Annotated in this window: 54 protein-coding genes and 2 other annotated features (2 of these 56 running past the window's edge); of the genes, 49 read left to right on the top strand and 5 right to left on the bottom strand. The window is 42.2% G+C overall.

The annotated features are described in order from the left end of the window. From dnaE to ACXAF2_RS05815, 8 genes are all read left to right on the top strand, one after another. Positions 1-519, top strand: the final stretch of a protein-coding gene (gene dnaE / locus ACXAF2_RS05850) for a DNA polymerase III subunit alpha (RefSeq protein WP_475137743.1). The gene continues 2832 nt to the left of window position 1, outside the view; the window shows 519 of its 3351 coding nt (coding positions 2833-3351); the start codon falls outside the window, past its left edge; its stop codon occupies positions 517-519. 164 nt (positions 520-683) lie between these two features. Then, complete coding sequence (gene ystJ, locus ACXAF2_RS05845) at positions 684-1922, top strand: NADP-dependent malic enzyme (RefSeq protein ID WP_324744809.1); 1239 nt, start codon at positions 684-686, stop codon at positions 1920-1922. Next, entirely contained in the window at positions 1922-2578 is a 657-nt protein-coding gene (locus tag ACXAF2_RS05840; RefSeq protein WP_475137742.1) for a FadR/GntR family transcriptional regulator, read from the top strand. Before ystJ ends, ACXAF2_RS05840 begins: the two co-directional genes overlap by 1 nt. 164 nt (positions 2579-2742) lie before the next feature. Further along, positions 2743-3612, top strand: coding sequence for an acetyl-CoA carboxylase, carboxyltransferase subunit beta (gene accD / locus ACXAF2_RS05835; RefSeq protein WP_475137741.1), 870 nt, complete (start codon positions 2743-2745; stop codon positions 3610-3612). Next, positions 3606-4586 (top strand): acetyl-CoA carboxylase carboxyl transferase subunit alpha, encoded by a 981-nt coding sequence (gene accA, locus ACXAF2_RS05830; protein ID WP_475137740.1) that lies wholly within the window; start codon positions 3606-3608, stop codon positions 4584-4586. The genes accD and accA overlap by 7 nt, the downstream gene beginning before the upstream one ends. Positions 4587-4928: 342 nt before the next feature. After that, positions 4929-5888: a 6-phosphofructokinase gene (pfkA, locus tag ACXAF2_RS05825; RefSeq protein ID WP_475137739.1), complete on the top strand. Its 960-nt coding sequence runs from the start codon at positions 4929-4931 to the stop codon at positions 5886-5888. Positions 5889-5918: 30 nt separating this feature from the next. Then, positions 5919-7679, top strand: a complete 1761-nt coding sequence (pyk, locus tag ACXAF2_RS05820) for a pyruvate kinase (protein ID WP_475137738.1) — start codon at positions 5919-5921, stop codon at positions 7677-7679. Between the two features lie 141 nt (positions 7680-7820). Then, on the top strand, positions 7821-8207 hold the full coding sequence (locus tag ACXAF2_RS05815; RefSeq protein ID WP_475137737.1) for an FxsA family protein: 387 nt from the start codon (positions 7821-7823) through the stop codon (positions 8205-8207). Positions 8208-8244: 37 nt separating this feature from the next. On the opposite strand, the gene ytvI is transcribed toward ACXAF2_RS05815, so the two are convergent. Next, on the bottom strand, positions 8245-9351 hold the full coding sequence (ytvI, locus tag ACXAF2_RS05810; RefSeq protein ID WP_475137736.1) for a sporulation integral membrane protein YtvI: 1107 nt from the start codon (positions 9349-9351) through the stop codon (positions 8245-8247). A gap of 147 nt (positions 9352-9498) precedes the next feature. Here ytvI and ACXAF2_RS05805 point away from each other — a divergent pair, with 147 nt between their 5' ends. The 26 genes from ACXAF2_RS05805 (at position 9499) to ACXAF2_RS05680 (ending at position 37959) form a co-directional block, all read left to right on the top strand. Beyond that, a complete protein-coding gene (locus ACXAF2_RS05805; protein WP_475137735.1) occupies positions 9499-9957 on the top strand; it encodes a DUF441 domain-containing protein in 459 nt (152 codons plus the stop codon). A gap of 435 nt (positions 9958-10392) precedes the next feature. Next, on the top strand, positions 10393-11511 hold the full coding sequence (gene citZ / locus ACXAF2_RS05800; protein ID WP_148969905.1) for a citrate synthase: 1119 nt from the start codon (positions 10393-10395) through the stop codon (positions 11509-11511). Between the two features lie 116 nt (positions 11512-11627). Next, a complete protein-coding gene (gene icd / locus ACXAF2_RS05795; RefSeq protein WP_475137734.1) occupies positions 11628-12899 on the top strand; it encodes an NADP-dependent isocitrate dehydrogenase in 1272 nt (423 codons plus the stop codon). Between the two features lie 81 nt (positions 12900-12980). Continuing rightward, positions 12981-13919: a malate dehydrogenase gene (gene mdh / locus ACXAF2_RS05790; protein WP_475137733.1), complete on the top strand. Its 939-nt coding sequence runs from the start codon at positions 12981-12983 to the stop codon at positions 13917-13919. Positions 13920-14143: 224 nt separating this feature from the next. Then, complete coding sequence (locus ACXAF2_RS05785) at positions 14144-14620, top strand: MaoC family dehydratase (protein ID WP_427600316.1); 477 nt, start codon at positions 14144-14146, stop codon at positions 14618-14620. Positions 14621-14873: 253 nt separating this feature from the next. After that, positions 14874-15593: a response regulator transcription factor gene (locus ACXAF2_RS05780; protein ID WP_475137732.1), complete on the top strand. Its 720-nt coding sequence runs from the start codon at positions 14874-14876 to the stop codon at positions 15591-15593. Next, positions 15590-17389 (top strand): two-component system histidine kinase PnpS, encoded by a 1800-nt coding sequence (gene pnpS, locus ACXAF2_RS05775; protein WP_475137731.1) that lies wholly within the window; start codon positions 15590-15592, stop codon positions 17387-17389. The genes ACXAF2_RS05780 and pnpS overlap by 4 nt, the downstream gene beginning before the upstream one ends. Positions 17390-18273: 884 nt before the next feature. Continuing rightward, positions 18274-19236 carry an FtsH protease activity modulator HflK gene (hflK, locus tag ACXAF2_RS05770; RefSeq protein ID WP_475137730.1) on the top strand — a complete coding sequence of 321 codons (963 nt, stop codon included), beginning with the start codon at positions 18274-18276 and terminating at the stop codon, positions 19234-19236. Beyond that, a complete protein-coding gene (gene hflC, locus ACXAF2_RS05765; RefSeq protein ID WP_475137729.1) occupies positions 19229-20164 on the top strand; it encodes a protease modulator HflC in 936 nt (311 codons plus the stop codon). The genes hflK and hflC overlap by 8 nt, the downstream gene beginning before the upstream one ends. 184 nt (positions 20165-20348) lie before the next feature. Then, positions 20349-22979, top strand: coding sequence for a DNA polymerase I (gene polA, locus ACXAF2_RS05760; RefSeq protein WP_475137728.1), 2631 nt, complete (start codon positions 20349-20351; stop codon positions 22977-22979). 22 nt (positions 22980-23001) lie between these two features. Further along, on the top strand, positions 23002-23826 hold the full coding sequence (gene mutM / locus ACXAF2_RS05755; protein WP_475137727.1) for a DNA-formamidopyrimidine glycosylase: 825 nt from the start codon (positions 23002-23004) through the stop codon (positions 23824-23826). Between the two features lie 68 nt (positions 23827-23894). Next, positions 23895-24527: a sporulation membrane protein YtaF gene (ytaF, locus tag ACXAF2_RS05750; RefSeq protein ID WP_475137726.1), complete on the top strand. Its 633-nt coding sequence runs from the start codon at positions 23895-23897 to the stop codon at positions 24525-24527. A 26-nt stretch (positions 24528-24553) separates the two neighbouring features. Beyond that, the gene (coaE, locus tag ACXAF2_RS05745; protein ID WP_475137725.1) at positions 24554-25159 is read left to right on the top strand and encodes a dephospho-CoA kinase; all 606 of its coding nucleotides are present in this window, start codon (positions 24554-24556) and stop codon (positions 25157-25159) included. 476 nt (positions 25160-25635) lie between these two features. After that, a complete protein-coding gene (locus ACXAF2_RS05740) occupies positions 25636-26664 on the top strand; it encodes a glyceraldehyde-3-phosphate dehydrogenase (protein WP_475137724.1) in 1029 nt (342 codons plus the stop codon). A gap of 638 nt (positions 26665-27302) precedes the next feature. Then, positions 27303-27683: an adenosylmethionine decarboxylase gene (gene speD, locus ACXAF2_RS05735; protein ID WP_034756998.1), complete on the top strand. Its 381-nt coding sequence runs from the start codon at positions 27303-27305 to the stop codon at positions 27681-27683. Between the two features lie 131 nt (positions 27684-27814). Next, positions 27815-28195, top strand: a complete 381-nt coding sequence (locus ACXAF2_RS05730; protein WP_475137723.1) for a cytosolic protein — start codon at positions 27815-27817, stop codon at positions 28193-28195. 82 nt (positions 28196-28277) lie between these two features. Continuing rightward, positions 28278-28733 carry a transcriptional regulator NrdR gene (gene nrdR, locus ACXAF2_RS05725; RefSeq protein WP_475137722.1) on the top strand — a complete coding sequence of 152 codons (456 nt, stop codon included), beginning with the start codon at positions 28278-28280 and terminating at the stop codon, positions 28731-28733. A gap of 71 nt (positions 28734-28804) precedes the next feature. Further along, positions 28805-30190, top strand: coding sequence for a replication initiation and membrane attachment family protein (locus ACXAF2_RS05720; RefSeq protein ID WP_475139119.1), 1386 nt, complete (start codon positions 28805-28807; stop codon positions 30188-30190). Between the two features lie 12 nt (positions 30191-30202). Then, positions 30203-31135 carry a primosomal protein DnaI gene (gene dnaI / locus ACXAF2_RS05715; protein WP_475137721.1) on the top strand — a complete coding sequence of 311 codons (933 nt, stop codon included), beginning with the start codon at positions 30203-30205 and terminating at the stop codon, positions 31133-31135. A 593-nt stretch (positions 31136-31728) separates the two neighbouring features. Continuing rightward, positions 31729-32595, top strand: a complete 867-nt coding sequence (locus tag ACXAF2_RS05710) for a putative sporulation protein YtxC (RefSeq protein ID WP_475137720.1) — start codon at positions 31729-31731, stop codon at positions 32593-32595. Between the two features lie 73 nt (positions 32596-32668). Then, positions 32669-32924: a binding site (T-box leader), on the top strand. 59 nt (positions 32925-32983) lie between these two features. Continuing rightward, positions 32984-34915: a threonine--tRNA ligase gene (gene thrS, locus ACXAF2_RS05705; RefSeq protein ID WP_475137719.1), complete on the top strand. Its 1932-nt coding sequence runs from the start codon at positions 32984-32986 to the stop codon at positions 34913-34915. Between the two features lie 174 nt (positions 34916-35089). Further along, positions 35090-35229: a sequence feature (ribosomal protein L20 leader region), on the top strand. An 88-nt stretch (positions 35230-35317) separates the two neighbouring features. Further along, a complete protein-coding gene (gene infC / locus ACXAF2_RS05700) occupies positions 35318-35821 on the top strand; it encodes a translation initiation factor IF-3 (protein WP_034757009.1) in 504 nt (167 codons plus the stop codon). 22 nt (positions 35822-35843) lie between these two features. Then, positions 35844-36044, top strand: a complete 201-nt coding sequence (rpmI, locus tag ACXAF2_RS05695) for a 50S ribosomal protein L35 (RefSeq protein WP_032087387.1) — start codon at positions 35844-35846, stop codon at positions 36042-36044. A gap of 28 nt (positions 36045-36072) precedes the next feature. Then, the gene (rplT, locus tag ACXAF2_RS05690; RefSeq protein ID WP_113969573.1) at positions 36073-36432 is read left to right on the top strand and encodes a 50S ribosomal protein L20; all 360 of its coding nucleotides are present in this window, start codon (positions 36073-36075) and stop codon (positions 36430-36432) included. A 583-nt stretch (positions 36433-37015) separates the two neighbouring features. After that, on the top strand, positions 37016-37294 hold the full coding sequence (locus ACXAF2_RS05685) for a DUF1294 domain-containing protein (RefSeq protein WP_475137718.1): 279 nt from the start codon (positions 37016-37018) through the stop codon (positions 37292-37294). A gap of 95 nt (positions 37295-37389) precedes the next feature. Beyond that, complete coding sequence (locus ACXAF2_RS05680) at positions 37390-37959, top strand: TVP38/TMEM64 family protein (RefSeq protein WP_427596349.1); 570 nt, start codon at positions 37390-37392, stop codon at positions 37957-37959. A 28-nt stretch (positions 37960-37987) separates the two neighbouring features. Here the strand turns inward: ACXAF2_RS05680 and ACXAF2_RS05675 are convergent, their stop codons facing one another. Continuing rightward, the gene (locus ACXAF2_RS05675; RefSeq protein ID WP_148969883.1) at positions 37988-38374 is read right to left on the bottom strand and encodes a sigma-w pathway protein ysdB; all 387 of its coding nucleotides are present in this window, start codon (positions 38372-38374) and stop codon (positions 37988-37990) included. A 146-nt stretch (positions 38375-38520) separates the two neighbouring features. Between ACXAF2_RS05675 and ACXAF2_RS05670 the strand changes: the two genes are divergently transcribed. Beyond that, entirely contained in the window at positions 38521-39009 is a 489-nt protein-coding gene (locus ACXAF2_RS05670; RefSeq protein ID WP_475137717.1) for a dUTP diphosphatase, read from the top strand. Between the two features lie 101 nt (positions 39010-39110). Then, entirely contained in the window at positions 39111-40196 is a 1086-nt protein-coding gene (locus ACXAF2_RS05665) for a M42 family metallopeptidase (protein WP_475137716.1), read from the top strand. A 61-nt stretch (positions 40197-40257) separates the two neighbouring features. Here ACXAF2_RS05665 and ACXAF2_RS05660 read toward each other — a convergent pair whose 3' ends face one another. Next, the gene (locus tag ACXAF2_RS05660; RefSeq protein WP_475137715.1) at positions 40258-40800 is read right to left on the bottom strand and encodes a cysteine hydrolase family protein; all 543 of its coding nucleotides are present in this window, start codon (positions 40798-40800) and stop codon (positions 40258-40260) included. A gap of 136 nt (positions 40801-40936) precedes the next feature. Next, positions 40937-41158 carry a small acid-soluble spore protein SspI gene (gene sspI / locus ACXAF2_RS05655; protein ID WP_113969566.1) on the bottom strand — a complete coding sequence of 74 codons (222 nt, stop codon included), beginning with the start codon at positions 41156-41158 and terminating at the stop codon, positions 40937-40939. 124 nt (positions 41159-41282) lie between these two features. Between sspI and ACXAF2_RS05650 the strand changes: the two genes are divergently transcribed. The 3 genes from ACXAF2_RS05650 to pheT all read left to right on the top strand — a co-directional run bounded on the left by ACXAF2_RS05650 (position 41283) and on the right by pheT (position 45927). Continuing rightward, the gene (locus ACXAF2_RS05650) at positions 41283-42044 is read left to right on the top strand and encodes a TrmH family RNA methyltransferase (RefSeq protein ID WP_475137714.1); all 762 of its coding nucleotides are present in this window, start codon (positions 41283-41285) and stop codon (positions 42042-42044) included. A gap of 404 nt (positions 42045-42448) precedes the next feature. Continuing rightward, positions 42449-43486 (top strand): phenylalanine--tRNA ligase subunit alpha, encoded by a 1038-nt coding sequence (gene pheS, locus ACXAF2_RS05645; RefSeq protein WP_148969878.1) that lies wholly within the window; start codon positions 42449-42451, stop codon positions 43484-43486. 26 nt (positions 43487-43512) lie between these two features. Continuing rightward, complete coding sequence (gene pheT, locus ACXAF2_RS05640) at positions 43513-45927, top strand: phenylalanine--tRNA ligase subunit beta (protein WP_475137713.1); 2415 nt, start codon at positions 43513-43515, stop codon at positions 45925-45927. Between the two features lie 261 nt (positions 45928-46188). On the opposite strand, the gene rnhC is transcribed toward pheT, so the two are convergent. Beyond that, entirely contained in the window at positions 46189-47112 is a 924-nt protein-coding gene (gene rnhC / locus ACXAF2_RS05635; protein WP_475137712.1) for a ribonuclease HIII, read from the bottom strand. A gap of 132 nt (positions 47113-47244) precedes the next feature. Between rnhC and zapA the strand changes: the two genes are divergently transcribed. The 10 genes from zapA to ACXAF2_RS05585 form a co-directional block, all read left to right on the top strand. After that, positions 47245-47505: a cell division protein ZapA gene (zapA, locus tag ACXAF2_RS05630; RefSeq protein WP_148969875.1), complete on the top strand. Its 261-nt coding sequence runs from the start codon at positions 47245-47247 to the stop codon at positions 47503-47505. Between the two features lie 7 nt (positions 47506-47512). Continuing rightward, positions 47513-48052, top strand: a complete 540-nt coding sequence (locus tag ACXAF2_RS05625; RefSeq protein ID WP_475137711.1) for a CvpA family protein — start codon at positions 47513-47515, stop codon at positions 48050-48052. A gap of 193 nt (positions 48053-48245) precedes the next feature. After that, on the top strand, positions 48246-49955 hold the full coding sequence (polX, locus tag ACXAF2_RS05620) for a DNA polymerase/3'-5' exonuclease PolX (RefSeq protein ID WP_475137710.1): 1710 nt from the start codon (positions 48246-48248) through the stop codon (positions 49953-49955). A gap of 20 nt (positions 49956-49975) precedes the next feature. Further along, a complete protein-coding gene (locus ACXAF2_RS05615) occupies positions 49976-52333 on the top strand; it encodes an endonuclease MutS2 (RefSeq protein ID WP_475137709.1) in 2358 nt (785 codons plus the stop codon). Positions 52334-52417: 84 nt separating this feature from the next. After that, complete coding sequence (locus ACXAF2_RS05610; RefSeq protein ID WP_148969871.1) at positions 52418-52825, top strand: DUF350 domain-containing protein; 408 nt, start codon at positions 52418-52420, stop codon at positions 52823-52825. A 368-nt stretch (positions 52826-53193) separates the two neighbouring features. Then, positions 53194-54888 (top strand): long-chain-fatty-acid--CoA ligase, encoded by a 1695-nt coding sequence (locus ACXAF2_RS05605; protein WP_475137708.1) that lies wholly within the window; start codon positions 53194-53196, stop codon positions 54886-54888. A gap of 136 nt (positions 54889-55024) precedes the next feature. Then, the gene (locus tag ACXAF2_RS05600) at positions 55025-55612 is read left to right on the top strand and encodes a TetR/AcrR family transcriptional regulator (RefSeq protein WP_113969555.1); all 588 of its coding nucleotides are present in this window, start codon (positions 55025-55027) and stop codon (positions 55610-55612) included. Positions 55613-55633: 21 nt separating this feature from the next. Then, positions 55634-56404 (top strand): enoyl-CoA hydratase, encoded by a 771-nt coding sequence (locus ACXAF2_RS05595; RefSeq protein WP_475137707.1) that lies wholly within the window; start codon positions 55634-55636, stop codon positions 56402-56404. A gap of 133 nt (positions 56405-56537) precedes the next feature. Next, the gene (locus ACXAF2_RS05590; RefSeq protein WP_149156248.1) at positions 56538-57311 is read left to right on the top strand and encodes an electron transfer flavoprotein subunit beta/FixA family protein; all 774 of its coding nucleotides are present in this window, start codon (positions 56538-56540) and stop codon (positions 57309-57311) included. A gap of 42 nt (positions 57312-57353) precedes the next feature. Next, positions 57354-57671, top strand: partial view of an electron transfer flavoprotein subunit alpha/FixB family protein gene (locus ACXAF2_RS05585; protein ID WP_475137706.1) — the start only. The gene runs 663 nt beyond the window's last position; the window shows 318 of its 981 coding nt (coding positions 1-318); the start codon lies at positions 57354-57356; the stop codon falls past the right edge of the window.

The raw sequence follows: 57671 nt of genomic DNA, 5'->3' as shown, positions 1-57671 counted from the left end.
ATAGCCGATCTTCAAAAGGGGTCGAAAATCACATTTGGCGGTTATATTACCGGAGTGAAATCCATCCGGACGAAAAAAGGGGAAGTGATGGCCTTCCTTGAAATCGGTGATGAAAGTGGCGAGATCGAAGCGGTCGTGTTTCCGAATGTCTATCGAAATAATATGACACAGCTAAAAGAAGGGAATATTCTCCTGTTTGGTGGAAATGTTGAAGAACGTAACGATAAGCTTCAGTTCATTGTGAATCAGGTGGAATCGATGGAACAAGTGCAGGCGAGAGCGAAAGCCAGGGATCAAAAGCTCTATTTGAAAATTCCCATCGACCAGGATGAAGAGGCGTGTACGCAGCGTATTCATCAAACGATTAACCGATTCAAAGGGAAAAATCCTGTCATCGTTTATTATGAACGTGAAAAAAAGAGTGTCCAGCTTCCGGACCATTTATGTGTGTCCCCGTCTCAGGAGGCTCTTAGGGAAATGCAGCGGGTTCTGGGTGAGGCAAATGTCATATTACAATAACATACTTTACTAAAACCAATATTTATATTATTGTTTAATAGAAAAAGGTGGTCAGACCACCTCTATACCATTATTTTTTTCACTATATATCATGTACATTTAGAAGATTTGTGTGAATCATGAATCGACATATAGCATGTAAAGAAACAGAAGGAGTGAGTGGATTGTCATTGCGTGAAGAAGCTCTGCATATGCATCGGGTTAACAAAGGGAAATTAGAAACAACATCCAAGGTGGAGGTCCGGAATGCGGAAGACCTTAGCCTGGCTTATTCCCCAGGGGTAGCAGAACCGTGTAAAGTCATTTATGACAAGCCTGAAACGGTTTACGATTACACAATGAAAGGGAATATGGTAGCCGTTGTTTCAGATGGTACGGCGGTTTTAGGTCTTGGAAATATCGGGCCGGAAGCTTCCCTGCCTGTTATGGAAGGTAAAGCGGTTCTATTCAAGAGCTTTGCCGGTGTTGATGCGTTTCCAATCTGTTTGAACACAACGGATGTGGACAAGATTGTAGAAACGGTCAAACTTCTTGAACCTACCTTTGGCGGAGTGAATTTAGAGGACATAGCAGCTCCGAATTGCTTTGAAATCGAAGAGCGCTTGAAGAAAGAGACCAATATCCCTGTGTTTCATGATGATCAACATGGTACAGCCATTGTAACCGTGGCAGGTCTGGTGAACGCGCTCAAGATTGTTGGGAAGAAGATGTCAGAAATCAAAGTAGTGGCAAATGGAGCCGGTGCCGCGGGTATGGCGATCATTAAGCTTCTTTACCGTTATGGTGTGAGAGACATCATTATGTGTGATTCCAAGGGAGCGATTTACGAAGGGCGTCCTGAAGGAATGAATGGGATCAAGGACGAAGTAGCCAAGTTTACGAATCGTGATCAGATCAAAGGTGGACTGACAGAAGTACTAAAAGACGCAGACGTTTTCATCGGTGTGTCTGTTGCAGGAGCGTTAACAGAAGAAATGGTTGCCTCTATGAAACAGGACCCGATTATCTTTGCTATGGCCAATCCTGTGCCTGAAATTATGCCACAGTTGGCAAAAGCGGCTGGAGCAAAAGTGGTTGGAACCGGTCGATCCGATTTTCCTAATCAAGTAAATAATGTCCTTGCATTCCCTGGGATTTTCCGAGGGGCACTGGATGTCCGCGCGACTCACATCAATGAGAAGATGAAGCAAGCTGCTGTTGAAGCGATTGCGGCTTTAATCGGAGAAGACGAGTTGAATGAGGATTATGTCATCCCTGCACCATTTGATAAGCGTGTAGCACCTGCTGTAGCAGCTGCAGTCGCGAAGTCTGCCATGGAGACGGGAGTAGCCCGTTTAAAGGTGGATCCGGAAGATATTCGCAAAAAGACAGAAGATTTAGCGGTAATCGGGAAGAGTGAATGATGACAGAAGTGAACTCTCTCCATTCCCACGCTAAAGTATATATTGGAATTGTTCACCAATTACGAGAAATGATATCAAAAGACGGCCTCAAGCCCGGTGATAAGATCCCTTCTGAAAGAGAGCTGTCCGAACGATTGAACGTTGGGCGCTCCTCTGTAAGGGAAGCATTACGGGCATTGGAATTGTTGGGCCTGATTGAAACGAAAAGAGGCGAAGGTACCTTCTTAAGGGATTTTCGGGATCATCACCTCATCGATTTGTTAGGGATGTTCATCCTCGAAGACCATAAAGCCCAGGAGGATATTCTTTATACGAAAATGATGATTGAAAAAGAAGCGTTGAAAGATCTATTTTCAGAAAAAAAGAAGATGGATGCTCTTTTTGATAAAGTCTCAGAAGCGGAAAACCTGGATGATGTGTTCAGGGATATCGTGATGATGAACGCCAATCATTTGGCTCAACGGATTTGGAATATCTTAAATGATTTTGAAACATTGATTTGTGGAGAAATCAAGATAACGGATCAAATGAGAGAAGAGATTACCCAAATGCTTCAAGGAATAGAAAACCAAGATAAAGAGACCGTGCAAGAGACGTATAAAAGGGTCAGGGAAATTGTCGATAATGATGCGACAATTTCCAACATCTTTTTTTAAACCTTTCCATTAAACTGATAGTCAAGCAGTTATATATCGTGCATTTACTACTAGAAACGAAAGCGGAAGCTGTCCCTGGGAAATTGATTTCAATGCTATATCACCTTCATTTTTTTCCTTCAGAAGACGTATAAGCTACTGTAATTAGTTAAGGAGGTTTCACCTTGCTTAAGGAACTTTTTAATAAATCTAAAAAGAAAAAATATGCAACGATCCCTTCTGAAGCGGCTAAACATGACGTTCCAGAAGGCATCATGACGAAATGTCCTGATTGCAAAAAGATCATGTACACGAAAGAACTTCAGAAAAACTTAAAGGTGTGCATTCATTGCGGATTCCATCATGGAATGAGCTCACCAGAAAGAGTCGATAGTTTTATAGATGAAGGTACCTTTAAGGAGCTTGATCATGATCTAGTTTCCGCGAATCCCCTGGGCTTTCCTGATTATGAAGGAAAAGTGGAAAAGGATCGGAAGAAGACAGGTATGAATGAAGCAGTATTAACTGGTTCAGGTCAGGTAAACGGAATCGAAGTGGTCACGGCCATCATGGATTCACGTTTTAGAATGGGAAGTATGGGCTCTGTGGTCGGTGAGAAAATTACGAGAGCCATCGAAGAAGCCGATAAGCGAAAAGTCCCGTTCATTATCTTCACGGCATCAGGAGGCGCGAGAATGCAGGAAGGTGTCCTTTCCTTGATGCAAATGGCCAAGACCAGTGTGGCCCTTAATCGATTGAGCGAAAATGGAGGACTCTTCATCTCGATCATGACGCACCCAACGACCGGCGGGGTATCCGCAAGTTTCGCATCCGTAGGGGATTATAATTTTGCTGAGCCTGGAGCGCTTATTGGCTTCGCAGGCAGAAGGATCATTGAGCAGACGATCAGGGAAGATTTACCGGAAGACTTCCAAACATCAGAATTTTTATTGAAGCATGGTCAACTTGACGGAGTCATCTCGAGGCTCGAGTTAAAAGAGAAAATCGGGACAGTACTTGATATACATCAGTGGGACGGTGATCTGCCATGGTAAATGAGATGGAATTTGAAAAGCCTGTACTTGAGCTCAAGAAGAAAATAGCCGAGCTGAAGGAGTTCACTCAAAATTCAGACGTCGATTTATCAAATGAAATCGAGAAATTGGAGAGCAGGCTCACGAAGCTTGAAAATGATATCTATGAAAACATGAAGCCTTGGGAAAGGGTTCAGGTAGCTCGACATCCCAATCGCCCGACGACGCTTGATTATATCGGCTATCTCTTTACGGACTTCATCGAAATGCATGGAGACCGCCTGTATGGGGATGACGAAGCCATTGTTTCAGGTTTAGGGAAATTTCATGATGTCCCGGTGACCATCATCGGACACCAAAGAGGGAAAGATACGAAAGAAAATATTCGCCGGAACTTTGGGATGCCTCATCCGGAAGGGTACCGAAAAGCCCTGCGTTTAATGAAGCAGGCGGACAAGTTCAATCGTCCGATCATCTGCTTTATTGATACAAAGGGGGCATATCCCGGTAAAGCGGCAGAGGAAAGAGGTCAAAGTGAAGCCATTGCAAGAAATCTTGTAGAGATGGCAGGCTTGACCGTTCCCGTTATCTGCATGGTCATCGGTGAAGGTGGTAGTGGAGGTGCCCTCGCACTGGGAGTCGGAAACCATATCCATATGCTTGAAAACTCCACTTACTCCGTGATATCACCTGAAGGGGCGGCCGCCATCCTGTGGAAGGATTCCACACAAGCGAAGCGAGCGGCTGAATCCATGAAGATCACAGCACCTGATTTGAAGGAGCTTGGAATCATTGATGAAATCGTCACGGAAGTCAAAGGCGGTGCTCATAAAGATGTCGAAGAGCAAGCACAATATATCAATGATGTATTAAAGGCATCCTTGAAAGAATTAATCCCAATGAAGAAAGATGAATTGATACAGCATCGCTATGAAAAATTTAAAGCGATGGGTGAATATTCTGTTTTAAATGATTTAATTGGGGTAAAATCATAATGAACTATGGACTGACAAATAGGAAATACCATTTGTCAGTCTTTTTCATTAATTTTCCATTAAATTTAATTTTTGTGACGGTATTTTGAAAGTTTTAACAATTAAAACGCTTCCATTTAATAGATTATTTCGTCTTTAGCATTTCCTTCGTGTAACTTGTTGAGAACCTTGAACCTTCGTGTTATTTTAGAAATAATCCATAGTCTATTGGTCCATAATAATGTAATGAATACAACAGGATAGAATGTTCCATTTTTCCTTTTCTTAGATATATGTGAAACCATTAACAAGTTGTAGCATTCATTTACATATAAAGGAATATTTCTTAATGAGGTGATCGTAGTGAGAAAGATTGGTGTATTAACAAGTGGTGGAGATTCACCAGGTATGAACGCAGCCGTTCGTGCGGTTGTGCGTAAAGCTATTTTCCTTGATATCGAAGTGTACGGTATTTATCAAGGGTATAACGGATTAATTAACGGAAACATCAAGAAGCTGGAACTTGGTTCTGTTGGAGATATCATTCATCGTGGCGGTACCATGCTGTATACAGCCCGCTGTGAAGAATTCAAAACAAAAGAAGGTCAGAAAAAAGGCATCGAGCAATTAGAGAAGCATGGAATCGAAGGCCTTGTTGTCATTGGTGGAGATGGATCATACCAGGGTGCAAAAGCTTTAACTGAATGGGGATATCCATGTGTGGGTGTACCGGGAACGATCGATAATGATATTCCGGGAACTGAATATACAATCGGCTTCGATACGGCTTTGAACACGGTCATCGACGCGATAGATAAGATTCGCGATACGGCTACTTCACATGAAAGAACATTCATCATCGAAGTAATGGGACGCAATGCAGGAGATCTTGCCCTGTGGTCCGGTCTTGCAGGCGGTGCTGAAACCATCCTGATTCCTGAGGAGAAATTCGATCTTGATGATGTCGTGACACGTCTGAAAAAAGGTCAGGAGCGCGGGAAGAAACATAGTGTCATCATTGTGGCAGAAGGTGTCATGTCGGCAAATGAATTTGCTAATCGTTTCACTGAAGCGACAGGAATGGATACACGTGTTTCTGTCCTCGGCCATATTCAGCGTGGTGGAACGCCAACGGCATCTGATCGTGTGTTAGCAAGCCGTTTAGGTGCACGTGCAGTAGAGTTATTGATTGAAGGAAAAGGCGGAAGAGCAGTAGGGATTGAGAAAAATCAACTAGTTGATTACGATATTATTGAAGCACTTGCCAAGCCTCATCAAATTGACTTGGGCATGTACAAACTTTCCAAAGAGCTTTCAATCTAAATTGTTGTAAGATTTCAGGAGGTAAAGAAAATGAGAAAAACGAAAATAGTATGTACCATCGGTCCTGCAAGTGAGAGTGTAGAAAAGTTATCACAACTGATCGAAGCAGGGATGAATGTTTCCCGCTTAAACTTCTCACATGGTGACCATGAAGAACATGGACAGAGAATCGTCAATATCCGTGAAGCAGCTGAAAAAGCCGGGAAAACAGTCGGGATCCTTCTTGATACGAAAGGTCCTGAAATCCGTACGAATAATATGGAAGATGGTGCAATCGAATTAACGCAAGGTTCAAACGTCATCGTTTCCATGAAGGAAGTACTTGGAACAACCGAGAAATTCTCCGTTACATACGAAGGGTTAATTGATGATGTTCATGTTGGTTCCAAAATTCTTCTTGACGATGGCCTGATCGGATTGGAAGTAACGGAAATCGATAAAGCGAATGGCGAGATTCATACGTATGTTGCCAACAGCGGTGTTTTAAAGAACAAAAAAGGCGTAAACGTACCAGGAGTTTCCGTAAACCTTCCAGGGATTACGGATAAAGATGCTCAGGATATCGTATTCGGTATTGGGCAGGGTGTCGACTTTATTGCGGCATCATTCGTTCGCCGTGCCTCTGATGTACTGGAAATCCGTCAATTATTGGAAGAGCATGACGCTTCTCACATTCAAATCATCCCTAAGATCGAGAATCAAGAGGGTGTAGACAATATCAATGAAATCCTTGAAGTTTCAGACGGATTGATGGTGGCTCGTGGAGATCTTGGTGTTGAAATCCCGGCTGAAGAAGTACCATTGGTTCAGAAGATGTTGATCAAGAAATGTAACTCAATGGGTAAGCCTGTCATCACGGCAACTCAAATGCTTGATTCCATGCAACGCAACCCTAGACCGACAAGGGCAGAAGCAAGTGATGTAGCCAATGCGATCTTCGATGGTACAGACGCAATCATGCTATCGGGTGAAACAGCTGCAGGTACGTATCCTGTTGAAGCGGTCCAAACAATGCACAACATTGCTTCAAGAGCAGAAACAGCCCTTAATTTCAATGATATCCTGGCTGCACGCAGCAAAGACAGTGAGCATAATATGACGGACGCCATCGGTCAATCTGTCGCGCACACGGCTCTTAACCTGGACGTTAATGCAATTGTGGCTCCAACGGAAAGCGGGCACACAGCACGCATGATTTCTAAGTACCGTCCAAAAGCTCCAATCGTAGCAGTAACGGGAACAGATTCTGTATCACGTCGATTGGCACTTGTCTGGGGTGTTTACCCTACTGTTGGACGTAAAGTGACGACTACGGATGAAATGCTTGATATGGCTGTTGAAGAAAGCGTGAATTCAGGAATGACGAAGCATGGAGATCGCATTATCATCACAGCTGGTGTTCCAATTGGTGAATCTGGAACAACCAATCTGATGAAAATCCATGTGGTAGGCGACGTCGTTGCTAAGGGTCAAGGAATTGGCCGGAGATCTGCTTATGGTAAAGCCGTAGTGGCGATGACTGCAGACGAGGCAGTGAAGAATACTACACCAGGATCTGTTCTTGTGACAATTGGGACTGATAAAGACATGATGCCTGCTCTTGAGAAATGTTCTGCCTTGATCGTTGAAGAAGGCGGTCTGACAAGTCATGCAGCAGTTGTAGGTATCAATTTAGGAATTCCTGTAGTCGTTGGAGTGGACAATGCCACTTCTCTATTCACAAATGGTCAGGAAATTACAGTAGACGCTACTCGCGGTGTCATCTATAACGGACACGCAAGCGTATTATAAGTTGAAATGTGAAAAGCCAGAGTCTGGAATGGACTCTGGTATTTTGTGCGTAACTAAGTCAATCCTCACATAATACCTTACCATTCTTAATATGTTATAATAGAGAGAGTAATAAGTATTAAAGTTATGGAGGAATCCCTCATGAGATATATACTGTTATTGTTAATTATCGTGCCCGCATTGGAAATTGGGTTACTTGTTCTTTCCGGACAAGCGTTTGGCTTGATCCCAACCGTTTTACTGATTATTACAACAGGGATTCTGGGAGCTTATTTGGCGAAAAAACAAGGAATGGAAACACTTCGAAAAGCACAGCAGGATATGCAGTACGGTCAGCTGCCTGGAGATGCCATCATTGATGGATTGTGCATTCTGGTCGGAGGGGTCGTTCTATTGACGCCTGGTTTTATTACCGATGCAATCGGATTCCTGCTATTACTTCCACCTACACGTAGAATGTTCAAACCGTTTATTTATAGGCTATTCAAGCGTTGGATCAACAATGGAAACGTGATTATATACAGATAATAAAAAAGGCACTGCTCACGGCGAGCAGTGCTTTTTCTTATTTTACACCCATAATAAACTTCCACGTATCTTCAAAAACACCGGCTCTTTTGAGAGTGGATAGAATGACCAGGACAACAGGTCCGACGATCAAGCCAAGAAACCCGATTAGCTTAAAACCGACAAAGAGAGCGATCAAGGTGGCGAGTGGATCGAGTCCGATGCTTGATGACAGGACTTTCGGCTCCATGATTTGGCGCTGTACAACAACAACCAAATAGAGAACGGATAAACCGATACCTAGACCGACGTTCCCTGTTATGAACTCATAAATGATCCAAGGTACGAAAACCGCTCCTGTTCCAAGGTACGGTAAAATATCAACGAGACCGGTTACGAGTGCAATGGTGATGGCGTAATCCACTCTCAGTATGATCAATCCGATTAACACGATGATAGCCGTAATGGATATGAGCGTGAACTGTGCCCTTATAAATCCGAATAGGGCCCTTTTTAGATCGATGAATACTTTTCTCCCGCTGCTCATTGCCTTTCCAGGAATGATTTTCTCTGCTTTGGCAGATAATGAATACCAGTCTTTACTGATGAAAAATGTAGCTAAAGCGGCAAAAATCAGGACGGATGCCGCGTTGGGAATCCATGAAATCAACTGGGGCAATTTGGTGAAAAAGTTTTGCAGGAAATCCCCTGCTGAAGTGGCGATTTTCGTTCCAGCGGTCTGGACATTTTCTAAAATGGTATCCTGTTGCCCGGCTTCAAGGTTCTTAAATAAACCAGATAACTGGTTGTAAAGTGGAATCACTTGACCTACGACGAAATCCTCAGCAAATTTGACCAAGGTCTGCACATGCTTAGGGAGCTCTTCTGCTAAATAATTCGCACCGGAAACAATCTCGGCAATCAGTAAGGTGATAAGCCCCGCAAAGATCGCAACAATCAATATGAGAGATAACGCTACTGCCCATATCCTGGGGAGCCATTTTTCAAGCCAGTTCACAAGAGGATTGATGAGTAACGCGATGGCAATGGCAATGATAAAGGGATAAGCAAGCTTCCATATGTAATAGAATGAAATTAAAGAGAGCATGACGATGGCTAAAACGATCAGGAACCGGATCGTTCGATAAACATATTCTACATTCAAGGGCTTCCCTCCTACCCGATCTTCTACTTCTATTTTAAAGGAGACAGGAAATGAAAGGAAGTTTAATTTAACGAGGTTTCATATTTTTACAACAAATGATAAAAGTTGATATGGCAGGATAATGATTACGAAAGGAGGAGGTTACTTGTGTCACAGGCATTCCTTTTTTTATTGCTCTTATTGGGAATTGGATTCGCTGCTAAAAACCAGTCCATTATTATAGCCGTAACATTTCTAATCATTCTTAAGCTCTCAGGCATCGATGAAAAAGTGTTTGCGGCCATTCAGTCCAAAGGAATTAACTGGGGTGTTACCATCATCACGATTGCAGTATTGGCACCAATCGCTACAGGTGAGATCGGATTAAAAGACCTGTATGACTCATTAAAGTCACCTTATGCATGGATTGCCCTCGCTTCTGGAATGGCTGTGGCGTTAATTGCGAAGAGCGGGTTAACTCTGTTGGAAGAGGACCCTCATATTACAACTGCTCTTGTCCTTGGAACAGTCTTAGCTGTGGCATTCTTTAAAGCAGTAGCTGTCGGACCGCTTATCGGAGCGGGTATTGCGTACCTCGCGATGAAAATATATGAGTTGTTCTTATAGAATAACACTGGAGTTCCTGCTGGTTGAAGAATCTCTTTGATGAGAGTGTGTACCTGATATCATTTGACTTTGATTATACATCTTCGACATATTTAGTGCTTTTATAACAGGATGAGAAACCCCTGTCATCACTCCGTTTGTACGCCTCAATGCTATGGTTTATTTTTCTAGAAAAATAATTTTTATAGAAATTGATGCGTTTTCATTCACAAAAGTCAGATAATTGTTTATAATAGGAAATGTAAGCGCATCCCAAGCTCTCGTCATATCACAGGAGGAGCCGGGAATCATTTTTTGTATAGGAATTGAGCAATCGCTCAACCTTTATTTATGTTCTTTTTAAACAAGCCTACAGACTTAATTGATAGTCATGTAGGGTTTTATGCTCATATGAAAATGGGTAAAGAGAAATACTTAACAAAAGGAGAGGTTATTATGACAGCAACTCGCGGGTTAGAAGGGGTTGTAGCAACAACATCATCCATTAGTTCGATCATTGATGATACTCTTACATATGTTGGCTACAACATTGATGATTTGGCAAACAATGCCAGTTTTGAAGAGGTTATCTACTTATTATGGCATCTGAAATTACCTACTTCATCAGAGCTTCAGGAATTTACAGAGCTATTAGCAGATAACGCTGAATTGCCTAAAGAGGTCATCGAGCACTTCAAGATGTACAACATCAAGGAAGTCCATCCTATGGCAGCTTTACGTTCTGCCGTTTCTTTACTTGGATTATATGATGATAAAGCAGATGTAATGGACGAAAAGGAAAACTATTTAAAGGCTGTTCGACTTCAAGCAAAAATTCCTACAATCGTTACGAGCTTTTCACGAATCCGTAATGGACAAGAGCCGATTGCTCCGCGTAAAGATTTAGGATTCGCTGCTAATTTCCTATATATGTTAACCGGGAAAGATCCTGAGCCTGTTGAAATCGAAGCGTTCAATAAAGCGCTTGTTCTTCATGCCGATCACGAGTTAAACGCTTCTACATTCACTGCACGTGTATGTGTCGCTACTCTTTCTGATGTATATTCAGGTGTCACTGCTGCGATCGGTGCCTTAAAAGGACCGTTGCACGGTGGAGCAAACGAGCAGGTTATGAAGATGCTTACTGAAATCGGTTCGGTTGATAAAGCAGAATCCTATATCCTGGACAAACTTGAGAAGAAAGAAAAAATCATGGGCTTCGGTCACCGTGTATACCGTCAAGGAGACCCGCGTGCCAAGCACCTTAAAGAAATGTCTAAAAAATTAACTGAATTAACTGGACAAAGTGAATACTACGAAATGTCCGTTAAGGTAGAAGACGTATTTACGTCTAATAAAGGCCTACCGCCTAATGTTGATTTCTACTCAGCATCCGTATACCACAGCTTAGGCATCGATCATGACCTATTCACTCCGATCTTCGCTGTAAGCCGAGTATCCGGCTGGTTAGCTCATATTCTTGAACAGTATTCAAACAACCGCCTGATCCGTCCTCGTGCTGATTACGTAGGGCCTGGCAAGCAGGAATATGTTCCAGTTGAACAAAGAGGTTAATCATCAATATTTACAAATAGTAAAAATATTGGTGTAATAATAAGAGAAGGGGAATGACTCAACATGGGTAACTTATGGGTCATCCCCTTTGATAATGAAAAAATGGAGGTTACATAATGACACAAGGTGAAAAAATTACAAACCAGAACGGCCAACTTAATGTGCCAAACAATCCAATCGTCCCATTCATTGAAGGTGACGGAACGGGTCCAGATATTTGGGCAGCAGCTCAACGCGTCCTAGATGCTTCTGTAGAAAAAGCATACAAAGGTGAACGCAAGATCTCATGGAAAGAAGTATACGCTGGGGAAAAGGCGTTCAACAAAACAGGCGAATGGCTTCCAAACGATACACTTGAAGCAATCCGTGAATATTTCATTGCAATCAAAGGTCCACTTACAACTCCTGTAGGCGGCGGAATCCGTTCATTGAACGTTGCTCTTCGCCAGGAATTAGACCTGTTCACTTGCCTGCGTCCAGTGCGCTACTTCGAAGGTGTCCCTTCACCGGTTAAGCGTCCTGAAGACACTGACATGGTCATCTTCCGTGAAAACACTGAAGACATCTATGCAGGTATCGAATACGCAAAAGGTTCTGATGAAGTGAAAAAATTAATCACTTTCCTTCAAGATGAAATGGGTGCTAACAAAATCCGTTTCCCAGAAACATCCGGTATCGGGATCAAGCCTATTTCTGAAGAGGGGACAAACCGTCTTGTCCGTGCAGCGATCAATTACGCGATCACAGAAGGCCGTAAATCAGTAACGCTTGTTCACAAAGGGAACATCATGAAGTTCACTGAAGGAGCTTTCAAAAACTGGGGTTACGAGCTTGCTGAAAAAGAATTCGGCGATAAAGTATTCACTTGGGCTCAATATGACAAGATCAAAGAAGCTGACGGATTGGAAGCTGCTAACAAAGCACAATCCGAAGCTGAAGCAGCTGGTAAGATCATCGTGAAGGATTCAATCGCTGATATCTTCCTACAGCAAATCCTTACTCGTCCGGCTGAGTTTGATGTAGTGGCAACAATGAACCTAAACGGAGATTATATCTCTGATGCATTAGCCGCTCAGGTTGGTGGAATCGGTATTGCTCCTGGAGCAAACATCAACTACGAATCAGGACATGCAATCTTTGAAGCAACTCACGGAACGGCTCCTAAATATGCAGGTATGGATAAAGTGAATCCATCATCTGTCATCCTTTCCGGTGTGCTTATGCTTGAGCACCTTGGTTGGACAGAAGCTGCAAATTTAATCACAAAATCCATGGAGAAAACAATCGCTTCTAAAGTCGTAACATATGACTTCGCCCGTCTAATGGATGGAGCAACAGAAGTGAAATGTTCTGAGTTCGGTTCTGCTTTAATCGAAAACATGGGATAATATTAATTTGAAATAGGGATGGGGTGCTTCGAACTGGAGCACTCCTTCCTTTACATAATGACACGAATAGGAGGAATTATGATGGCTATTAAACGTAGAAAAGTATCTGTTATCGGTGGAGGTTTTACAGGGGCGACTACAGCACTGATGCTTGCTCAGAAAGAGCTTGGAGATGTCGTACTGGTTGATATTCCTCAAAATGAAGACCCGACGAAAGGGAAAGCGCTGGATATGCTTGAAGCGAGTCCGGTACAAGGATTTGATTCAAACATTATCGGTACTTCCAATTATGAAGATACAAAGGATTCCGATATCGTTGTCATCACTGCAGGAATTGCCCGTAAACCAGGAATGAGCCGTGATGATCTGGTTCAAACCAATCAAAAGGTCATGAAATCAGTCACGCAGCAAATCGTTAAGTATTCGCCAAATTGCTACATCATCGTTCTCACAAACCCAGTGGATGCTATGACCTATACAGTATTCAAAGAGTCCGGCTTCCCTAAAGAGCGCGTAATCGGACAATCCGGCGTTCTGGATACAGCCCGTTTCCGCACATTTGTCGCACAAGAGTTAAACCTTTCTGTGAAAGATATTACAGGATTCGTTCTTGGCGGTCATGGAGATGACATGGTTCCTCTTATTCGTTACTCGTACGCTGGAGGCATCCCTCTGGAAGCATTAATTCCTAAAGACCGTTTAGACGCGATCGTCGAGCGTACCCGTAAAGGCGGAGGGGAAATTGTAGGCCTTCTGGGCAACGGAAGTGCTTATTATGCTCCTGCTGCTTCACTTGTTCAAATGGTAGAAGCCATCCTTAAGGATCAACGCCGTGTCATCCCTGCCATTGCATACTTAGAAGGCGAATATGGATTCGAAGGTATCTATCTCGGTGTTCCGACCATCCTTGGCGGTAATGGACTGGAAAAAATCATCGAACTCGAACTAACCGAAGAAGAGAAAGCTGCACTCGCTAACTCAGCAGACGCCGTAAAAAACGTCATGTCTTCCTTGGCATAATAAATTTTAATGCTATCAAAACTGGCTTCCATATTGGGGGGTCAGTTTTTTTATATTGATATAGATTTAAATTTGCGAAATGATGCTCTATTAAAATAATCACTCAACGCGTAAAAACTCTTTGTATGGAAACCCTATAAATGATAAAATAGTAATAGACAGATAATAAAAACAATTTTTATTATTTAAAATTGTAATCGTTTACATACGCGGAGGTGCTTCTTATGTTATTAGGGAAAAAGAGAAAACTGGGAAGAAAAATTGAAGAAATGACGATTGGTGAAAAGCTGACCCTTACAGAAAAAATAGAAGATAACGAATTGCTTCTTTACCTAGGGCTCACAAATGATGCCAATCCATTATACATCCAGCATGATTATGCTTCTCAAACGCCATTCAAAAAACCGATAGTTCCTTCAATCATGTTAACAGGCATCATTACATCTGCCGTTTCTAAGTATCTACCGGGTCCGGGTTCTCATATAGTAGAACAAAACATTGAATTCCCTAAACCGGTCTATCACTACGCAACAGTACAATTCCTGTTTGAAGTGAAGGAAGTGGATCCCCACACTCATTTGGTAACGATCGATGTAACAGCTACTAATGAAGAAGACGAGAAGGTCATCAACGGTACCATCAAAGTATGCCCCCCTCACCGATTAGAGAAAATGAATAGCCATGCATTAGAAAACTTCTAAACACCTGAAAGAGCTATGATATCCATAGCTCTTTTTATTATGCAAAAAAATGATAAAGAAAGAGGGAGAAGTGCATCATATAAAAAAAGAGAACAAGGATTGGTTCGGTTTAGGAACGTACGGCAAGAAAACTAAAAAGTATTAAATCTCTCTAAATGATGGTAACCTTCAAGATTTATATTATAATGAAAGTACAATTACATAATTACGTTGGATGTTGGGGTTAATTTTCTTTTGTATGGAGGCACAACAAATGAGCAAAAAAATCTTGGTAGTCGATGATGAACAGTCTATTGCAACACTCTTAAAGTACAATCTTGAGCAATCCGGTTATTCCGTTACGACGGCACATGATGGTGAAGAAGGTAGGGATAAAGCGATAGAGCAATCCCCGGATTTAATTATTCTTGACCTGATGCTTCCTTCCATGGATGGAATCGAAGTGTGTAAAGAATTGAGACAAAGGAAGATTAATATCCCCATTCTTATGTTAACGGCTAAGGATGACGAATTTGATAAAGTTCTTGGACTGGAGCTTGGGGCAGACGACTATATGACGAAGCCGTTCAGTCCTCGTGAAGTGGTTGCGAGGGTCAAGGCTATTCTCAGACGAAGTCAGGCCATACAGGAAGCGGCGGAACCATCTTCCATTGAACCGACAGATTACAAGGAAGTGGGGGAATTAAAGGTTTATCCGGAACAGTATGAAGCGTATTTCCAGGGTGATCAAATGGAGTTAACACCTAAGGAATTCGAACTTCTTTTATATCTAACAGAAAATAAAGGCAGGGTCTTAACGAGAGACCAGCTATTAAGTGCGGTTTGGAATTATGATTTTGCCGGTGACACCAGAATAGTGGATGTTCACATCAGTCATTTGCGGGAAAAAATAGAATCCAACACGAAAAAACCAACTTATATAAAAACCATCCGAGGGCTTGGATATAAATTGGAGGAGCCTAAAAATCGATGACCAAGTTTAGAACAAAACTTCTTTTTGCTCTAATCACCCTGATCATCGCTGTGTTGATCGGACTTGGGTTGCTTTTGGGTCAGATTTTCAAGAATTTCTATCTGGATACATTTAATTCCCGGATTCAAAAAGAGTCAAGGTTATTGGCTAATTCCATTGAAGAAAACGGGACACCAAAAGAAATCGATCCGGAGATGATCAAAGAATTGAGTGACATATTGGATGTCAGGATTACGATTCTTGATAATTCAGGAAGTGTAGTCCATGATACGGAAACCTCGGAATCACTGGTTGGTCCTCAGCAAAAGAGGATCATCAATGAAATCCAGGAGAACTGGGATGTAAAACAAAAGCATAGAAAACTGGTGACAGCAGGTGTGGAGTACAGGTATTATTGGTACCCGCTAAAGGGTGGAAATAACCAGTTAAATGGACTGCTTATCATGAGTACCGAGGTAGAAGCCTTTGAGAAAGGAATACAGCAAATTTGGTTTGTGCTATCCATTTCCTTAGGTCTTGCATTAATTCTCATTATCATTCTGGGGTCGAGAATCACGGTGAGATATACAAAGCCCATTGAATCGGCAACGAATGTGGCAATGGAGCTCGCCAAGGGGAATTATCGGGCGCGGACATATGAAGACCGCCTGGATGAAACGACTATGTTAAGTACCTCCATTAATATTCTCGCCCGTAATCTGCAGGAAATGGTGAATTCCCAGGAAATGCAGCAGGACCGCTTAACGACGCTGATCGAAAACATGGGGAGTGCCCTTCTCTTGATTGATCACCGCGGGTTTGTTGTTTTGACGAACCGGACGTTCAGGGACTTCTTTAATCTGAAAGAAAGCCAGCTGAAAAAAGTCAGATACCATGAGGTCATTCACTATCAGGAAGTGAATAAGCTTGTGGAAGAAATCTTCATGACAGAAGAACGGTTAAGAAAACAGATCCTTCTTCCTCACAAAATAGAAAGAAAGCATTATGAAGTATATGGGGCTCCTATCATCGGTCATAACGATGAGTGGAAAGGGATTGTCGTGGTATTCCATGACATCACGGAGCTCAAAAAGCTCGAACAAATGAGAAAAGACTTTGTGGCGAATGTCTCTCACGAATTGAAAACGCCGATCACATCCATTAAAGGGTTCTCGGAGACACTACTGGACGGGGCGATGAATGATCCTGATACGTTAAAGTCTTTCCTGGATATCATTCTAATGGAAAGCGACCGCCTGCAATCCCTTATACAAGACTTATTGGAATTATCCAAGATTGAAAAACAGGGGTTCGAGCTCTCCCTTCAGGAAGTAGAGATTGCCGGTTTAATTGAAGATGTGATTCCGATATTGAAAGAAAAAGCGAAATCAAAAGACATTTCCCTTCAAATGTCATTTGAGTCAAGGGGCCATGCGGAGGTAGACTCCTACCGACTCAAACAGGTATTCATTAATCTGGTCAGTAATGCGATCGTGTACACTCCAAAGGGCGGGGATGTCTTGATTTCAGTGATGGAAGATAAAGAAATGGTTCATGTGAGCGTCAAGGATAACGGGATGGGAATCAGTAAAGAAGAACTTCCCCGTATTTTTGAACGGTTTTATCGGGTGGACAAAGCCAGAAGCCGTAATTCTGGTGGAACGGGCTTAGGTTTAGCCATTGTGAAGCATATCATCGAAGCCCATGAAGGAAAGATTGAAGTAGACAGTGAAGTGAATGAAGGTACGACGTTCACAGTCTCCTTATACAAACAGTCTTCAAGCTATTCGTTGGGTGAAGGGACGAGCAAATCTTAGTGAGTTTACAATTATTTTACATTGAATTTACAATAGGTTTAAATCCTGTTAATAAAAGGGTGGTACGATACTAAGTGAAACCCCTTCATCCAAGGTGTTAAGAAAAGGCGAGAACTAACCCCGTTCTCGTCTTTTCGCTTTTTTATTTGGCTCTTTTCGCAAAGGTTGTTGTATTCTTGCATATAATCTGCCAGGGCTCTGTCAACCAGGTTATGCTGGATGGTGAGGGGAACTGCTCCGCTTTCCGCGGACGTTCGGCCGAGCCTCCTCAGCTTCGCTTCCGGGGTCTCGGCACGCCCGTACTTCCGCAGGAGTCTGCGCAGTTCCCCTCACCATCTTTAATAGTTTTTTTGTGACAGAGCTTCAAGGTGTACCAGATAACAATATAAGTAGAAAAAATAATTCTTCTTCCCTAAAAGGACAATCAATCCCTACTTACCTCAAATGGATCGTTTGCTAAAAAGCTTGTTTTAATTGTTTTCGATTAAGGATACATGCTCAGAAAGTTTATTCTCGCTGCAGGATGATCGACTCCTGCGGGAATAGCTGGACAGGTGAGACCCCGGAGGCTCACCGCCAGCCCCGCGGAAAGCGAGCATCCTGTAGCGGAAATCAACTACTACTTGCTTCCTTAAGATAAACCACAGTCATTGCGAAAAGAGCCTTTTATATTGAAAGCGTTATCTATCCGGTGAATGCTGGGTTTAGATCAAAACTTTGCGTTGTCGCCTGACGGATGCATTCAGTTAGGAAACCACTCACCTCGAGCCTGCTACCCCCTCTTTTGTCATCTTCCCTTAATATTATTGAAACCTTTTTGTAGTAAGTCCGTATATCTTAGTAGGTGATTAATAAGATATAGAGATAGAAAAGGGAGGGCGCATATGAGTTTAAAACGAATTTACATGGTGACAGGGATGGTTGTAGCGGCCATTATTTTAATTGTTGTGTTATTGACTTCCTGGTATACCGTTGATGAATCAGAACAAGCGCTTGTATTGACATTTGGAGAAGCGGGAGAGCCGGTCGTTGAGCCTGGTCTGCACTTCAAGATGCCATGGCCGATGCAATCAGTGGAAGTCCTGTCGAAAGAAACCTTCAGTCTTCAATTTGGATATGAAGAAAAAGACGGGAAGATCAAGGACTTTCCGAAAGAAACGAAAATGATCACGGGAGATGAGTACATCGTTCTCGCTGATCTTGTGGTTCAATGGAAAATCACGGATCCTGAAACGTACTTATTTAACTCAGACAACCCGAAGGAAATCCTTTACGATGCTACTTCATCTTCTTTAAGAAGCATTATAGGGAGCTCTTTGATAGATGATGCGTTAACATCTGGAAAAGCCGAAATCGAGGCGGAAGTAAGAGATTTACTAACGACCCTGATTGATGATTACGATATTGGTATTTCCATTCTTGCAGTGAAATTGCAGGATGTCGAGCTGCCGAATGCAGAGGTTCGATCAGCTTTTACAGCCGTAACGGATGCAAGGGAAACGATGAATACGAAAATCAATGAAGCAAAGAAGTATCGAAACCAGCGATCAAATGAAGCACAAGGGGAAAAAGATGCAATCATGTCCAGGGCAAAAGGGGATAAAATTGCACGTGTGGAACAGGCCCGTGGAGATGTAGCCGTGTTTGATAAGCTATACAACGAATACAAATCGAATCCTGAGATTACGAGAAAACGACTTGTATTAGAAACACTGGAGAATGTTCTTCCGAATGCGGAAATCTACATTATGAAGGATAGTGGGGAAACGTTGAAATACTTCCCGATTCGACAGCTTGAAAATCAAAACGGCCCGGTGAAGCAGGAAGGGAGTGCAGAGAATGAGTGATCAAAACGTCTTTGACATCAATCAAAAGAAGAAAGAGCCTATCGAGTGGAAGCGTTATACAAAACTAGGAATCTTCCTTGTCATTCTCGCTGCCGTCATTCTTCTGCTGTTTACCAGTCTCTTCATTGTCAAAGAAGGAGAGTATAAAGTCGTCCGTCAATTTGGGGAAGTCGTAAGAATAGACAAAGAACCCGGTTTGAAATATAAAATCCCTTTCATTCAGTCTGTTACGACCCTGCCTAAGCATCAAATGACGTATGATGTAACGGAAGCCGAAATCAATACAAAAGATAAAAAGCGGATGCTCATCGACAACTATGCCGTGTGGCGTATCGAAGATCCTCTTAAAATGATCAAGAATGCAAGAACGGTCATTAATGCAGAGACGAAAATGGAAGAATTCATCTACTCAGTCGTCAGGTCTGAGCTCGGGCAATTGGAATATGATGAAATCATCAATGATGAAAAGTCTTCCCGGGGAAGTTTGAACGACCGGGTGACGGACAAAGTGAACGAGCTTCTTGAACGGGATGGATACGGGATTGTCGTTCAGGATGTCCGCATGAAGCGTACGGATTTGCCGGAAGCAAATGAGAACTCTGTCTATACGCGAATGATTTCAGAACGTGAATCAAAGGCTCAGGAATACCTCTCAATGGGGGATGCCGAGAAACAACGCATCACCGCTGAAACAGATCGTGAAGTAAAGGAGCTTCTGGCAAAAGCAGGGGCAGACGCCAATGTCATCAGGGCAGAAGGAGAATCCGAAGCGGCACAAATCTACAACAAATCGTTCTCCAAGGATCCCGATTTCTATGACCTATATAAAACGCTGGAAACATATAAGAAAACAGTGGATGATAAAACGGTTATCATCTTACCATCTGACTCTCCTTATGCAAGGCTGTTGATGGGGTATACGGAATAAAAAGAGAAACTGTTGAAGATTGAGATGATCTCATTCTTCAGCAGTTTTTTTATGAAGACCTTTTATCGAATTCCACAAAGTCAGCTTATTTCAGTGGACTTAATAAGGCACCCATTTTTCCTTTCATTCCCCAACATGATAGAATAAACATATAGATTCAGAAGCCTTTACAGGAGGTACTTACATGTCCAAAAAATTAGTATTGATCGACGGCAATAGTATTGCTTACCGTGCATTTTTCGCACTGCCTTTATTAAATAACGACAAAGGTGTACATACAAACGCAGTATACGGTTTTACCACCATGCTGCAAAAAATACTCGAAGACGAAAAACCATCTCATATACTAGTCGCCTTTGATGCAGGGAAAACGACTTTCAGACATAAGACATTCAAGGAATACAAAGGTGGCAGACAAAAGACTCCACCGGAATTGTCCGAGCAATTTCCCTATATCCGCGAGCTTTTGGATGCATACGGAATTAAACGCTATGAAAAAGAAAACTATGAAGCGGATGATATTATCGGAACTCTTTCTCTGCAAGCAGAATCCGACGGGTACGAGGTGAAAGTGTATTCCGGGGATAAGGATTTAACACAGTTAAGTTCGAAGACTACGACGGTTTGTATTACGAGAAAGGGCATAACGGATATCGAAGTGTACACTCCGGAGCATATAAAAGAAAAGTGGGAAATCACACCTGATCGCATCATCGATATGAAAGGCCTGATGGGGGATAGCTCTGATAATATTCCAGGCGTGCCGGGTGTAGGTGAGAAAACGGCGATCAAGCTGCTAAAAGAATTTGATTCCCTTGAAAAGCTGCTGGACTCCATTGACCAGGTCAGTGGGAAAAAATTAAAAGAAAAGCTTGAAGAAAACAAAGAACAAGCGATCATGAGTAAGGAACTCGCCACGATCCTAAGAGAAGCTCCAATCGAAATTGGTGTGGGAGAGCTGAATTATGATGGAATGGATGAAGGAAGACTAAAGGAAGTATACCGGGATCTCGGATTCAACTCATTGCTTGAGAAAATGGGTGAGTCCACCCAAGAGGAGCCCCAAGAGCTGGATGATATCTCCTTTGAAGTAGTTGAAACCATTAAAGAAGAACATCTTTCAAACGAGAGTTCATTATACATTGAAATGCTGGAGGAGAATTATCACCTCGGAGAAGTAATCGGGATGAGTCTGCACAATGAGAAAGGCACGATTTTCTTTACGCTTGAAACCGCATTGAATTCAGAAGCATTTAAGGAATGGGCTGAAAACGAAAGCGCAGCAAAGTATGTGTACAACTCGAAGGAAACGGTAGTTGCACTAAAGAGGCAGGGAGTTGACATAAAAGGGATCGAATTCGATTTGCTGTTAGCATCCTACATTATTAATCCTTCTGAATCGAGTGAAGACTTCGCTACCATTTCAAAAGGACACGGCCAGCCTTCTATCGAATCGGATGAATCGGTATATGGAAAAGGTGCCAAGCAGAAGGTCCCTTCCACCGAAATTCTATCAGAGCATCTTGCTCGAAAAGCATTCATTCTTCATGAATTGAAGAACACATGTATGGAAGAGTTAAAAGAAAATGATTTGTATGAACTATATGCAGAGTTAGAATTACCCCTTGCCCTTATTTTAGCCGAAATGGAATTCACCGGCGTGAAAGTGGATCAAGAGCGTTTGCTCACCATGAAAGAAGAACTTTCACACCGCCTGGAAGAATTAGAAAAGAATATACATGAACAAGCAGGAGAGAGCTTTAATATTAATTCTCCGAAGCAGCTCGGCGTGATCCTTTTTGAAAAGCTTGGTTTACCGGTCGTGAAGAAAACCAAAACCGGTTATTCCACATCAGCTGATGTACTGGAAAAGCTGCAATCCAAGCATGAAATCATTGACCATATCCTTCATTACCGCCAGCTAGGGAAGCTGCAATCCACGTATTTAGAGGGATTATTGAAGGTCGTCCATCAAGACTCGAGTAAAATTCATACACGATTCAACCAGGCCCTGACTCAAACGGGCCGATTAAGCTCGACGGACCCTAACTTGCAAAATATTCCGATCCGTCTTGAAGAAGGCAGGAAGATCCGTCAGGCGTTCATTCCATCTGAAAAGGGCTGGGTCATGTTCGCTGCAGACTACTCTCAAATTGAGCTGCGTGTACTGGCTCATATCGCCAAGGATGAGAAATTAGTTGAAGCTTTCAGAAATGATATGGACATTCATACGAAAACAGCGATGGACGTCTTTGGGGTGGCGAAGGAAGATGTTACATCCAATATGAGAAGGCATGCGAAAGCCGTTAACTTCGGAATCGTATACGGAATCAGTGACTACGGTCTTTCTCAAAGCCTTGATATTACACGAAAAGAAGCAGGGGAATTCATTAAGAAGTACCTGGAAAGCTTCCCTGGAGTTAAAGAATATATGGATGATATCGTACAGGATGCAAAACAAAAGGGCTATGTGACCACTCTGCTTAATCGCCGACGCTACCTGCCGGAAATCACCAGCCGTAATTTCAACTTAAGAAGTTTCGCTGAACGGACAGCAATGAACACGCCGATTCAAGGAAGTGCAGCCGATATCATCAAGAAGGCCATGATTGATATGGCTGCAAGATTAAAAGAAGAAAATCTTCAATCACGATTATTGCTGCAGGTGCACGATGAATTGATCTTTGAAGCGCCAGAAGAAGAAATCGAAGTGTTAAAGAAAATTGTTCCTGAAGTAATGGAGAATGCGATGGAGTTGGAAGTTCCATTAAAGGTCGATTACTCATACGGTCAAACATGGTACGACGCGAAGTAGAGTTTGATAAGGAGGTGGCAGAGTGCCGGAGCTGCCTGAAGTAGAAACGGTCAGAAGGACGTTGGAGCTTCTTGTTATTGGGAAGAAAATCAAAGACGTCTCGGTTTTTTGGCCTAAGATGATTAAAAGCCCCGACGAACCCCATGAGTTTGTTCATAGCTTGAAGGGGCAGGAAATACTTGAAATGAGAAGACGGGGGAAATTCCTGATCTTTTATTTAAACGACGTGGCCCTGGTTTCTCACTTGAGAATGGAAGGAAAGTACAACCTGTCCGACAGCCGGGACCCCATTGAGAAGCATACTCACGTCATCTTTCATTTTGCGGATAACACAGAACTCAGGTACCGTGATGTCCGCAAGTTCGGGACGATGCATCTATTCAGGAAAGGGGAGGAATTGCTTCATCTTCCCCTCCTGCAGTTAGGACCGGAACCATTCCAATCCGAGTTTACAGCCGGTTACTTGGCTGAAAAACTGAGCAAGACAGAAAGAATCGTGAAAGCCACATTATTAGATCAGACGGTCCTCGTAGGTTTGGGGAATATCTATGTGGATGAAGCGTTATTCCGTGCAGGTATACACCCTGACCGAAAATCGAAATCTCTTTCACAGGAAGAAATTGAACGTTTGCACAAAGAAATCATTCATACCCTGACCGAAGCCGTTGAAATGGGAGGAAGTACGGTTCGCTCCTATGTGAATTCTCAGGGACAAATGGGTATGTTCCAACAGAACCTCTTCGTGTATAGCCGGAAAGAAGAACCTTGCCGAAAGTGTGGTACTCCCATTGAGAAGAAAGTTTCAGCAGGAAGAGGGACGCACTATTGCCCCGATTGTCAACGTTAAAAAAGACAATTAACATCTGATAAGCCCTAACCATATAGTATTGTAATGATTTTTGGGAGGGCTATTAGATGAGTGAAACAATCTCCTTATTACTGCTGGCGTTTGCTGTAAGTCTTGATAGTTTTAGCACAGGTTTAACTTACGGATTACGAAAAGTGAAAATCCCTACAAAATCAATCAGCATCATATCCATTTGTTCGGCGAGCTCCTTACTGTTGGCCATGTTGCTTGGTCAGACCATCGGATCCATTATCTCTCCGCTTTGGGCTGGAAGGATCGGCGGGCTGATTCTGGTTGTGATCGGGGCGGCGGTACTGTACCAGTTCTTTAGACCGGAAAGAGAAACGGTATTATCCCAAGAGAAAACGTTAATTAACTTTGAGATTAAATCGATAGGATTAGTGGTTCAAATTTTAAGAAGGCCGTTAACGGCAGACTTTGATAGATCAGGTACAATTACCGGTATTGAAGCATTTATGCTTGGAATCGCACTGTCATTGGATGCATTCGGTGCCGGAATTGGCGCTGCGTTATTAAATTTCTCGCCATTCATACTTACTTTAGCCATCCTCGTGATGAGCTTTACGTTCTTATTCTCAGGATTGAAGATGGGGCAATTCTTCTCTCATTTACGGTGGATTCACCGCGTGTCATTCCTCCCTGGGGTTCTGTTGATCCTTATAGGGATCCTGAGGTTTTAATGGCTGAGCTAGAAAGGAATAGGATAATGGCTAGCATTATAGGATTAACAGGTGGCATTGCAAGTGGTAAAAGTACAGTTTCAAAAATGTTAAATGAAAAAGGCTATACCATCATTGATGCTGATCTTGCAGCCCGTATGGTGGTTGAAGTTGATCAGCCGGCATACCTTGCGATTGTGGAAGAATTCGGTGAACATATACTTCACGATCACGATTCCACCATCAATCGGGAAAAACTCGGCCAGATCATCTTTAACTCTGAAGAAAAACGAAAAAAGCTGAATGGAATCGTTCATCCTGCCGTCAGAAGCATGATGCTCGCACATAAAGATGAAGCCATTCTTGCTGGTAAAAACACGATTTTCATGGATATCCCCCTTTTATTCGAAAGCAACTTGACGTGGATGGTCGATCGCACAGTCGTGGTATACGTGAACGAAGAAACCCAACTATCCCGTCTAATGGAACGGAACAACTTTAACCGTGAAGACGCATCATCCCGCATCGCTTCCCAATTCCCCTTAAAGGAAAAAGCAAGCCATGCCGACGCAGTCATCGACAACAATGGTTCTTTACATGAAACTAAAGAACAGCTTGATGCGCTATTAGTTGAATGGGATCTAAAACCATAGAATGACTTATGAGCCGACAAGGAAAATTCTTGTCGGCTTTTAATTTGGTCCATTAGATAATGAGTAGTAATGACAATATATCTTGATTTTTGGTTTGCGTTTGTATATAGGACAAATTCTGATCGTCACTATAGAAGCTTTATGGTGTTTGTCTGTCATGGATAGGTACTAAATATATATCAGCACAGAGTGGATTGTAGCGGAAGGCACTTGACTCCTGCGGGAATGGCTCACCGCCCGCCCCGCAGGAGTCAAGTGCCTGGAGCGGAAAGGAACGGTCAATGTTTAAATCAATTTCATTGAAAAAAATGTATGAATTCATACCACAAAAATATACATTCAATAAGCCTATTTGTCAGAATAATAAAACATTAAAAATCCGCAAAATACTTATTAACATATTCTCTAAATATGTTATACTATTTTTAGCAAATAAACATATAAGTATAACATTAATATAGAGGGGAGCCGGATTTATGAAGGCGAAAATTGCAATCAATGGTTTTGGACGTATTGGGAGAATGGTTTTCAGGAAAGCAATATTAGAGGAAAACTTAGAGGTTGTAGCCATTAACGCAAGCTACCCGGCTGAAACATTAGCACATTTAATTAAGTATGACACAAATCATGGAACATTTCAGGCAGATGTGGTGACGGAAGATGATGCACTCATCGTCAATGGAAAACGTGTCCTACTATTAAGCAATCGCGATCCTAAAGCATTGCCTTGGGGCGAATTAAATATCGACATTGTGATTGAAGCTACTGGAAAATTCAATTCGAAAGATCAAGCGAGCCTTCATTTAGAAGCGGGAGCGAAAAAGGTCATCCTGACTGCCCCTGGTAAAAATGAAGACGTAACCATTGTGATGGGTGTAAATGAAAGCGCATTAAATATTGAAGAACACAGCGTCATTTCAAATGCATCTTGTACTACGAACTGCTTAGCGCCGGTTGCGAAAGTATTAGATGAGCAATTTGGAATTGAAAATGGTCTTATGACGACTGTCCATGCATACACAAATGACCAAAAAAATATTGATAATCCACATAAAGATTTGAGAAGAGCGAGAGCGTGCGGTCAATCGATCATCCCGACCACGACTGGTGCAGCAAAAGCATTATCATTGGTTCTGCCTCAATTAAGCGGCAAGCTTCACGGAATGGCATTACGTGTCCCTACACCCAATGTTTCACTAGTGGACCTGGTTGTGGATGTGAAAAGAGACGTAACAGTAGAAGAAATCAACGAAGCTTTCATTACGGCTTCAGTTAGTTCTTTACACGGAGTGCTGCAATTTACAACAGAACCTTTAGTTTCAATCGACTTTAATACAAATCCTCATTCAGCGATCATCGACGGATTATCCACGATGGTCATGGGAAATCGAAAAGTGAAGGTACTGGCCTGGTACGATAATGAGTGGGGCTACTCATGCCGCGTCGTCGACCTCGCTAAATTCGTTGCATCAAAAATGAACGCAAAACAAGAAGTCAACGTTTGAAAGAACCCAAATAAAAAATAAGCTGCATCCTTAGAACGTACCTTTTATGGTGCGTTCTTTTTCTTGTGAATTTTTTAAAGGGGCTTATCGTAAAATTTGTTCCTTTTACAAGCAGGTTTAGGGGTGCTTCTTTAGTAGAAAGTTTGTTTTAGGAACAACTTTCTGCCAAAGAGCTTTTGTGTCTATCTATCAAAAAGTATAGTTAGAAATAGTGTAGTATCACAGAGTGGATTGCAGCGGAAGGCACTTGACTCCTGCGGGAAATAGAGGAAAGGTCGAGACCCCGCAGGGCAAAGCCCGAGGAGGCTCGACTTCCTCCCCGCGGAAAGCAAGTGCCTGCAGCGGAAAGGAACGGTCCCCGTTTAGAGCATAAAATTACTACATTGTTGTTTATGTCAAAAAGTGAAAAGGATATTCGTATTATCCACTTGAAAAAAGTTTGAAAAAATTTATTGCAAAAGAGTTTTAAACAAAGTATACTATTTTTCGTGAACTTCTTATTAGCAAATGAATACTGATTTAGCTACTTAAAGGGTTAGGACCTCTTCGGACTAACTTTCCCCCGTGGTAGTTAAGATTTTGCCAAAGGACACGTTCATTTTGACGAAAAAAATTATGTCAAAGGGGGAAACACGAAAATGGAAACAATGGGTCGTCATGTAATCTCAGAATTATGGGGTTGCGATTTTGAAAAATTAAACGATGTAGTAGGAATTGAAAAAACATTCGTAGATGCTGCGCTTAAATCAGGTGCAGAGGTACGTGAGGTAGCTTTCCATAAATTTGCTCCTCAAGGTGTTAGTGGAGTTGTGATCATTTCAGAATCACATCTGACTATTCACAGTTTTCCTGAACATGGTTATGCCAGTATTGATGTATATACTTGCGGTGATTTAGATCCTAACATCGCTGCTGAATATATTGCAGATGCTCTTGGTGCTGACACACGTGAAACAATTGAATTGCCACGTGGAATGGGTCCGGTACAAGTGAAGAAGTCTCAGGCTCAAGCCCTTTAATCGAAGATAACTCAGAAGAGATGCGTATCAGATGCATCTCTTTTTTTATGCGTTTGTACAGGAATTGATTTTGAATTTTCATTCCTGTGGTTTTCGTGTAAAATAAGGGTAAATAAAGGGAGGAACTTTAAATGAGCGGAATACGTACTTTTTTTAAACGGTTTCAATCAGAATGTGAGACATCTGATCAGCACGAAGATAAAGACCTGAAATCACGCTATTATAAATCCATGCATCAAGGTGCATTTAATGCAGTATTAGAGTTATTCTCTTCCTCTGAGTATGAGGTGATTTCCCAGTCTAAGGACAGAGGTGAAATTACGGTCCGTAAAAATGGTACTCCCCAATTGTTTATTGTCGCAACGATCATCACGGTAAGGCCTTTTGAAACGGCAGTCGATTTCAAGATCAGTGCAGATAAAGGGAAAATCTTTGGTACATATACGGTTTTAAAAGCACAGATTAACCATTATTATCAAAAGCTTGATAGCGAATTGACCAAAGTGAAATAACGGTAAGTCCTTTATAAGCTTGTGTAAGTCGCAGCTTTTTAATATGATGAAAGTAATAGTATGTAATAACGGAGCTGATATTATGAAGTGCCCGTCTTGCCAGCATAATGGTACACGAGTAGTGGACTCCCGTCCTGCAGATGAAGGACGTTCAATCAGAAGAAGAAGAGAATGTGAAGAATGTAATTTCCGCTTCACAACCTTCGAGAAGGTTGAGGAGCTTCCTTTAATTGTGGTGAAAAAAGAAGGGGTAAGAGAAGAGTTTAGTCGAGAGAAGATCTTGAGGGGGTTGATCAAGGCTTGTGAGAAACGCCCGGTCCCTCTTGAGAGATTAGAAAAGATCTCAACGGATATTGAAAAGGAACTCCGTAGTCAAGGTGCTTCTGAAGTAGAGTCGGTTAAGATTGGTGAGATGGTCATGGATCAACTTGCTAAAGTAGATGAAGTTGCATACGTACGCTTTGCATCTGTGTATAGACAATTCAAGGATATCAATGTATTTATAGACGAACTGAAAGAATTAATAAAAAAAGAGTAGAAGAATGAGCTGAAGATGTAATTCTTTAGCTCTTTTCTCTTTATTTTTTTGAAAGGTAGAATCCAACTATGATGAAGAAGCATTGGAATGAAATACAACCAATCGATCACTACACGGTAGGGACAAATGGGATTCTTCAGGAATACGATCGGAAAATCATCACGTTTCTGTACCAGCCTTTAATTGGTTCGGTTTGTTACAGTCTTTATATGAGTTTATGGGGAGAAGTAGAAGAAAACAGGCTATGGTCCACACATTCTACCCATTATCACCTGATGAACGTTCTGTCTGTCAACCTTCAGGAAGTATATGAAGCGAGAATGAAGCTTGAAGGGATAGGGTTGTTAAAGGCATACGAAAAAAGGGATAACGAGGATCGGAGCTTTCTTTATGAACTGCAGCCTCCTCTTACCCCGCAGGAATTCTTTCATGATGGTATGTTAAATGTGTATCTTTACCGTAAAATCGGCAGAACTCATTATTTGCGTTTAAAGAAATTCTTCACCGACGAAACGGTAGATAAACAGCAACACGTAAACATCACACGATCCTTTCAAGATGTTTTCACATCGGAACAAATTAATTTTCTCCATCACGATGCTAATATGGATTCCGAGACAAAGTCTGGTGAACAATATATGAAATATGGGAAGAATGGTGGTCTTCCACTGGATGATATCGATTTTGATTTTCAGTTACTACTTGCAGGGTTATCTGAATCAATGGTTCCAAGAAAAGCCTTTACAACTGATGTAAAGGAAACGGTTCTGAAGCTGAGCTATCTGTACGGTATTGATCCCCTTCAAATGAAAAATATCGTCTTAAGTTCCCTGGATGCAGATGATACCATTGATATAGAGCTGCTGCGCAAAACCGCACGTGATTGGTATGGGGTTCAGACAGGTGATCAACTGCCAGATTTGACGACGAGAATAGAGACCAAGTCTCCTGTGAAATCGGATAAACCCCGCACGAAAGAAGAAGAGCTCATTGAATATTTGGAAACAACGTCGCCAAAGGATGTTCTATCTGACATATCAAACGGAGGTGCTCCTTCTAAGTCAGACCTTCAGGCTGTTGAAGAAGTGCTCATGTCACAGAAATTGCCGATTGGTGTCATGAATGTCCTGGTCCAATACGTTTTGCTGAAAACGGACATGAAGCTCACAAAAGGATATATGGAAAAAATCGCGTCCCATTGGTCGAGAAAAAAGGTGACGACTGCAAGTGAAGCCATGGAATTAGCGAAAAAAGAACACAAGCAGTATCTTGAGTGGGCTGAAGGGAAAAAGGAAAATAAAACGAATAGACGAAGAAAGCCGATTCGTACGGAAAAACTCCCGGATTGGTTCCAAGAGGGTGAAACCGAGAAAGAAAATGATTCTTCCCTTGATGGATATGATTTCGAAGCAGAAAAGAAGAAACTCGAAGAAGAGCTTAAAAATTTTCGGAAGTAGGTGAACGTAGCGGTGGAGAAAATAAATAACACCTTGAAAAGGTTGGCGGCTTCTGGTTCGTTTCAACAAAGATATGAGCAAATGAAAAAAGAGATACTTGAAAACAATGATGTAAAGGATTTTATTCGCAGGAATGAAGGCCGTGTAACAGGGGAAATGGTAAATGAGAGTCTGATGAAGTTATATGAATACATCTCTCAAAGTAAAGAATGTCGATACTGTCCTTCTTTACAGGAGTGTAAAAATATGATGGAAGGGTATGACCCTCACTTGGTGATCAGAGGAAACACCATCGACATCGATTACCATCGCTGCCCTCGAAAAGTCATTCACGATGAAAGAACGAGCGCCCAGCGTTTAATCAAAAGCCTGTATGTGCCGAAGGATATTTTACAAGCATCTTTCTCAACCCTGGATCTTGATTCGAAAAGCCGTTTGGAGGCTGTCCGTTTAGCAAAGAATTTCGTGGAGAACTATTCAGAAGGTACAAAAATGAAAGGACTCTATTTTTACGGCAAGTTCGGAGTGGGTAAGTCCTATTTGTTAGGGGCGATGGCCAATGAACTCGCCGAGAAAAAAATCGCGTCCCTCATTGTCTACGTTCCTGAGTTCTTTAGAGAAATCAAGCAATCGCTGGGAGACAACTCGGTAAATGAGAAACTGGAAATGGTTAAAGCGGCACCGATCCTCATGCTCGATGACATCGGCGCAGAAACCATGTCAAGCTGGGGAAGAGATGAAATCCTCGGGACGATCCTGCAGTACAGAATGCTTGAAAACCTGCCGACCTTCTTCACCTCCAACTTCAACTTCAACGAGCTCACCCACCATTTGACGTACAGTCAACGGGGAGAAGAAGAGAAACTGAAGGCTGCACGGATCATGGAGCGGATTAAATACCTGTCCCAGCCCGTGTTGATCGATGGAAGGAATAGAAGAGATTAGAATAAAGTCAAAAAAGGGTAGGTTCATTTGCTTAGCGAATGAACCTTCCTTTTTGCTATGTTGAAATTATCTTATACATGAGTATGCTGAAAACCATTGCTGCTATTTTTAAAATGTATCTCATCACATATCTATAATAGGAGAGTCTATTCGGTCATTATGCAGGCGGTATATAAAAGCATAGAGTGGATTGTAGCGGAAGGCACTTGACTCCTGCGGGAATAGCGGGGCAGTTCGAAAAGCGGAGGGGCTCTGCTCAGGGGCGACAAGCATAAGACGAGTCTGTCGGAAAGGCGCTCTTTGCCTTTTTGGCAGACTTGGCTTATGACCTCGAGCCCCTAAGCCCCGTAGCTGGACAGGTGAGACCCCGGAGGCGCAGCCGAGGAGGCTCACCGCCCGCCCCGCGGAAAGCAAGTGCCTGGAGCGAAAAGGAACGGTCCATGTTGTTACACATCATTCATCACCCACTACTCCCTTCTTGTGACAGGCAAAAAGTTTGATAAGAGACAATTAAATTCCCTCATCAACTTCTAAATGATACAAGCCTCCCATATATATAAATCAGGGATTTGGGTTTAAGGAGGCGAGAAAGTTTGATTGAATTTATTTTCAAGCAAAAAAATGATGCGTTAAAGCTTCAAGAACACCTCAATAAAGAGTTCATCCAATCATGGTTCCATGAAACGCTCTTTCAACATACAACTCACTATAATCTGACGATAGAGGTTTCCCCTTTCTTCAAGGAAAAAGAAAAGCTGTTCAACGGGGTTTCCCACTTTGTCTTAAATGATAAATGCATGGACTGGTCCGAATCAGCCCTGAAAGAAAATTACTTCTATGAAGATATTGATGAAATCAATCAAATATTAGAGATCGTATCAGAGATAAGAATGGGTGAACGACCTGAATTGATGGAGTTGATCGGTGAATGGGACGAGGCCGAATACGTCCACGGCAGCCTGGAGCTTTTGTTGGAAGGGAAGGCCCCCATATCATTCGACTCTTTCAGCAAATTCAGGCTGAAAAAGCTTCAGGAGAGACTGCTCCTCATGCTGGATCTTGCTATCGATGAATATAAGATGGAGCAGGAATATCAAATGTTTGTCCATATGCTGCGGGAGTATCTGGCATCAAAGGAGCAGAAAATGCGCACGATCCATCTGTATTCGACTGGCTACGGCTTTCGTTTCTTTGATGAAGACATGAAAGAGGTGACAAGGCAGGAATTGACGAAGGCAATTGATAAACGCCTTCTGACGAATCACCCGTTATACGTTGATTCATACACCATTGCTCCGTTATTATCCCTTGCACCGGAGAAGATACTCGTTTACGGAAATGGGGACCATCAATTGCTCAGGACGCTTCAGAATATTTTTGAAGAACGGATCGATCTTTTGCCGATGAGTTATTTCCCTGATACACTTCTCTATCCCTCTTGGGATATCGCGAATGAATAGGCTGCTTATTTTATGGAATGCTCTTGCTTTTCAAAACATAACCGATTATAATACCTACATAATAAGTCAATAAATAAAGGTTATGATGAGGACAACAATATTCCTATTCCATTCACAGAGAGGGAAGTCTCTTGGCTGCAAGCTTCCTAATTCGTTAGTGATATTTACCACCTCGGAACTTCAATTATGAACTGGATCTTGACGGATTCACAGTAGTGATTGACGGCTAAATGTCGTTATTCGTTTTCAATGAAGTCATTGTCTGTATGTTTACGCACAATGAGAAGTTGGGTGGAACCACGAGTTTATTTATTAACCTCGTCCCTTCAAACGTGAAGGGGCGGGGTTTTTTTATGTTTTATAGAGATAATTTAAGGAGTGAAATCACATGTCAGAAGTAGTGAAAATCCAGTTCCCTGATGGAAATGTCAAGGAGTTTCCTAAAGGGACGACAACAGAAGAAATTGCTGCGTCCATCAGTCCCGGACTGAAGAAGAAGGCGCTCGCTGGTAAGATAAATAATGTATTAATCGACTTGCGTACAGGGATTCAAGAGGATGGGGCGATTGAAATCGTTACACCTCCAGGAGAAGATGCACTGGAAATTCTTCGTCACAGCACAGCCCATTTAATGGCACAGGCCATTAAACGCCTATATCCTGAAACAAAACTTGGGATCGGTCCGGTCATTGAAGGCGGATTCTATTATGATATTGATTCCGAGCACACGTTCACTCCGGAAGATCTTCCACTCATCGAGAAAGAAATGAAGAAAATCACTGGAGAAAACTTAGAAGTTGTCCGTAAAGAAGTAAGCCGCGACGAAGCTCAGAAAATGTATGAAGAAGTCGGTGACGAGTATAAGCTTGAGTTACTTGAGGCGATTCCTGAAGGAGAACAAGTTTCCATTTACGAGCAAGGAGAATTCTTCGATTTATGTCGTGGAATCCACATCCCTTCCACTAATAAAATTAAAGAATTCAAGCTGTTAAGCATCGCCGGGGCATACTGGCGCGGGAACAGCGATAATAAAATGCTTCAACGAATCTACGGTACAGCCTTCTTCAAGAAAGAAGACCTGGAAGAGCATCTGCGTCTTTTAGAAGAAGCGAAAGAGCGTGACCACCGTAAAATCGGTAAAGAATTGAATCTATTCATGAACTCGCAAAAAGTGGGACAAGGACTGCCGATGTGGCTGCCTAAAGGTGCCACGATCCGTCGTATCATCGAGAGGTATATCGTTGATAAAGAAGAGCGCTTAGGCTATGATCACGTATACACACCTGTCATGGGAAGCGTTGAGTTATATAAAACAAGCGGTCACTGGGATCATTACCAGGAGAATATGTTCCCGGTCATGGAGATGGATAATGAAGATCTTGTCCTTCGCCCGATGAACTGCCCTCATCATATGATGATTTACAAAAACGGCATTCACAGCTATCGTGAGCTACCTATCCGTATCGCTGAGCTTGGTCTGATGCACCGTTATGAATTATCAGGAGCACTATCAGGACTTCAACGTGTACGTGGTATGACTCTGAACGATGCTCATATCTTTGTCCGTCCCGATCAAATCAAGGAAGAATTCAAGCGTGTCGTGCGCCTGGTTCAGGAAGTATACAAAGACTTTGATCTGAAGGACTATTCCTTCCGTCTGTCTTATCGTGATCCTGAGGATACGGAGAAGTACTTTGATGATGATGAGATGTGGAACCGTGCACAAGGTATGATCAAGGAAGCGATGGATGAACTGGACGTCGAGTACTTTGAAGCAGAAGGGGAAGCGGCATTCTACGGCCCTAAACTGGACGTTCAAGTGAAAACGGCCCTTGGTAAGGAAGAAACTCTATCAACGGTTCAACTGGATTTCCTACTACCGGAGCGTTTTGACTTAACATATGTAGGGGAAGACGGGAAGCAGCATCGTCCGGTAGTCATTCATCGTGGTGTCGTATCCACAATGGAACGCTTCGTGGCATTCCTGATTGAAGAATACAAAGGGGCATTCCCGACATGGCTCGCTCCAACGCAGGTTCAGGTGATTCCGGTTTCCCCGGATGTTCACTTCGACTATGCGAAAGAAGTGAAAGAAAAGCTTCAGGCTGAAGGGCTGCGTGTGGACATCGATGACCGTAATGAAAAGATCGGTTATAAGATCCGTGAAGCACAGATGAGTAAGGTTCCTTACATGCTTGTAGTGGGAGACAACGAAATCAAGGAAACGGCTGTAAACGTCCGTAAATACGGAGAGCAAAAATCAGAAACGATTTCCCTTGATGAGTTCATCGGCCATATCACAAAAGAAGCGAAACGCTAAATAAGGAAGAGGGACGGACCTTGCTCCAAGGTCCGTCCCTCCTGCATAAATTTCAAAAAAACTATTGCACTCTCCTAAGATGTCTGATATTATGAAATACGTTGTGATATTAAATGATTATTTGACAGCGGTATTGTCATGTGATATATTATCTAAGGTGAATTGAATACAGTTTGGTACAAGTAGAAGCTACCCGCTTCTCACCTGAATAACGCGTTCGTGCTGTTTACAGGTATGTGATTGACTATTAAAGCCATTTATATATGCTTAATAATCAGGTGCGGGTGTTTCGACACTCGCATCTTTTTTTGTGTGTTCCACGCAAAAAAGGAAGCGAGTGCGTCGGCCAAAGCCGTGTATTCTTTTAATAAACCTTGGAGGTGGCTAATTATTAGCAAAGACATGATCTTAAACGAAACGATTCGTGCCCGTGAAGTACGTCTTATCGATCAAAACGGTGAGCAACTTGGGATTAAATCCAAGAATGAAGCTCTTGAAATTGCTGAACGTGTAAATCTTGATCTTGTTCTTGTTGCTCCAAATGCTAAACCACCCGTTGCTCGTATCATGGACTACGGTAAGTTTAAGTTTGAACAACAGAAGAAAGAAAAAGAAGCGCGTAAGAATCAGAAGATCATCAATCTTAAAGAGGTTCGTTTAAGCCCGACGATTGATGAACATGATTTCAATACCAAGCTTCGTAACGCTCGTAAGTTCCTTGAAAAAGGAGACAAAGTTAAAGCGTCAATCCGATTTAAAGGTCGTGCGATTACGCACAAAGAAATTGGTCAACGTGTTCTGGATCGCTTCTCTGATGAGTGTAAAGATGTAGCAACCGTTGAATCAAAACCGAAAATGGATGGTCGCAGTATGTTCTTGGTGCTTGCACCAGTTAACGAAAAATAAAGGACCCGAGGAGGAAAAGCACATGCCAAAAATGAAAACTCACCGCGGCTCAGCTAAGCGTTTCAAGAAAACAGGTTCTGGTAAACTTAAACGTTCACACGCTTACACAAGCCACTTATTCGCAAACAAATCTACTAAAGCAAAGCGTAAGCTACGTAAAGCGGCTGTTGTCTCTAAAGGAGATTTCAAACGCATTCGTCATATGCTTGACAACCTAAAATAAGAAGTAATAGAAACAGGAGGGAATTATTATGCCACGCGTAAAAGGCGGAACAGTAACACGCAGACGTCGTAAAAAAGTTCTTAAATTAGCCAAAGGTTATTTCGGTTCAAAACATACTTTATATAAAGTAGCAAACCAACAAGTCATGAAATCATACATGTATGCTTATCGTGACCGTCGCCAAAAGAAACGTGATTTCCGTAAATTATGGATCACACGTATCAATGCGGCTGCTCGTATGAACGGTCTTTCTTACAGCCGTTTAATGCACGGTTTAAAGCTTGCTGGTATCGAAGTTAACCGTAAAATGCTTGCTGAGCTTGCGATTGCTGACGAAAAAGCATTCAACCAATTAGCAGATGCTGCTAAAGCTCAACTTAACAAATAATTAACTGCTGACTAAGTTAGCAGACAAAAAGGACTGGCCTCTGGCCGGTCCTTTCTTATAGGCTTTATTCGCAAAGCTTGTTATTATTTATTATATGGTCTGCATAGGCTCTGTCCATTAGTCTGTGTTGAATGGTGAGGGGAACTGTTCAGCTTCGCTCCAGGGGTCTCGGCACGCCCGTACTTCCGCAGGAGTATACGCAGTTCCCCCTCACCATTTTTAAAAGTTTTTCGTGACAGAGCTACAAGGTTTTGAAAAACAAACTAATTCGAAGACAGAATTCTTTCTTCAATAGGGCATTACCTCTATTCAAAATAAATTGTTTGCTAAAAGCTTTTGATTTATTTATTTCTATTAAAGATACATGCTTAGAAAGTTGATTGGAGCGGAAGGTGCTCGACTCCTGCGGGAATAGCTGGACAGGTGAGACCCCGGAGGCGCAGCCGAGGAGTCTCACCGCCAGCCCCGCGGAAAGCGAGCATCCTGTAGCGGAAATCAACTACTACTGTCTCCTTTAAGAAAGTAACAAACTTTACGAGAAGGACCTTCTTATATAAATCAATTCAGAAAGCAGGTAAAAATCATGGGTACATTAACAGGTATCTTATATCTATATGCCATTGTCATCAATATCATCGGCTTTATCATCATGGGCAAGGATAAAAGAAAGGCGCAGCGAAATGAATATCGCATCAAGGAGAGTACTTTGTGGCAGGTGGCGATTCTAGGAGGCAGCATCGGCGCATATATGGGAATGAAGGTATACAGGCATAAAACGAAACATAAAGTATTCGCTTTCGGTTTTCCGCTGCTTGTCATGCTTCATAGTCTGCTTTTTATCTGGCTGAATGCTAAGTTGTAGAAATTGAAGTTTTCATTCTTTAACCCGTCTCCATTACATACTATATAAGGAGTGTCTATAACAGCTTAGAAAAGCAGAAGGAGGTCACCTTAGCCATGGACGAACGGTTAGTTGCTGCATTCGCCCTCATGGAAGCTAGTGGGTATTTGGCTCCTGTTCTGTTTGTTTTGTTTCATATTCTAAGGCAATTTCTGTTCATCCCTGTAGCCCTTGTATGTATGGCGGGAGGAGTGCTGTTCGGAAGTATATTCGGCACTCTGTATTCATTAATCGGATTAACGCTCTTATCCGTTACTTTTTATTTTGTCATAAAGAGCTTTACATCTTTCTATGAAAAGCTCTTGAGATTGAAAGAAAAATGGTTTGGAAGAAATGCTACTCTCACAACCGGTCAAATTGCCATTCTGCGGTTAATTCCTTTTGTCCATTATCAGCTTTTGAACCTTTGTTTACTTGAACGCAAGAAAAAGCTTAAACCTTTCATCCGGGCCTCTGTTATTTCAAATATTCCCCTGGCGTTTTTTTACACGGTTTTCGGTCAATACATCAAACAATTTTCCCCTCCTATTCTCGTCATGATTTTCCTGGCACTCATCGTCCTCTTTTATCTTCTAAGAGAAAAAGTAAGAGTGATTGAATGGAGAGAGTTCTTTCCGGGTAAATAAAAAATGGCTAGAAGTAATAGCCATTTTTTTATTGCTTTTTTTGAAGAAATTCATGGATCGGGCTTTTCCAATCCAGCTTTGCATTCGGGTATCTTTCTTTGATTTCATTCTGGAGGTATTGAAAATCTTCTTGAGTCAGTCCCTTTAAAGAAGAGATATTTTTTGACCAAACAAAAATGGAAACCACCTCAAAGGATTTTTCTGTTGCTCCTAAATATTTTTCTCCTTCGAAAAGAACTCCTTTATACGTTACGTGAAAATTCTTACGTACATTTTCCTGATCATCGAGAAAGTAAAAACGTTTCTGCTCCTGGGCAAGTTCCAGCTTTCGCTTTGGGTCTATAATGTATTTCACACTGCGGTATAAAAGATAAAGAATAAGGAAAAAAATCACTAACCGAATAAGCCAAAGCATTACCATTACCTCCCTAGGCATAAGTCTTCTCCTATTATTTACGATAAAAACAGAAAAAGGTTTCATTTTATTTAAAATTTCTTTGAAAATTTGTCATACTAAGAGAGAACATCAGAAAAATAGGCATCATGAGGGGAGAAAATGTCATGAATATTGAAAAGTTATTGGACATGCAAGAGAAGCTGGATCAACATATCGAACAAGAACACGGATTAGAAAACGCAGATTTAATTGAAAAGAAAATCCTTGCCCTGCTTGTTGAAGTAGGGGAACTTGCCAATGAAACGAGAAGCTTTAAGTTCTGGAGTAAGAAATCATCTTCATCGAAAGAAGTGATCCTTGAAGAATTTGTAGATGGAATCCATTTCATCCTATCACTGGGACTTGAAATCGGCATCCAGCAATTTGATTTAGGGGAAACCAATTACGCAAATGAAGATGTCACGAAACAATTCTTGGAAGTATTCAAATCGGCCAATTACTTCTCTGAAGAGCGTTCGGTTGAGCATTTTCAACAATTGTTCAGGCATTATGTCTATTTGGGTGAGCTGTTAGGATTCTCCCATGAAGAGGTGTTTGACGCTTATGTGAAGAAGAATGAAGTGAATTATAATCGTCAAAAAGAAGGATACTAATCCGGTTCAGTTGAGATAGTTCAAGAAGATTCAGGAAATTTTGATGAATCGGACAGGTTTTAGTATAATGAGAGTGTATAAACATTTAGGGGGTCGAAACAGTGACAAAATTAGATGAAACATTGACAATGCTCAAGGATTTAACCGATGCAAAAGGTGTACCGGGGAATGAAAGAGAAGTACGAAACGTAATGAAGCGATACATAGAACCATTTGCAGATGAAATGACAACAGATAATCTGGGAAGCTTAATTGCTAAGAAAGTAGGCGATGAGAACGGACCTAAGATCATGGTGGCCGGGCATCTTGATGAAGTCGGCTTCATGATCACTCAAATCGACAGCAAAGGGTTCCTGCGCTTTCAAACAGTGGGGGGCTGGTGGTCACAAGTGATGCTTGCCCAGCGAGTGACGATCGTGACAAGTAAAGGGGAAGTAACGGGAGTGATCGGTTCCAAGCCACCGCATATCCTGCCTCCGGAAGCCCGTAAAAAGCCGGTTGATATTAAAGATATGTTTATCGATATCGGAGCTTCAAGCCGTGAAGAAGTACTGGAGTGGGGAGTGAAGCCTGGGGATATGGTTGTCCCTCATTTCGAATTCACGGTGATGAACAATGAGAAAATGCTTCTTGCGAAAGCATGGGATAACCGCATCGGATGCGCGATTGCCATTGATGTACTAAAAAACCTGAAAGGTCAAGAGCATCCAAACGTGGTATATGGCGTAGGTACAGTGCAGGAAGAAGTTGGCCTGCGTGGAGCAAGAACGTCAGCAGCCAAGATCCAGCCTGATATTGGCTTTGGTGTAGATGTTGGAATTGCAGGGGATACACCTGGCGTTTCTGACAAAGAAGCATCAAGTAAGATGGGTGAAGGCCCGCAAATCATCCTGTATGACGCGTCCATGATTTCTCACAAAGGGCTTCGTGACTTTGTAACAGATACAGCGGATGAACATAACATTCCGTATCAATTCGATTCCATTGCCGGTGGTGGAACGGATTCCGGTGCGATTCATTTAACGGCAAATGGAGTTCCTGCTTTATCCATTACCATTGCAACCCGCTATATTCATTCCCATGCAGCAATGCTGCATCGTGATGATTATGAGAATGCGGTTAAACTGATTACAGAAGTAATCAAGAAGTTAGATAATGATACAGTGGCGAAGATTACATTTGATTAATTGTAAGGAAAGAGACCCTATGGGATTAGGGTCTCTTTTTCATGAAATAGTGGAGCTTGCATTAAAAAGTCATTTGATCAGATAAAGTCATGTCGGCACCAATCGTTTTTTTAATAATGCGAATGGCACTCTCATTGTCCTCGTACGACTCTGATGCCATGCAATCCTTCGGTATCGATATTTCATACTCCCTCATATTGGCATCATTAGCGGTGTAGAGTACACAGATATCGCCTGCGATTCCTGTCAATATCAAGTGTTTTACATCCAGCTGGTGAAGCAGGATATCAAGTTGCGTCCCGAAAAAGCAGGAATGCTTCGGTTTGATGATAAAATAGTCATCTGTATCCGGGTGAAGCCTTTCGATTACGGTTTCTCCTTTTTTCTTTTTGCAATGCTCGATGATGTCATTCATATTATCCTGCCAGAGACCGTAGTTATCGTTCACATATATGACCGGAATGCCGGATTCTTTCGCTTTTCTCTTGAGTCCGCGGATATTATCTACAATCTTCAGAGTGTTTTCGTATAACTTCTCTCCACCTTGGAAATCAAAAGTATTAATCATATCGATGATCAATAATGCACTTTTCTTTTGACTCATACAATCGTTTCCCCTTCCATTTACCTTTGTATGTTTTCAATACCACTGAAAGAGTAATACTAAAACAAAACTGGAGAAAATATAAAATGGGAAAGGAAAAAACAAGGGCAACCCCTAGAAAGGGTCGCCCGTGTTCTTACTGCGTTTGTTGCTGTTGCAATGATTCCTCTAATGTTTCGAGGACCATTTTTTGTTCCTGAGGATCTGCGTTTTGCCAGAAGACTTCAAGGAGTACACCCAGTCCAGGAAGGGTTTTTTCTTCTCCTCCTTGGATTGCATCGACGATGGTGTCTCTCAGTTCGTCCTGGTTATTACCAGATACGTTGTGTATGATTGCTTTTCGTAAGTTAAGATTCATCACACATTTCTCCTTTTTGCTAGGATGAGGAATTCATTGTTATCTTGTCTCAAATTGAATTTATTATGTAGGAAAGTTAAGGTATAATGAGACCTTGAATAGTAAGTAAAAGGAGCGGATACGATTGAAGTATATTCAATCCTCGAAAAATCCTGTTGTGAAGCAGTGGAAGAAGTTATTGACCAAAAAGGAACGGGATCTTACCCGTACATACATAATTGAAGGCTTTCACCTCGTGGAAGAAGCATTGAAGCAGGAGGATACGGTCATTGAACTGATCCTTGTGGGAGGAACCGATCTTCCTCAGAAATGGACGGTGGACTCTGTTTCCATGACCATGGTGTCCGATGAAGTCGGAAAAGCCTTATCCGATACAGAGACATCCCAAGGGATTTTTGCTGTTTGTAGGCAAAAAGAAGACGAGCATGAAATTGAACAAGCGGCAACATTCATGCTTCTTGATGGCCTTCAGGATCCCGGGAATATTGGAACCATCATTCGTACGGCGGATGCAGCGGGGATTGATATGGTCGTGTTAGGAAAGGGGACGGTGGACCCATATAACCCTAAGGTTTTGCGCTCTGCACAAGGAGCCCATTTTCACATACCGATTATCAGAAGGGATCTTACTGTAGCCATTCCAGAGTTGAAAGAACGGAACATCCCTGTGTATGGAACAGCCCTGGAAAATGGTGTGGAGTATACAACGATCAAGCCTCCATCTTCTTATGCACTGATAGTGGGTAACGAAGGAAATGGTATGTCGAACGAACTCTTAACAGCAACCGATCAGAATCTCTATATTCCCATATATGGGAAAAGCGAATCGTTAAATGTTGCCATCGCTGCAGGGGTTTTATTATACTATTTTAAAAATGGGCAGTGAATTTCTTGAAAAGGTTTGAAATTTGCCTGGAAATTCACTATAATAATGCACATATAACTTAAAAAACGTTGAAAGAGGAAAGTAGCACATGACCTTCTTTAAGGGAGAGAATGCCCTGGACTGAAAGCATTCTTAGGAACGCATGATGTGAAGATTTCACCTCTCGAGTTGGCATCGGGACCATTCATTTGATGAATGTAAAGATGCTCCGGCAAAGCCGTTATCCGAATGAAGTGAGTATGTCTGCCGAGGTTTTTTGCGAAAGCAAAATAACCATGGATATGCTTATAAGGGTGGTACCGCGATATAAACCTCGTCCCTTTTTGGGATGGGGTTTTTTTATTTGTTTTTAAACCATACCAGTACGATCATTCGGACGATATACATTAAAGGAGGAAGTATAAATGGAGGACAAATTACGATCCCTTCAGCAAGAAGCAATCGAAAAAGTGAACGAAGCACAGGACTTAAAAGAACTGAACAATATCCGTGTAGCTTATCTGGGTAAAAAAGGACCTGTAACCGAAGCCTTAAAAGGAATGGGGAAACTTTCAGCGGAAGAGCGTCCTAAAATGGGAGCCCTTGCGAATGAAGTTCGTGGAGCGATTACAGAAACCATTGAAGCAAAGCAGGCGGTGCTTGAAAAAGAAGCGGTTGAAAAGAAGCTTCAATCTGAAACGATCGATGTTACGTTACCGGGGCGCCCTGTTAAAAAGGGAAATCATCATCCGCTTACGATGATTGTGGAAGAAATTGAAGATTTATTTATCGGAATGGGCTATACCGTTGCTGAAGGACCGGAAGTGGAAAAGGATTATTACAATTTTGAAGCACTGAACCTTCCCAAAGGTCACCCGGCCCGTGATATGCAGGATTCCTTCTATATTACGGAAGAAACCCTACTGCGTACTCATACTTCTCCTGTGCAGGCAAGAACGATGGAACTGGCCAAAGGCAAAGGACCAATTAAAATTATTTGTCCAGGGAAAGTGTATCGTCGTGATACAGATGACGCAACACACTCTCATCAATTCACTCAAATCGAAGGACTCGTCATTGATGAAGACATCCGCATGAGTGACCTGAAAGGGACGCTTAATGTATTTGCCAAGAAAATGTTCGGTGAAGATCGTGAAATCCGCTTGCGCCCAAGCTTCTTCCCGTTCACAGAGCCTTCAGTCGAAATGGATATTTCATGTAAAATCTGTGGTGGTAAAGGCTGTCGTGTATGTAAAGGAACGGGATGGATCGAAATTCTTGGAGCAGGAATGGTTCACCCGAACGTACTCGAAATGGCAGGGTTTGATTCAAAGAAATATACAGGCTTCGCATTTGGAATGGGACCTGAACGTATTGCCATGCTGAAATACGGAATCGATGATATCCGTCATTTCTATACAAACGACACGCGCTTTGTCACTCAGTTCGGAACAGAAGAGTAAAAGAAAATCGATAGGAGGTACTACACATGTTTGTTTCATATAAATGGTTAGAAAATTATGTAGACTTATCAGGTGTCACACCTGAAGAGTTAGCAGAGAAGATTACAAGAAGCGGGATTGAAGTTGAAGGTGTAGAGCGAATCGGGGAAGATATTAAAAATGTGATCGTCGGCCATGTTTTACAATGTGAGCCACATCCAGATGCGGATAAATTAAATAAATGCTTAGTGGATGTAGGAGAAGAAGAACCTGTTCAGATCATTTGCGGAGCACCAAACGTGGCAAAAGGTCAAAAAGTGGTGGTCGCAAAGGTTGGAGCCGTCCTGCCGGGTAACTTCAAAATCAAGAAAGCCAAGCTTCGCGGTGAAGCATCTCACGGGATGATTTGTTCCCTGCAAGAGCTTGGAGTAGAAGGAAAGCTTGTACCGAAAGAACATGCAGAAGGAATTTATGTGTTCTCGGATGATGCTGAAGTAGGCAGGGATGCAGTGGAATTATTGAATCTTGATGATGCCATTCTTGAATTGGGCTTGACACCTAATCGTTCTGATTGCTTAAGTATGCTGGGAGTGGCGTATGAAGTAGCGGCCATTTTGGGTCGTGAAGTGAAGCTTCCCCAAACGAAGTTATCCGAAGGCAGTGAAAAGGCGTCGGATTATGTAACGGTAAAAGTGGAGGCAAAAGAAGATAATCCTCTTTACGGTGCTAAAATCATTAAAGATGTGAAAATCGGTCCATCTCCATTATGGATGCAAAATGCATTGATCTCAGCCGGGATCCGACCACATAATAACGTAGTCGATATTACGAACTATGTGTTATTGGAATATGGTCAGCCTCTTCACGCATTTGATTACGACCGCCTTGGTTCGAAGGAGATCCTTGTCCGTCGTGCGACTGATGGGGAGACATTCGTCACACTTGATGATGCAGAAAGAACCTTATCAAGCAGCCAGCTTGTCATTACGAATGGTACGGAGCCGGTCGCTCTTGCAGGCGTGATGGGTGGAGCGAATTCCGAGGTCCAAAGCGATACAACGACTGTCCTTCTTGAGGCAGCTTATTTCACCGGGGCGATTGTCAGAGGAGCCTCCAAAGATCACGGACTGCGTAGTGAAGCAAGCACACGATATGAAAAGGGAGTCGATCCTGATCGTGTCCTGAAAGCAGGGGAGAGAGCTGCGCAACTGATGGCTGAATATGCACAGGGGAATGTGCTTGAGGGAACGGTATTATTTAACGAACTTGAAGTTGAGCCTGTGAAAGTAGAGATTACGTTAGAAAAAATCAATTCTTCATTAGGAACGTCCATCTCAACTGATACAGTCGTAGATATCTTCCGTCGACTTCAATTTGATGTAGAAGTCAATGGAGAAACGTTTGTTGTAACGGCTCCTACAAGAAGAGGGGATATTACCATTCCTGAAGATTTACTTGAAGAAGTGGCACGTCTATTCGGTTATGACAACCTTCCGCTGACTCTTCCAAAGGGAGAATCAACACCTGGCGGACTTTCAAATCATCAGTTGAAACGCCGTAAAGTGCGTCGTTATTTAGAGGGAGCAGGTCTCCTGCAAGGGATTACCTATTCTCTTACAAACGATAAGAAAGCAACACAATATGCATTGGACGTAAGAGAGCCTGTCCGCTTATTGATGCCGATGAGTGAAGAGCGAAGCAATCTCCGCTTAAGCATCATTCCTCAGCTTCTTGAAGTGCTTTCGTACAATAAAGCACGTCAGAATGACTCACTTGCCTTTTATGAAGTGGGATCCGTTTTCTTACAAGAATCAGGAGAAGAGCTGCCTAAAGAAGAGGAGCATATTGCAGGGGCTATGACAGGCCTTTGGCATCTGCATCCATGGCAAGGAGAAAAGAAGCCTGCTGACTTCTATGTGGCGAAAGGTATCCTTGAAGGTCTGTTCGAAGAAATCGGCGTTTCTGACGTAATTTCTTACCGCCAGGCAGCGATAGATGGCATGCACCCGGGAAGAACGGCTGAAATCAAATTGGACAATGAAGTCATCGGTTTTGTTGGAGCGATTCATCCGGAGGCGGAAAAAGACTTGGACCTGAACGAAACCTATGTGTTCGAACTGAAGGCATCACCAATCTTCCATTATGAAAAGCCGGCATTAAGCTACACGCCAATCCCGCGCCATCCATCAATTACAAGGGATATCGCCCTGGTAGTCGATACAGAAGTGAAAGCGGGAGAATTGGAATCCATCATTAAAGACGCTGGAGGCAAGCTGCTGAAAGAAGTATCAGTCTTCGATCTTTATGAAGGGGAACATATGGAAGCAGGCAAGAAATCCCTTGCGTTCTCGTTAAAATACTTCGATCCTGCTAAGACATTAACGGACGAAGAAGTGGTTAAAGTACATGATAACGTACTGCAAACAGTGAAGGAAAAAGCTGGTGCAGAGTTGAGAGGGTAATACAGCTCAAAGTGGAAGGTGTCAGACAATAGTCTGGCGCCTTTTTGCTGTTTGAAGAGGGTTTTGCCTGTTGAAAAATGAACGAATTTTAACAGGAGAATATTGGGGTAAATTCAGCAGGTGAATATCCGGGGGATTTTAACAGGAGAATATTGCAGTGAATTCAGCAGGTAAATATCATTCATAATTCAACTGCTGAATCCAAGATAACACTACCATACAAAGAGCAATCCCCACCGGCACAACCGATGGGGGGGTTATTTATTTCCCGGCTAACTTTATCGCCTTTTCACTATTGGCAAAATGCCATTTCGTCATAGACTTTAATTCCTCTATCCCTTTACGCTTAATGATCTTGGCTGCTGCAACGTCTACATGCTTACCGGCACCTTTAGGTATTTCGACACCAACTTTTTCACTCAATTTGTCCATTTCCTTTAAGAAGGCATAACGTGCAATGATCGAGGCAGCGGCTACAGCAAGATGGATGCTTTCACCTTTTGTGCTGAAATAGACGCGGTCACGTTGGATTTTCTTTTGTGCAGAAATATGTTTGTAGTATGTATTCTTTTCAACAAACTGATCTATCAATATTCCTTCAGGTAGTTCCGGGGCCATTTTTTCCAACAGATTCAGGATCGCCTGATTGTGTAAGAGAGCCTTCATCTTCCCCTGTGTCATTCCTTTGGCTTGCATCGCATTGTATTTAGGGTTATGCAGAATGAGTAATGAATACGGAATGGCGGCTATTAAATCCCTGGCTATTTTGATGATTTGAGGGTCGGATAAATTTTTAGAATCCTTTACTCCGAGTTCCTTCATAAGTGGAAGGTGCTCTCTCTTCACGTAAGCACTTACCACCGTGATCGGCCCGAAGAAGTCGCCTGTGCCCACTTCATCAGATCCGATGACAGACCAGTCGGCGAAGTTTTCAGGCAGTGTCGTCGTACCCTTGGAAGGTGATTTTACCTTTGGAGGCTCAACTTTGCCCCACTGGATCGACTCTCCTTCTCCGTTAGTTCCCTGAAACAATACTTTACCCGACTTATAGGCAGTGATCGTACAGCCGGATGGCTTTGCTACAAATACGGCACCCGGTGGCAGTTTGTCCGTTAATACGTTTTTATAGTGGCCTTTCATTTTCTCGATGGTTTCTTTGTTTGCTTGAATGACGGTATTAGCCAAGTTTCTCTCTCCTTATGACAAAATTCTTGTATTTAATAAAAAATGTGAGCTAATATGACAAATTCCTTCCAAAATCAAAAGATTTCGTGGTATGATTATGTTTAGGATTCTTATGAATGGGGGGCTTTCAGGTTGTCTGAACAACAAAAAAATCGCACCACTGTAGACATATATGGTCAACAATATACGATTGTTGGGACTGAATCAACTAGTCAAATCCGATTTGTTTGTTCTAAAGTGGATGACAAGATGAGAGAAATAAACTCCATGAATCCATCTCTCGACACAAGCAGGCTTGCCGTTCTGACAGCGGTGAATGCCGTAAATGATTATCTCAAACTACAAGAAAAGTTTGAAGAGCTGGAACGAGAAATCAAACGTTTAAAGGATTGAAAAAAAGATGCTGGATTTAGCTTTGTTAATCATCCTGGTGATAGGATTTTTAATAGGTTTAAAACGTGGATTCATTTTGCAGGTGGTCCACATATTCGGATTTATTGTTTCTTTTATTGTAGCATACATATATTATGATCAGCTTGCACCGAAGTTAACATTATGGATTCCTTATCCTGTATTGGACGAGCAATCCACATTGAATATGATTTTTGAGTCGACCAATTTAGATCAGGCTTATTATCGTGTGATCGCATTTGCGATGATTTTCTTCGCGGTCCGGATCATTCTGCAAATCATTGGATCGATGCTCGATTTTGTCGCACATCTTCCTCTATTAAAGCAGTTGAATGTTCTTGGTGGAGGGGTATTAGGATTTATTGAAGCATATTTAATGATCTTCATTCTATTGTTTATTGCCGTATTATTGCCGATCGAGTCGGTTCAAACATTCATTAATAACTCATTTATTGCGCAAGCGATGGTTAAACATACTCCTGTTTTCTCTGATTTGGTGAAATCTTGGTGGATTGAATATGTAGCCTGAAGAAGGGGCTGACTATAAGTATGCAATTCAAATTCGTTAGGGATGCCTTAGCGGATTTGTTCATCTTATAAGTCAGTCTTTTTTCTTTTTTTATCAATTTTGCTACTATATAGATGGGATCGTTTTGCTTTTGCAAGTGACGGGGAGTCATAAAGGACCCTAATCGTTAATTCTAAGTTAGTAGGTGAATCTCTTGAATAAAAAAGATATTATAAAATTATTAGAGCAAATTGCGATATATATGGAATTGAAAGGCGAGAACTCATTTAAAATTTCTGCCTACCGAAAAGCGGCGGCGGCACTTGAGAATGATGACCGGAGCTTACAGGAAATCAGTGACTTTACGAAGCTGAGCGGAATCGGCAAAGGAACAGCTGGAGTAATCGAGGAATACATAAACGAAGGCACATCTTCTGTCCTTGAAGAGTTAAAGGAAGAAGTTCCAAAGGGATTGATCCCCCTCCTTCAATTACCTGGTTTAGGTGGAAAGAAAATTGCCAAGCTTTATAGTGAACTTGGGGTAGAAGGTATAGAAGACCTGGAGGAAGCGTGTAAAGCAAATAAAGTACAAGGATTAGCAGGTTTCGGTAAGAAGACGGAAGAGAAGATTCTGGCATCCATCGACCAGGTTGGGAAGAGACCTGACCGTCTGCCGATCGCTTTTATGAACGGGATCGCTGAGGAGATTGAAGGTTTTCTCCTCAGCATGGACAACATCCAAACCTTTTCAAGAGCGGGAAGCTTAAGGAGAATGAGAGAAACCATCAAGGACCTTGATTTCATTCTGGCAACAGAGCATCCCAAAGAGGTGAAGGAAGATCTGTTGAAACTGCCCAATATCGTAGAAACCATTGCAGCAGGGGATACAAAAGTTTCTCTGACTCTTTCGTATCATTGGGATGTCAGCATCGATTTCCGGATTGTAAAACCAGAAGAATTTGCTACTGCCCTTCACCATTTTACCGGATCGAAGGATCATAATGTCCGCATGCGAAAGCTGGCCAAAGAACGCGGGGAAAAGATCAGTGAATATGGCGTAGAGAATAGTGAAACCGGTGAGATACAGACATTTAAAACCGAAGAAGATTTTTATCATCATTTTGATTTGCCCTTGATCCCACCAGAGCTGAGGGAAGATGGGAAAGAAGTGGAAGAGTTCCATAAGGATTATTCACTCATCACATTAGAAGATATTAAAGGTGATCTTCATATGCACTCCACCTGGTCGGATGGTGCATTTTCGATTGAAGAAATGGTAGAGGCTTGCCGTGCCAAAGGATATCAATATATGGCCATCACAGATCACTCCCAGTACTTACGTGTGGCAAACGGGCTGACTACAGAACGATTACTTAAGCAAATCGATGAAATTAAAGAAATCAACAAGAAGTATGATGATATAGAAGTCCTTTCTGGAATCGAGATGGATATACTCCCTGACGGTACGTTGGACTATGAGGATGACATTCTTGAAAAAGTAGACCTTGTCATTGCTTCGATTCATTCAAGTTTTTCACAATCCCAGGAAAAGATCATGGAGAGACTGACAACGGCTTTGAAGAGTGCCCATGTGGATATCATCGCCCATCCAACAGGGAGAATCATTGGACGAAGAGAAGGCTATGACGTAGATATGGATCTGCTTATCCAGCTGGCGAAAGAAACCGATACGGCATTGGAGCTTAATGCAAATCCGAATCGTCTGGATCTATCTGCTGAAAATATCCGAAAAGCCCAGGAACAGAATGTAAAGCTCGTCATCAACACAGATGCACACAGTATCGATCACCTGGAATTCATGAAAGTCGGAATCGGAACAGCTCGAAAAGGCTGGATCAAGAAAGATACTGTCATCAATACATGGGATAAAAAAGAGTTAATCAAATTCATTAAGCGAAACTGATAAAAGGTGGAATACATTCCGTGAATTCTAAAGTATTAAAAACGTTAGAGTTTGATAAAATCAAAGAATTGTTAAAGCAATATGCTGCATCTGCACTAGGTCATGCAAAGGTATCTTCTCTTATGCCATCTGTTGAGTACGATGAAATTACAGCTCTTCACGAAGAAACAGATGAAGCCATGACCATCCTCAGGTTGAAAGGTCATGCCCCATTAGGCGGGATTTTCGATATACGTCCACACGTCAAGCGTGCACAAATAGGCGGGATGCTGTCCCCTTCTGAATTCGTTCAGGTAGCGAGTACGATCCGGGCCAGCAGGAAGCTGACGCTTTTTGTAGAGGAGTTATTGGAAGAAGAGGTGGACATTCCCCTTCTGCAGGAGAAAATGGGAACGGTCATTCCTCTTCCCTATTTAGAACAGGATATTAGGAAAGTCGTAGATGATAACGGGGAAATTCTGGATACAGCCAGTGAAGCACTCCGCACGATCCGTACTCAGCTACGGGCCAATGAAGGACGGATCCGGGAGAAACTTGAACGGATGATCCGCTCTTCCAATGCTCAAAAAATGTTATCCGATGCGATCATTACCATTCGTAACGATCGATATGTGATTCCGGTTAAACAAGAGTACAGGGGTCAATATGGCGGGATCATTCATGACCATTCATCATCGGGTCAAACGTTATTTATTGAACCGGAAGCCATCGTTCAACTGAATAATCAACTTCGCGAGCTTCGATTAAAAGAGCAATCTGAAATTGAAAAGATTCTCCAGGAGCTGTCTGAAAGTGTGCAAGAATCAGGAGAAGAACTGCTCTTGATTGTCAGCGTCCTGTCAGACATTGATTTCATGTTCACCAAAGCGAAGTTCGGGCGTTCCATAAAAGGGTCTAAACCGACGATCAATAATGAACGCCGAGTGAAGCTGAACAAAGCCCGACACCCTCTTCTGCCGATAGATGAAGCGGTGGCGAATGACATCGAGTTGGGGGCAGACTTTACTTCCATTGTCATCACCGGGCCAAATACCGGGGGGAAAACCGTTACCCTGAAAACATTGGGCTTAACGAGTTTAATGGCACAGGCCGGCCTCCCGATCCCGGCTCTCGATGGATCAGAGGTTGGCGTCTTCCGTACCATCTACGCGGATATCGGGGACGAGCAATCGATTGAACAAAGTTTAAGTACCTTCTCTTCTCATATGGTCAATATCGTGGACATCCTTAAAAAGGTAGATCATGAGAGTTTAGTGCTGTTTGATGAACTGGGTGCCGGTACAGATCCTCAAGAAGGAGCCGCACTTGCCATCTCCATTTTGGATGAAGTACATGGAACGGGTGCAAGAGTCGTTGCTACCACTCACTATCCTGAATTAAAAGCATATGGGTACAATCGTGAAGGAGTCGTGAATGCAAGTGTGGAATTTAATGTAGAAACATTAAGTCCTACCTATAAGCTTTTACTCGGGGTCCCGGGAAGGAGTAATGCATTTGAGATATCCAAGCGTTTAGGGCTTTCAGATTCAGTCATTCAGAGAGCGAAGTCTCATATCGGAACAGATAGTAAAGAAGTGGAAAATATGATTGCTTCCCTCGAAGACAGCAGACGTCAGGGTGAACGGGAGCTTGAGGAAGCCCATGAACTTTTAAGACAAGCCGAGAAAATGCATAAAGATATGCAGAAGCAAATGATGGAGTATTATGAGAAAAAGGATACACTGTACGAAAAAGCTCAACAAAAAGCCACTGAAGTTGTTGAAAAGGCGAAGGCAGAAGCGGAACAAGTGATCAAAGATTTACGGAAAATGCAGCATGAAAAATCTGCTCAAATCAAGGAACATGAACTGATCCAGGCGAAGAAACAATTGGAAGATGCTACACCGAAATTGAAAACATCCGGTCAAAAGAAAAAAGTCAATCAGGCGATGCATGAGTTAAAACCAGGGGACGAAGTCAAAGTCTTGAGCTTTGATCAAAAAGGTCACTTGGTCGAACGGGTGTCTGCGAAAGAATGGCAAGTACAGATGGGCATCATGAAAATGAAGGTGAAGGAATCAGATCTTCAATTCATCCAATCTCAACAGAAGGTAGAGACAAAACCATTGGCCACAGTGAAAGGGAAAGATTTTCACGTCAGCCTTGAGCTTGATCTACGTGGTGAGCGTTTCGAAAATGCATTATCCAGGGTGGAGAAATACATCGACGATGCGCTTCTTGCCGGTTATCCCCGCGTTTCCATCATTCATGGGAAAGGCACGGGGGCTTTAAGGCAAGGTGTGCAGGAATACTTGAAAAATCACCGATCGGTCAAAAACATTCGGTTCGGGGATGCAGGTGAAGGTGGAACCGGCGTAACAGTCGTTCAATTCAAATAATAGCCTTTAGACCGCTCATATGTACGAATTTTCATAGTGAAAATAATAGAGTGGTTTAAATAAAGCGGTAAAGGGAGCTTTACGATGAAGAACTTTTGGGAAAATGAATTTGTTCAAACGGCTGGGAATTATAGCGTGGTCATACTATGTCTGGTTCTGTTCTTAGCTATCTTCGAACTAGTCACAAAGTATAAGAATTGGGAAGAAATAAAAAAAGGCAACTTGGCCGTGGCGATGGCAACGGGTGGGAAAATATTTGGGATTGCGAATATTTTCCGCCACTCCATCAGCCACAATGATACCATTTTGACAACAATCGGATGGGGTGTATTTGGCTTTTTTCTATTACTGATCGGCTATTTCATTTATGAATTCCTCACACCCAAATTTAAAATCGATGAAGAAATCGCTAATGATAACAGGGCGGTTGGCTTCATTTCATTAGTTATTTCAGTTGGTTTATCCTATGTCATAGGAGCCGGTATATCGTAAGGAGAGGGAATATGGAAACATTGGCAAAGGTATTGCTCACTTTATGTGGGGGCTTTTTACTCGTTGGGATCATTTATATGCTGTTCTTTACGTAACGGTTGATGAACGAGTTACAAAACAATCAAAGTACTCTGTGAAGAGAGCTTGGAGATTGAAACAATGCTAAAATAATAATAATGTACGAGCAGACTGTCATATGGTTGAATAGGCAGTCTTTTTTCTTTCATAAAATCATCTGTAAGGAAGGTCAAGCCTGAGAAATAGGAAAAAAGTATCGAGTGGATTGATTTCAAATTGTAACTGAAGTCCCCTTATATTATAATAGTGAATAGAAGAAATTTTCTAAATATTCATAAGGAGGGATTACAATGAATAAACCATGGTTTGCTGAATATCCAGCAGAGGTTCCCACGGAGTTAAATTTAATCGAAAAACCACTGCAGTCCTACTTAACTGAAGCGGCTACCCTTTATAACAGTAAAGTTGCCATTCAATTTATGGGCAAGGAAATGACCTTCACAGAATTACATGAATCCGCACTCAAGTTCGCTCATTACCTTAAGACGCTTGGAATTAAGAAAGACGATCGGGTTGCGATCATGCTGCCGAATACTCCTCAATCCGTCATCGCGTACTATGGCATTCTCTATGCAGGTGGAATTGTCGTACAAACCAATCCATTATATATGGAAAGGGAAATTGAATACCAAATGAAGGACTCAGGTGCCAAGGTGATCCTGACATTGGATATTTTATATCCAAGAGTGTCAAAAGTGATGAAGAATACCGGACTTGAGCACATTATTGTAACCGCTATCAAAGACTACCTTCCATTTCCTAAAAATCTCATCTATCCATTCATCCAGAAGAAACAATACGGCATTGTTGTGAAAGTGGACCATTCAGGAAAGAATCATTTATTTACGGAAATCATGAAAACAGCCAAACCGGAAAGCACCGATCATGAATTTGATTTTGAAAACGATGTGGCTCTTCTTCAGTACACAGGCGGTACGACAGGTTTCCCAAAAGGGGTTATGCTTACCCATAAAAACCTTGTCGCCAATGCTTCCATGTGTGATGCGTGGCTTTATAAATGTAAAAAAGGAGAAGAGCGTGTCCTTGGAATTCTTCCATTCTTTCATGTGTACGGTATGACTGCCGTTATGATATTATCCGTCATGCAAGGATATAAAATGATTCTACTTCCAAAATTTGATCCAGAAACAACGTTAAAAACCATTCAAAAGCAGAAACCGACCCTGTTTCCTGGTGCACCTACCATCTATATCGGCCTGCTGAATCATCCTGAACTGAAGAATTATGACTTATCCTCCATCGATTCATGCCTTAGTGGAAGCGCCCCATTGCCTGTTGAAGTCCAGCAGCAATTCGAAGGCGTAACGGGCGGGAAACTGGTTGAAGGGTATGGGTTGACTGAATCTTCACCTGTCACACATTCCAATTTCCTTTGGGATAAGGAAAGAATAAAGGGAAGTGTCGGAGTTCCCTGGCCAAGTACGGATGCAGCCATCTTCTCACTGGAAACAGGAGAACCGCTTCCACCGAATGAAATGGGTGAAATCGTCGTGAAAGGTCCCCAAGTGATGAAGGGGTACTGGAATCGTCCAGAGGAAACCGAACAAACGTTAAGGGATGGCTGGCTCTTGACCGGAGATTTAGGGTATATGGATGAGAGAGGTTATTTCTATGTTGTGGATCGCAAAAAAGATATGATCATTGCGGGAGGATTTAATATTTACCCTCGTGAAATCGAAGAAGTCCTTTATGAACACCCTGCGATTCAAGAGGTTGTAGCTGCAGGCGTCCCGGATGAGTACAGAGGAGAAACCGTAAAGGCGTATGTGGTCCTGAAAGAAGGAGAAGTCCTGACAGAGGAAGAACTCAATGAATTTGCCCGTAAATACCTGGCTGCCTACAAGGTGCCCCGGATCTATGAATTTAGAAAAGAGCTTCCCAAAACGGCTGTTGGAAAAATATTACGCAGAGCACTTGTAGATGAAGAGCGCCAAAAAATAGAGGAAGAACAGAAAACAAGTTAAATGAATACCATTGGGCTTTTTCTTTTTGTTGTAAAATTGGACAAGGCATCTCTTCTTGACAAGTAAAGAAAAACCTTTTATTATAAAAATATGAATGAACAGTCATTCATATTTTCTTAAGGCAGGTCAAGAACTTATGAAACGAAATAAACCTAAATACAAGCAAATTATTGATGCTGCTGTTATCGTTATAGCAGAAAATGGTTACCATCAGGCACAAGTATCCAAGATTGCGAAGCAGGCTGGAGTCGCTGATGGAACGATTTATCTCTATTTTAAAAATAAAGAAGATATCCTGATTTCGTTGTTTAAAGAAAAAATGGTACTCTTTGTCGAAAAAATTGAGGAAGTTATAGCAGGAAAACAGACAGTTTCAGAGAAATTATTAGTGATGATTGAAAATCATTGTAAAATTCTGTCGGATGATCATCATCTAGCGATTGTAACACAGCTGGAGCTCAGGCAATCCAATAAGGATATCCGCTTAAAAATCAACGATGTATTAAAAGGATATCTGCAATTAGTCGATAAAATTCTGATTAGCGGAATAGAATCCGGAGAGTTTTCAAGTGACCTGGATGTCAGGCTGGCCCGTCAAATGATCTTCGGGACTCTGGATGAAATGGTGACAACGTGGGTGATGAACGAACAGAAATATGACTTAGTAGCTCAAGTCCCTGCTATTCACAAACTATTGCTTCATGGGTGTGGCGGCAGGAACTAAATTAGTTTAGGGGGATGAGAGATGGAAAGTTTATCATGGGTCTTAGAGGGAAAGGTAGCAACGGTTCTAATTCAGAGACCTCCTGCTAATGCTTTAGCCAGTGGACTTATTAAAGAAATCGATTCAGTTCTGGATGAGCTTGAAGAAAACGCCGAAGTACGGGTGATCTTACTGAAGGGCGAGGGTCGATTCTTCTCTGCAGGAGCTGACATTAAAGAATTCACAACGATTGAAACGGGTGAAGAATTCTCTAAATTGGCGAAAAAAGGCCAGGACGTCTTTGAGCGGATGGAGAACTTTTCAAAGCCGATCATTGCAGCAATCCATGGCGCAGCTCTAGGCGGTGGTTTGGAGCTTGCAATGGGATGTCACATCCGATTGGTGAGCGAGAATGCAAAGCTCGGTCTACCGGAGCTTCAGTTAGGACTTGTACCCGGTTTTGCTGGCTCTCAGCGCTTGCCGAAATTGGTTGGAAGAGCGAAAGCGGCAGAAATGCTATTAACGAGTGAGCCAATCAGTGGAACAGAAGCTGTACAGTGGGGCCTTGCCAATAAAGCATATCCTGAGGATCAGCTCTTCGATAAAGCGAAGGAAATGGCCGATAAGATAGCGAAGAAGAGCCCAGGGGCGATGAAAGCAGCCATTGAGCTGTTAAGTTATACTAAAGATGATCGCTTCTATGAAGGTGTAATGAGAGAATCGGATCTTTTCGGTGAAATTTTTGTATCCGCTGATGCCAAAGAGGGTATTTCAGCGTTTGTTGAAAAGAGAGAACCTCACTTTAAAGGCTAGAATACATTCTAGTAATATAGTAAACTCTTATTGAGGGGCAGTCTTGAATGTTCAAGCTGCCCATTCAAAGGGGTTAAATTGTCAAAATCTTTTTAAGGGAAAGAATGTTTACATTATTAGGAGGGACTTACGCATGAACATCTATGTACTTTTGAAAAGAACGTTTGATACTGAGGAGAAAATTTCAATCCAAAACGGTCAAATTGCTGAAGATGGAGCTGAATTTATCATAAATCCTTACGATGAATATGCAGTGGAAGAAGCTATTCAAGTTCGCGATGCACATGGTGGAGAAGTGACGGTTGTGACAGTTGGCGGAGAAGAAAGTGAAAAGCAACTGAGAACAGCACTGGCAATGGGTGCAGATAAAGCAGTCCTGATCAACACAGAGGACGACCTTGATCATGGTGATCAATTCACTACAGCCAAAATCCTTGCCCACTATTTAAAAGAACAGGAAGTAGATTTGATCCTGGCAGGTAATGTCGCCATTGACGGTGGATCTGGACAAGTTGGACCCCGTGTGGCAGAACAGCTTGATATTCCATATGTAACAACGATCACGAAATTAGAAATTGATGGCGGGACGGTAACGGTCACACGTGACGTCGAAGGGGATTCAGAAGTAATTGAAACATCCCTGCCTTTACTGGTAACGGCACAACAAGGATTGAACGAACCACGATATCCTTCACTTCCAGGAATCATGAAAGCGAAGAAAAAGCCTTTGGATGAAGTGGAATTGGATGATATTGATTTAGATGAAGATGAAGTAGAAGCGAAGACCAAAACAATTGAAATCTACCTTCCACCGAAGAAGGAAGCAGGTAAAGTGTTAGAAGGCGAATTGGATGCTCAAGTATCAGAGCTTGTTTCACTTCTTCGCAATGAAGCGAAAGTTATATAAGGCTGACTCATAGTAATAACTAACATTCAGGGGGTATTTAACATGGCGAGAAAAGTATTAGTACTTGGAGAAGTTAGGGACGGATCATTACGTAATGTTTCCTTTGAAGCGATTGCGGCAGGTAAAACAGTATCTGAAGGCGGAGAAGTAGTAGCCGTTTTAATCGGCAAAAGTGTAAGCGCTTTAGGTGAGGAAATGATTCACTATGGTGCGGACAAAGTAGTGGTTGTGGAAGATGATAAACTGGAGCAATATACATCAGATGGCTATTCACAAGCCGTTCTATCGGTTATCGACCAAGAGAAGCCTGAAGGAATCATCTTCGGACATACTGCACTTGGAAAAGACTTGTCTCCTAAA

It is taken from the genome of Rossellomorea sp. ABR4_004 (genome assembly GCF_056159585.1).
Note: the sequence above shows the minus strand (reverse complement) of the source record. Positions and strands in the feature narration are given on the sequence as shown.

What these genes read in the sequence shown, in the direction of transcription:
- ACXAF2_RS05720 (WP_475139119.1), top strand. Translation starts at nt 28,805, where the DNA reads ATGAAGAAGCATTGGAATGAAATACAACCAATCGATCACTACACGGTA.
- ACXAF2_RS05785 (WP_427600316.1), top strand. Translation starts at nt 14,144, where the DNA reads ATGTTATTAGGGAAAAAGAGAAAACTGGGAAGAAAAATTGAAGAAATG.
- speD (WP_034756998.1), top strand. Translation starts at nt 27,303, where the DNA reads ATGGAAACAATGGGTCGTCATGTAATCTCAGAATTATGGGGTTGCGAT.
- nrdR (WP_475137722.1), top strand. Translation starts at nt 28,278, where the DNA reads ATGAAGTGCCCGTCTTGCCAGCATAATGGTACACGAGTAGTGGACTCC.
- ACXAF2_RS05590 (WP_149156248.1), top strand. Translation starts at nt 56,538, where the DNA reads ATGAACATCTATGTACTTTTGAAAAGAACGTTTGATACTGAGGAGAAA.
- sspI (WP_113969566.1), bottom strand. Translation starts at nt 41,158, where the DNA reads ATGAATCTTAACTTACGAAAAGCAATCATACACAACGTATCTGGTAAT.
- pnpS (WP_475137731.1), top strand. Translation starts at nt 15,590, where the DNA reads ATGACCAAGTTTAGAACAAAACTTCTTTTTGCTCTAATCACCCTGATC.
- ACXAF2_RS05840 (WP_475137742.1), top strand. Translation starts at nt 1,922, where the DNA reads ATGACAGAAGTGAACTCTCTCCATTCCCACGCTAAAGTATATATTGGA.
- ACXAF2_RS05605 (WP_475137708.1), top strand. Translation starts at nt 53,194, where the DNA reads ATGAATAAACCATGGTTTGCTGAATATCCAGCAGAGGTTCCCACGGAG.
- mdh (WP_475137733.1), top strand. Translation starts at nt 12,981, where the DNA reads ATGGCTATTAAACGTAGAAAAGTATCTGTTATCGGTGGAGGTTTTACA.
- pyk (WP_475137738.1), top strand. Translation starts at nt 5,919, where the DNA reads ATGAGAAAAACGAAAATAGTATGTACCATCGGTCCTGCAAGTGAGAGT.
- rpmI (WP_032087387.1), top strand. Translation starts at nt 35,844, where the DNA reads ATGCCAAAAATGAAAACTCACCGCGGCTCAGCTAAGCGTTTCAAGAAA.
- icd (WP_475137734.1), top strand. Translation starts at nt 11,628, where the DNA reads ATGACACAAGGTGAAAAAATTACAAACCAGAACGGCCAACTTAATGTG.
- hflC (WP_475137729.1), top strand. Translation starts at nt 19,229, where the DNA reads ATGAGTGATCAAAACGTCTTTGACATCAATCAAAAGAAGAAAGAGCCT.
- accA (WP_475137740.1), top strand. Translation starts at nt 3,606, where the DNA reads ATGGTAAATGAGATGGAATTTGAAAAGCCTGTACTTGAGCTCAAGAAG.
- rplT (WP_113969573.1), top strand. Translation starts at nt 36,073, where the DNA reads ATGCCACGCGTAAAAGGCGGAACAGTAACACGCAGACGTCGTAAAAAA.
- pheS (WP_148969878.1), top strand. Translation starts at nt 42,449, where the DNA reads ATGGAGGACAAATTACGATCCCTTCAGCAAGAAGCAATCGAAAAAGTG.
- ACXAF2_RS05675 (WP_148969883.1), bottom strand. Translation starts at nt 38,374, where the DNA reads ATGCTTTGGCTTATTCGGTTAGTGATTTTTTTCCTTATTCTTTATCTT.
- ACXAF2_RS05815 (WP_475137737.1), top strand. Translation starts at nt 7,821, where the DNA reads ATGAGATATATACTGTTATTGTTAATTATCGTGCCCGCATTGGAAATT.
- ACXAF2_RS05740 (WP_475137724.1), top strand. Translation starts at nt 25,636, where the DNA reads ATGAAGGCGAAAATTGCAATCAATGGTTTTGGACGTATTGGGAGAATG.
- ACXAF2_RS05680 (WP_427596349.1), top strand. Translation starts at nt 37,390, where the DNA reads ATGGACGAACGGTTAGTTGCTGCATTCGCCCTCATGGAAGCTAGTGGG.
- ytaF (WP_475137726.1), top strand. Translation starts at nt 23,895, where the DNA reads ATGAGTGAAACAATCTCCTTATTACTGCTGGCGTTTGCTGTAAGTCTT.
- polA (WP_475137728.1), top strand. Translation starts at nt 20,349, where the DNA reads ATGTCCAAAAAATTAGTATTGATCGACGGCAATAGTATTGCTTACCGT.
- ACXAF2_RS05660 (WP_475137715.1), bottom strand. Translation starts at nt 40,800, where the DNA reads ATGAGTCAAAAGAAAAGTGCATTATTGATCATCGATATGATTAATACT.
- coaE (WP_475137725.1), top strand. Translation starts at nt 24,554, where the DNA reads ATGGCTAGCATTATAGGATTAACAGGTGGCATTGCAAGTGGTAAAAGT.
- ACXAF2_RS05670 (WP_475137717.1), top strand. Translation starts at nt 38,521, where the DNA reads ATGAATATTGAAAAGTTATTGGACATGCAAGAGAAGCTGGATCAACAT.
- thrS (WP_475137719.1), top strand. Translation starts at nt 32,984, where the DNA reads ATGTCAGAAGTAGTGAAAATCCAGTTCCCTGATGGAAATGTCAAGGAG.
- citZ (WP_148969905.1), top strand. Translation starts at nt 10,393, where the DNA reads ATGACAGCAACTCGCGGGTTAGAAGGGGTTGTAGCAACAACATCATCC.
- ACXAF2_RS05610 (WP_148969871.1), top strand. Translation starts at nt 52,418, where the DNA reads ATGAAGAACTTTTGGGAAAATGAATTTGTTCAAACGGCTGGGAATTAT.
- ACXAF2_RS05730 (WP_475137723.1), top strand. Translation starts at nt 27,815, where the DNA reads ATGAGCGGAATACGTACTTTTTTTAAACGGTTTCAATCAGAATGTGAG.
- ACXAF2_RS05600 (WP_113969555.1), top strand. Translation starts at nt 55,025, where the DNA reads ATGAAACGAAATAAACCTAAATACAAGCAAATTATTGATGCTGCTGTT.
- infC (WP_034757009.1), top strand. Translation starts at nt 35,318, where the DNA reads ATGATCTTAAACGAAACGATTCGTGCCCGTGAAGTACGTCTTATCGAT.
- ACXAF2_RS05625 (WP_475137711.1), top strand. Translation starts at nt 47,513, where the DNA reads ATGCTGGATTTAGCTTTGTTAATCATCCTGGTGATAGGATTTTTAATA.
- ACXAF2_RS05780 (WP_475137732.1), top strand. Translation starts at nt 14,874, where the DNA reads ATGAGCAAAAAAATCTTGGTAGTCGATGATGAACAGTCTATTGCAACA.
- hflK (WP_475137730.1), top strand. Translation starts at nt 18,274, where the DNA reads ATGAGTTTAAAACGAATTTACATGGTGACAGGGATGGTTGTAGCGGCC.
- ACXAF2_RS05595 (WP_475137707.1), top strand. Translation starts at nt 55,634, where the DNA reads ATGGAAAGTTTATCATGGGTCTTAGAGGGAAAGGTAGCAACGGTTCTA.
- ACXAF2_RS05685 (WP_475137718.1), top strand. Translation starts at nt 37,016, where the DNA reads ATGGGTACATTAACAGGTATCTTATATCTATATGCCATTGTCATCAAT.
- pheT (WP_475137713.1), top strand. Translation starts at nt 43,513, where the DNA reads ATGTTTGTTTCATATAAATGGTTAGAAAATTATGTAGACTTATCAGGT.